The sequence below is a fragment of the Pseudomonas sp. 22490 genome (assembly GCF_052044465.1).
Classification (GTDB): Bacteria; Pseudomonadota; Gammaproteobacteria; order Pseudomonadales; family Pseudomonadaceae; genus Pseudomonas; species Pseudomonas aeruginosa.
The window spans coordinates 157011-214681 of record NZ_JBQENS010000009.1 but is presented as its reverse complement, the minus strand read 5'-3'; the positions used below and the strand labels follow the sequence as shown (position 1 = coordinate 214681).

At 61.5% G+C, this 57671-nt stretch carries 45 protein-coding genes and 1 tRNA gene (1 of these 46 only partly in view); 15 read left to right on the top strand and 31 right to left on the bottom strand.

All coding sequences use genetic code 11. The features are described 5' to 3' along the window. Window positions 1-1219, bottom strand: the 5' portion of a protein-coding gene (locus ACTJJX_RS12960) for a sodium:solute symporter (protein ID WP_023082624.1). 167 nt of this gene lie to the left of the window's left edge; only the first 1219 of its 1386 coding nucleotides appear in the window; the start codon lies at window positions 1217-1219; its stop codon lies off the left edge, out of view. A 228-nt stretch (window positions 1220-1447) separates the two neighbouring features. Then, the gene (gene desA / locus ACTJJX_RS12955; RefSeq protein WP_003104496.1) at window positions 1448-2626 is read right to left on the bottom strand and encodes a delta-9 fatty acid desaturase DesA; all 1179 of its coding nucleotides are present in this window, start codon (window positions 2624-2626) and stop codon (window positions 1448-1450) included. 171 nt (window positions 2627-2797) lie between these two features. On the opposite strand from desA, the gene ACTJJX_RS12950 reads away from it, so the two are divergent. The 6 genes from ACTJJX_RS12950 (at window position 2798) to ACTJJX_RS12925 (ending at window position 9454) form a co-directional block, all read left to right on the top strand. Further along, entirely contained in the window at window positions 2798-5080 is a 2283-nt protein-coding gene (locus ACTJJX_RS12950) for a putative bifunctional diguanylate cyclase/phosphodiesterase (protein ID WP_003118137.1), read from the top strand. Window positions 5081-5243: 163 nt separating this feature from the next. After that, window positions 5244-5426, top strand: coding sequence for a sulfur starvation response protein OscA (gene oscA, locus ACTJJX_RS12945; protein ID WP_003084246.1), 183 nt, complete (start codon window positions 5244-5246; stop codon window positions 5424-5426). Window positions 5427-5602: 176 nt separating this feature from the next. After that, window positions 5603-6601 (top strand): sulfate ABC transporter substrate-binding protein, encoded by a 999-nt coding sequence (locus ACTJJX_RS12940; protein ID WP_003084243.1) that lies wholly within the window; start codon window positions 5603-5605, stop codon window positions 6599-6601. A 161-nt stretch (window positions 6602-6762) separates the two neighbouring features. Continuing rightward, complete coding sequence (gene cysT / locus ACTJJX_RS12935; RefSeq protein ID WP_003084241.1) at window positions 6763-7581, top strand: sulfate ABC transporter permease subunit CysT; 819 nt, start codon at window positions 6763-6765, stop codon at window positions 7579-7581. 10 nt (window positions 7582-7591) lie between these two features. After that, a complete protein-coding gene (cysW, locus tag ACTJJX_RS12930) occupies window positions 7592-8461 on the top strand; it encodes a sulfate ABC transporter permease subunit CysW (protein WP_003084239.1) in 870 nt (289 codons plus the stop codon). Window positions 8462-8464: 3 nt separating this feature from the next. Further along, complete coding sequence (locus tag ACTJJX_RS12925; protein ID WP_003104490.1) at window positions 8465-9454, top strand: sulfate/molybdate ABC transporter ATP-binding protein; 990 nt, start codon at window positions 8465-8467, stop codon at window positions 9452-9454. Window positions 9455-9467: 13 nt separating this feature from the next. On the opposite strand, the gene ACTJJX_RS12920 is transcribed toward ACTJJX_RS12925, so the two are convergent. Continuing rightward, window positions 9468-10166 (bottom strand): ArsR/SmtB family transcription factor, encoded by a 699-nt coding sequence (locus tag ACTJJX_RS12920; RefSeq protein ID WP_003104488.1) that lies wholly within the window; start codon window positions 10164-10166, stop codon window positions 9468-9470. Between the two features lie 93 nt (window positions 10167-10259). On the opposite strand from ACTJJX_RS12920, the gene ACTJJX_RS12915 reads away from it, so the two are divergent. Together ACTJJX_RS12915 and ACTJJX_RS12910 are read left to right on the top strand one after the other, a co-directional pair. After that, a complete protein-coding gene (locus tag ACTJJX_RS12915; protein WP_003459202.1) occupies window positions 10260-11012 on the top strand; it encodes a sulfite exporter TauE/SafE family protein in 753 nt (250 codons plus the stop codon). 171 nt (window positions 11013-11183) lie between these two features. Next, window positions 11184-11942, top strand: coding sequence for a M48 family metallopeptidase (locus ACTJJX_RS12910; protein WP_003084230.1), 759 nt, complete (start codon window positions 11184-11186; stop codon window positions 11940-11942). Between the two features lie 39 nt (window positions 11943-11981). Here the strand turns inward: ACTJJX_RS12910 and ACTJJX_RS12905 are convergent, their stop codons facing one another. Continuing rightward, window positions 11982-12497 (bottom strand): Mpo1 family 2-hydroxy fatty acid dioxygenase, encoded by a 516-nt coding sequence (locus ACTJJX_RS12905; RefSeq protein ID WP_003107722.1) that lies wholly within the window; start codon window positions 12495-12497, stop codon window positions 11982-11984. 75 nt (window positions 12498-12572) lie between these two features. On the opposite strand from ACTJJX_RS12905, the gene ACTJJX_RS12900 reads away from it, so the two are divergent. The 4 genes from ACTJJX_RS12900 to ACTJJX_RS12885 all read left to right on the top strand — a co-directional run bounded on the left by ACTJJX_RS12900 (window position 12573) and on the right by ACTJJX_RS12885 (window position 16497). Further along, a complete protein-coding gene (locus ACTJJX_RS12900) occupies window positions 12573-13259 on the top strand; it encodes a Crp/Fnr family transcriptional regulator (protein WP_003107720.1) in 687 nt (228 codons plus the stop codon). 108 nt (window positions 13260-13367) lie between these two features. Beyond that, the gene (locus ACTJJX_RS12895) at window positions 13368-14138 is read left to right on the top strand and encodes a hypothetical protein (RefSeq protein WP_003107718.1); all 771 of its coding nucleotides are present in this window, start codon (window positions 13368-13370) and stop codon (window positions 14136-14138) included. Window positions 14139-14300: 162 nt separating this feature from the next. Further along, the gene (locus ACTJJX_RS12890; protein ID WP_016252871.1) at window positions 14301-15515 is read left to right on the top strand and encodes a CynX/NimT family MFS transporter; all 1215 of its coding nucleotides are present in this window, start codon (window positions 14301-14303) and stop codon (window positions 15513-15515) included. Window positions 15516-15564: 49 nt separating this feature from the next. Next, the gene (locus ACTJJX_RS12885; protein WP_003106255.1) at window positions 15565-16497 is read left to right on the top strand and encodes a LysR family transcriptional regulator; all 933 of its coding nucleotides are present in this window, start codon (window positions 15565-15567) and stop codon (window positions 16495-16497) included. Here ACTJJX_RS12885 and ACTJJX_RS12880 read toward each other — a convergent pair. Genes ACTJJX_RS12880 through ACTJJX_RS12870 form a run of 3 tightly spaced genes read right to left on the bottom strand, consistent with a single transcriptional unit; the run spans window position 16494 to window position 17668 of the window. Further along, window positions 16494-16778: an antibiotic biosynthesis monooxygenase family protein gene (locus tag ACTJJX_RS12880; protein ID WP_003106257.1), complete on the bottom strand. Its 285-nt coding sequence runs from the start codon at window positions 16776-16778 to the stop codon at window positions 16494-16496. The genes ACTJJX_RS12885 and ACTJJX_RS12880 overlap by 4 nt on opposite strands. A 33-nt stretch (window positions 16779-16811) precedes the next feature. Continuing rightward, window positions 16812-17219 (bottom strand): cupin domain-containing protein, encoded by a 408-nt coding sequence (locus tag ACTJJX_RS12875; RefSeq protein ID WP_016852347.1) that lies wholly within the window; start codon window positions 17217-17219, stop codon window positions 16812-16814. An 11-nt stretch (window positions 17220-17230) separates the two neighbouring features. Then, the gene (locus ACTJJX_RS12870; RefSeq protein WP_016852346.1) at window positions 17231-17668 is read right to left on the bottom strand and encodes a carboxymuconolactone decarboxylase family protein; all 438 of its coding nucleotides are present in this window, start codon (window positions 17666-17668) and stop codon (window positions 17231-17233) included. A gap of 126 nt (window positions 17669-17794) precedes the next feature. Between ACTJJX_RS12870 and pdxR the strand changes: the two genes are divergently transcribed. Then, the gene (gene pdxR, locus ACTJJX_RS12865; protein WP_003106262.1) at window positions 17795-19216 is read left to right on the top strand and encodes a MocR-like pyridoxine biosynthesis transcription factor PdxR; all 1422 of its coding nucleotides are present in this window, start codon (window positions 17795-17797) and stop codon (window positions 19214-19216) included. Between the two features lie 167 nt (window positions 19217-19383). On the opposite strand, the gene ACTJJX_RS12860 is transcribed toward pdxR, so the two are convergent. The 3 genes from ACTJJX_RS12860 to gabD form a co-directional block, all read right to left on the bottom strand. Then, a complete protein-coding gene (locus ACTJJX_RS12860; protein WP_003084206.1) occupies window positions 19384-20583 on the bottom strand; it encodes an HDOD domain-containing protein in 1200 nt (399 codons plus the stop codon). A 325-nt stretch (window positions 20584-20908) separates the two neighbouring features. Continuing rightward, on the bottom strand, window positions 20909-22189 hold the full coding sequence (gene gabT / locus ACTJJX_RS12855; protein WP_003106268.1) for a 4-aminobutyrate--2-oxoglutarate transaminase: 1281 nt from the start codon (window positions 22187-22189) through the stop codon (window positions 20909-20911). A gap of 244 nt (window positions 22190-22433) precedes the next feature. Beyond that, a complete protein-coding gene (gabD, locus tag ACTJJX_RS12850) occupies window positions 22434-23885 on the bottom strand; it encodes an NADP-dependent succinate-semialdehyde dehydrogenase (protein ID WP_003106269.1) in 1452 nt (483 codons plus the stop codon). A gap of 732 nt (window positions 23886-24617) precedes the next feature. On the opposite strand from gabD, the gene ACTJJX_RS12845 reads away from it, so the two are divergent. After that, window positions 24618-24694: transfer RNA gene (locus tag ACTJJX_RS12845), tRNA-Arg, on the top strand. 332 nt (window positions 24695-25026) lie between these two features. On the opposite strand, the gene ACTJJX_RS12840 is transcribed toward ACTJJX_RS12845, so the two are convergent. The 18 genes from ACTJJX_RS12840 to ACTJJX_RS12755 all read right to left on the bottom strand — a co-directional run bounded on the left by ACTJJX_RS12840 (window position 25027) and on the right by ACTJJX_RS12755 (window position 53650). Then, window positions 25027-26850, bottom strand: coding sequence for a DUF2357 domain-containing protein (locus ACTJJX_RS12840; RefSeq protein ID WP_146537852.1), 1824 nt, complete (start codon window positions 26848-26850; stop codon window positions 25027-25029). Further along, the gene (locus ACTJJX_RS12835) at window positions 26847-29219 is read right to left on the bottom strand and encodes an AAA family ATPase (RefSeq protein WP_146537853.1); all 2373 of its coding nucleotides are present in this window, start codon (window positions 29217-29219) and stop codon (window positions 26847-26849) included. The genes ACTJJX_RS12840 and ACTJJX_RS12835 overlap by 4 nt, the downstream gene beginning before the upstream one ends. A gap of 1 nt (window position 29220) precedes the next feature. Next, the gene (locus ACTJJX_RS12830; protein ID WP_146537854.1) at window positions 29221-30507 is read right to left on the bottom strand and encodes a hypothetical protein; all 1287 of its coding nucleotides are present in this window, start codon (window positions 30505-30507) and stop codon (window positions 29221-29223) included. A gap of 166 nt (window positions 30508-30673) precedes the next feature. Continuing rightward, window positions 30674-33988, bottom strand: coding sequence for a DEAD/DEAH box helicase (locus ACTJJX_RS12825; protein ID WP_146537855.1), 3315 nt, complete (start codon window positions 33986-33988; stop codon window positions 30674-30676). Between the two features lie 7 nt (window positions 33989-33995). Further along, a complete protein-coding gene (locus ACTJJX_RS12820) occupies window positions 33996-35423 on the bottom strand; it encodes a protein kinase domain-containing protein (protein ID WP_146537856.1) in 1428 nt (475 codons plus the stop codon). Beyond that, window positions 35420-36124 carry a PP2C family serine/threonine-protein phosphatase gene (locus ACTJJX_RS12815; RefSeq protein ID WP_146537857.1) on the bottom strand — a complete coding sequence of 235 codons (705 nt, stop codon included), beginning with the start codon at window positions 36122-36124 and terminating at the stop codon, window positions 35420-35422. Before ACTJJX_RS12815 ends, ACTJJX_RS12820 begins: the two co-directional genes overlap by 4 nt. Then, a complete protein-coding gene (locus tag ACTJJX_RS12810) occupies window positions 36121-36939 on the bottom strand; it encodes a vWA domain-containing protein (RefSeq protein WP_260565443.1) in 819 nt (272 codons plus the stop codon). Before ACTJJX_RS12810 ends, ACTJJX_RS12815 begins: the two co-directional genes overlap by 4 nt. A gap of 324 nt (window positions 36940-37263) precedes the next feature. Beyond that, on the bottom strand, window positions 37264-39060 hold the full coding sequence (locus tag ACTJJX_RS12805) for a GmrSD restriction endonuclease domain-containing protein (RefSeq protein WP_146537858.1): 1797 nt from the start codon (window positions 39058-39060) through the stop codon (window positions 37264-37266). 29 nt (window positions 39061-39089) lie between these two features. Continuing rightward, window positions 39090-42020, bottom strand: coding sequence for a UvrD-helicase domain-containing protein (locus tag ACTJJX_RS12800; RefSeq protein ID WP_146537859.1), 2931 nt, complete (start codon window positions 42018-42020; stop codon window positions 39090-39092). 48 nt (window positions 42021-42068) lie between these two features. Beyond that, window positions 42069-42215 carry an AAA family ATPase gene (locus ACTJJX_RS12795; protein WP_146537860.1) on the bottom strand — a complete coding sequence of 49 codons (147 nt, stop codon included), beginning with the start codon at window positions 42213-42215 and terminating at the stop codon, window positions 42069-42071. Between the two features lie 14 nt (window positions 42216-42229). Next, on the bottom strand, window positions 42230-43384 hold the full coding sequence (locus ACTJJX_RS12790; RefSeq protein ID WP_146537861.1) for a restriction endonuclease subunit S: 1155 nt from the start codon (window positions 43382-43384) through the stop codon (window positions 42230-42232). Then, the gene (locus ACTJJX_RS12785) at window positions 43381-44964 is read right to left on the bottom strand and encodes a type I restriction-modification system subunit M (protein WP_146537862.1); all 1584 of its coding nucleotides are present in this window, start codon (window positions 44962-44964) and stop codon (window positions 43381-43383) included. Before ACTJJX_RS12785 ends, ACTJJX_RS12790 begins: the two co-directional genes overlap by 4 nt. Further along, window positions 44964-46814: a DNA recombination protein RmuC gene (gene rmuC, locus ACTJJX_RS12780; protein ID WP_146537863.1), complete on the bottom strand. Its 1851-nt coding sequence runs from the start codon at window positions 46812-46814 to the stop codon at window positions 44964-44966. The genes ACTJJX_RS12785 and rmuC overlap by 1 nt, the downstream gene beginning before the upstream one ends. Before the next feature lie 8 nt (window positions 46815-46822). Next, a complete protein-coding gene (locus ACTJJX_RS12775; RefSeq protein WP_146537877.1) occupies window positions 46823-50203 on the bottom strand; it encodes a type I restriction endonuclease subunit R in 3381 nt (1126 codons plus the stop codon). Window positions 50204-50251: 48 nt separating this feature from the next. Then, on the bottom strand, window positions 50252-51733 hold the full coding sequence (locus ACTJJX_RS12770) for a sigma-54 interaction domain-containing protein (RefSeq protein WP_146537864.1): 1482 nt from the start codon (window positions 51731-51733) through the stop codon (window positions 50252-50254). A gap of 234 nt (window positions 51734-51967) precedes the next feature. Continuing rightward, window positions 51968-52252, bottom strand: coding sequence for a hypothetical protein (locus ACTJJX_RS12765; protein ID WP_146537865.1), 285 nt, complete (start codon window positions 52250-52252; stop codon window positions 51968-51970). Between the two features lie 11 nt (window positions 52253-52263). Then, window positions 52264-53424: a site-specific integrase gene (locus ACTJJX_RS12760; RefSeq protein WP_146537866.1), complete on the bottom strand. Its 1161-nt coding sequence runs from the start codon at window positions 53422-53424 to the stop codon at window positions 52264-52266. Continuing rightward, window positions 53417-53650 carry a hypothetical protein gene (locus ACTJJX_RS12755; protein ID WP_019341962.1) on the bottom strand — a complete coding sequence of 78 codons (234 nt, stop codon included), beginning with the start codon at window positions 53648-53650 and terminating at the stop codon, window positions 53417-53419. The genes ACTJJX_RS12760 and ACTJJX_RS12755 overlap by 8 nt, the downstream gene beginning before the upstream one ends. A gap of 114 nt (window positions 53651-53764) precedes the next feature. Here ACTJJX_RS12755 and ACTJJX_RS12750 point away from each other — a divergent pair, with 114 nt between their 5' ends. Further along, window positions 53765-54010: a helix-turn-helix domain-containing protein gene (locus ACTJJX_RS12750; RefSeq protein WP_435321073.1), complete on the top strand. Its 246-nt coding sequence runs from the start codon at window positions 53765-53767 to the stop codon at window positions 54008-54010. A 17-nt stretch (window positions 54011-54027) separates the two neighbouring features. Here ACTJJX_RS12750 and ACTJJX_RS12745 read toward each other — a convergent pair whose 3' ends face one another. From ACTJJX_RS12745 to istA, 3 genes are read right to left on the bottom strand one after another with little or no spacing between them, the layout of a single operon-like run. Continuing rightward, window positions 54028-55131, bottom strand: coding sequence for a hypothetical protein (locus ACTJJX_RS12745; protein ID WP_440782007.1), 1104 nt, complete (start codon window positions 55129-55131; stop codon window positions 54028-54030). 48 nt (window positions 55132-55179) lie between these two features. Further along, window positions 55180-55935, bottom strand: coding sequence for an IS21-like element ISPpu7 family helper ATPase IstB (gene istB, locus ACTJJX_RS12740; protein WP_045107743.1), 756 nt, complete (start codon window positions 55933-55935; stop codon window positions 55180-55182). Between the two features lie 17 nt (window positions 55936-55952). After that, complete coding sequence (istA, locus tag ACTJJX_RS12735) at window positions 55953-57467, bottom strand: IS21 family transposase (protein WP_146537839.1); 1515 nt, start codon at window positions 57465-57467, stop codon at window positions 55953-55955. Window positions 57468-57671: the final 204 nt, after the last annotated feature.

Sequence of the window (57671 nt, the reverse complement as noted above, 5' to 3'; positions counted from 1 at the left end):
TCGCCCCCTGCGGACTGGCCCGGCGCCACAGCAGCGCGCCGACGATCGGCACCAGCAGGCCGCCGACCAGCAGGTTGTAGGCGATGCTCAGGGCCGCGATGACATCGTTGACCAGGCACGCCAGGACCAGCATCGCCACGCCCATCAGCAGGGTGATGCAACGGCTCAGACGGATGTCGCTGGTGGTACCGGGGCGGAGGAAGCGCGCGTAGATGTCTTCCTGCAGCACGGTGGCCGCCGCCAACAGGCACCCGCTGGCGGTGGACATGATCGCCGACAGCGCGGCCGCCACCACCAGGCCGCGCAGGCCCGGCGCCAGTACCTCGCGGGTGATCTCGGCGTAGGCGTTCTCCGGCACCGCCAGGTCCGGCAGGAGGACCCGCGCCGCCGCGCCGATCAGCGCGCAGGCGGCGCCGTAGAGCATGCAGTAGACGCCGGCGCCAAGCCCGGCGTAGCGCACCACCGTCTCGCTGCGCGCGGTGAACACCCGCTGCCAGATGTCCTGGCCGATCAGCGCGCCGAAGAAGTACAGGAGGAAGTAGGTGAGGATGGTATCCAGGCCGATGTGGCCGAGGTCGAAGAAGCCCGCCGGCAGCACCTCCTGCATGCGCGCCAGGCCACCGGCGCCGTCGATCGACAACGGCAGCAAGACCAGGAAGATACCGACGGTCTTGATCACGAACTGGATGATGTCGGTCAGCGTAAGGGACCACATGCCGCCGATCACCGAATAGACGATGACGATCCCGCCACCGCAGAGGATCGCCGGGATCCGCGGGATGCCGAATACCACCTCGGTGACCGAGCCGATGGCGATGGTCGCGGTGACCGCCACCATCAGGTCGTAGGCGACCATGACCACCCCGCCGATCAGGCGCGAGGAGGCCTGGTAGCGCTGCTCCAGCACCTGGGTCACGGTGAACACCCGCAGGCGCGCGATCTGCCGCGAGAACACCAGGCTGAGGACGATGATCCCCAGGCCGAGCATGAACACCAGCCACAAGCCGGACAGGCCGAACTGGTAGCCGAGCTTGACCGTACCGATGGTCGACGCGCCGCCGAGCACCACCGCGGCCATGGTTCCCAGGTAGAGGCCGGGGCCGAGGCGGCGTCCGGCGACGAGGAAATCGCTCTGGCTCTTCGCCTTGCGCATTCCGTACCAGCCCAGGCCCAGCATGGCCAGGGCGTAGACCAGCATGATCAGGTAATCCAGCAACATCGCCCGCGCTCCTTTTCTTGTTGTTCTACGTGACGCCCGGCGTGGCGCCTGGGCACGCCGAAGATAGGCCGGGCGCCGCCCGGGCTGAATCCCGGATCGGGCAAGTCGACTTGCGGAGGAAGAGAAGTATCGGCGGGGCGTCGCACTGGCGACGCCGAAACGCAACGCGCCGGCAGGAGCCGGCGCGTTGCAGAGGCGGCTGACGCACCCGCGAGGGCGCGCCAGGCGTCAGGCGGGACGCAGCGAGTAGGTCTTCAGTTGCGCGGCGAACTCCTTCAGCGACTGGATACCGCTGGCTTCCGCCTCATGCACCCAGTCCTTGATCGCCGCCAGCATGTCGTGGCCGTTGGCGCTGGTCTTGGCCCAGATCTGCTGCAACGCCAGGCGCTTCTCGTAGATCACCTTCAGCGCCTGGCTGTGGGCGAGCATCGAGTCGATGCGCACGTGGTGGCGGTCCTGCAGCAGGCTGGTCTCGCGCGACAGCAGGCGCTTGGCGCGGCGGAACAGGTGGCGCACCGACTCGTCGGCCTTGGCCACTTCCTGCTTGACCAGCGGCGCGATCACCAGCTTGCGGTACTGCGCCATGATCTGGAAGCGGTTGTTGAGGATCGCCATGGCGGTGTCCATGTCCAGGCTGTGCTTGCCCTCGACCCGATGGGCGATCGGCGCGACCCGGGCGACCCTGGCCAGGCGCAGGAAGCTGAACAGCTTGATCCAGGCCCAGCCCAGGTCGAATTCCCACTTCTTCACCGACAGCTTGGCCGAGTTCGGGTAGGTGTGGTGGTTGTTGTGCAGCTCTTCGCCGCCGATGAGGATGCCCCAGGGCACCAGGTTGGTGGCAGCGTCGCGGCATTCGAAGTTGCGATAGCCGACCGCGTGGCCGAGGCCGTTGACCACGCCGGCGGCCCAGAACGGAATCCATACCATCTGCACGGCCCAGACGGTCAGGCCAAGGGCGCCGAACAGGGCCAGGTCGATGAGCGCCATCAGCACCACGCCGCCGATCGGGAAGCGCGAGTAGAGATTGCGCTCGATCCAGTCGTCCGGGCAGTTCTTGCCGTAGATGCGCAGGGTGTCCTGGTTCTTCGCCTCGGCCTTGTACAGCTCCGCGCCTGCGCGCAGGACGGTGAACAGGCCCTTGTGCACCGGGCTGTGCGGATCCTCGACGGTCTCGCACTTGGCATGGTGCTTACGGTGGATCGCGGTCCATTCGCGCGTGTTCATCCCTGTGGTCAACCACAACCAGAAACGGAAGAAGTGCTGCAGCGCGGGGTGCAGGTCGAGTGCACGGTGGGCGGAATAGCGATGCAGGTAGACGGTCACGCTGACGATGGTGATATGCGTCAGCACCAGGGTAACTGCCACCAGTTGCCACGGCGACAGGTCGAGAAAACCGTTGAACCACATAGGCGGTACTGAACCTCGGGGGGACTTGGGAGTGATGAGGGCCTTGTCTGACAAAACCTGGGGGCATTATCACCAAGCGGCTGGGGATTACCATCCGTTCTTTTAGATATGAACAGGGCCGGATGGCCATCATTTATACTGCCCGGCCAATAATTGCCCACTGAAAATCCCATGAGCCCCCGCCTGAGTGCCCTTCGCCTGAGCCTGGCTTATCTCGCAATCGCCATCGCCTGGGCGTTCCTGAGCGATCATTTGTTACAAAACCAGGTCCAGGACCACGACCAACTGGTGTTCTGGATGACCGCCAAGCGGCTGTTCTTCTTCGCCGCAACCGGCCTGCTCCTGTACCTCTACCTGGTACGCCAGTTCCGCCGCAAGGCCCAGGCCTACGACGAACTGCACGGCAGCGAGCAGCGCCTGAACCGCGCCCTGGAAGCGGTGCGCGACGGACTCTGGGACTGGGACCTGGTGACCGACCGGATGTTCGTCTCGCCGGGCTACGCCGCGCTGATCGGCCTCGCTCCGGAGGAACTCGGCGACCCCATCGAGACCTGGAAGAAGCGCCTGCACCCCGAAGAGTACGCCACCGTGCTGGAGGCCCACCGCAACCACCTGCAGGGCCTGACCGACAATCTCGACCACATCTACCGCCTGCGCCACAAGGACGGCGACTACCGCTGGATCCACTCGCGCGGCCGGGTCCTCCGCGACGCCCTGGGCAAGCCGCTGCACTACACTGGCGTGGCCCGCGACATCACCCTGCAGCGGCTCAAGGAAGACCACCTGCGCCAGGCCGCGGCGGTATTCGACAGCACCCGCGAGGGCGTTCTGGTCACCGATGCACAGGCGGTGATCGTGCACGTCAACCCTTCCTTCGAGCGCATCACCGGCTACCGCTCCGAAGACGTGCTCGGCAAGACCCCGGCGATCCTCCGCTCCGGCCGCCAGGACCAGGCGTTCTACCAGCGCCTGTGGCTGGCCCTGCGCGAGCAGGACGTCTGGAGCGGAGAAATCTGGAACCGGCGCAAGAGCGGCGAGATCTACCCGCAGTGGCTGCACATCCGCGTGGTGCGCAACGACCAGGGCCAGTTGACCCACTACGTCGGGGTGTTCTCCGACCTGAGCAGCATCAAGCGCTCGGAGAACGAGCTGGACTTCCTCGCCCACCACGACTCGCTGACCGGCCTGCCCAACCGCGTGCTGCTGCGCGAGCGCATCGAGCAGGCGCTGGAGAACGGCAAGGACCGGACGGTGGCCGGGGCCCTGCTGCTGATCGACCTCGACCACTTCAAGCACATCAACGACAGCCTCGGCCATACAACTGGCGACATGCTCCTCAAGGAGGTCAGCAAGCGCCTGCAACACCAGCTCGACGAGCGCTGCCTGCTGTCGCGACTGGGCGGCGACGAATTCGCCATCCTCGTCGAGAACGACGACCCGGAAGCCGTCGCGCGACTCTCGCAGCGCATCCTCGACGGTTTCAACGCGCCGTTCGACATCCACTGCCAGCCGATCTATATCAGCGCAAGCCTCGGTGTCAGCCTCTACCCGGAAGACGCCAGCGACGTCGACCACCTGATGCAACACGCCGACGCCGCGCTGTTCCAGGCCAAGGACAGCGGGCGTAACGCCTACGCCTTCTACACCCGCGTGCTGACCGCCCGGGCCCGCGCCCATGTCCAGGTGGAATCGGCCCTGCGCCATGCGCTGGATCACGACGAACTGCGCGTCCACTACCAGCCGGTGCACGACCTGGCCAGCGGGCGGATCGTCGGCGTCGAGTCGCTGGTGCGCTGGCAGCATCCCGAGCGCGGCCTGGTGCCGCCAGGCGAGTTCGTCCCGGTGGCGGAGGAATGCGGGCTGATCGCCGCGCTGGACAACTGGGTGCTCAAGCGTGCCTGCCGGCAGATGCGCGAGTGGCAACAGCGCGGCGTCGAGCTGGAGTTCGTCGCGGTCAACGTCTCCAGCCGGCTGTTCAACCGCGGCGGCCTGGAGGAAAGGATCGCCAATGCCCTGGAAGAGTCCGGGCTGGAGCCCCGCTACCTGGAGCTGGAAGTCACCGAAAGCGCGGTGATGGAGGACTTCGAGCAGTCCCTCAACCTGCTCTGCCGCCTGCGCATCCTCGGCGTGAACCTGGCCATCGACGACTTCGGCACCGGCTATTCCTCGCTGATGCGCCTCAAGCGGCTGCCGGTGCACAAGCTGAAGATCGACCAGGGCTTCGTCGCCGGCCTGCCCGGCGCGGTGGACGACGCCGCGATCGCCCGGGCGATCGTTGCCCTGGCGCAAAGCATGGGGCTGCGGGTGGTTGCCGAGGGCATCGAGCACCAGGACCAGGCGCTGTTCCTGCGCGAACATGGCTGCGACTTCGGCCAAGGCTACTGGTACGGACGGCCGCAACCGGCGGAAGCGCTGCGCTTCGACCTGCCGCCCGTGTCGCTGCCGGAAGACTGAGCCTGGCGGCGAAGCCGGGCCGCTTCGCCGTCTTATAACCACTTTACCTATAAAGATTCTTAAACAATATTTTTAAGAATATTGCCCACTGCTTACTATGCGCCTCACGCCGCCTCCACTTCGTCGAGCAACGCGGCACCTCGAGCCACAGGAGCAGAGACCCATGAGCGCAACCCTCAGAAGCCTGGATGGCCAGGACGAAGCCACCATCCTGCGTGAAATCCAGAGTGCCCTGCGCGGCCTGCGCTTCGGCGCCGTCGAGATCACCGTGCACAACGGCCAGGTGGTGCAGATCGAGCGCAAGGAAAAATTCCGTCTGCAGCAACCGGCCGTCAAGCAGGCCTGAAGCACACGACCCGACTGGACCACCGGAGGCGTCTCGCCATGAACATCCGTTCGATACCCCATCCGCACCGGTACTGCAGCTGTCGGCCGCGAATGCGCGCCTGACGCCCGGTGTTCCCGTCGTTCCGCCAACACCCCATTAGAACAATCGAAACAGCACACACCTAGGAGCTGCACATGTCCCTTCGTCGTTTCGCCCTGGCCGCACTCGCCAGCGCCCTGGTCTCCGGCCCGGTTGCCGCAGCCACGCAACTGCTGAACGTTTCCTACGACCCGACCCGCGAGCTGTACCAGGCCTACAACGCGGCCTTCATCAAGCACTGGAAGGCCCAGGGCGGCGAGGACCTGACCGTCCAGCAGTCCCACGGCGGCTCCGGCAAGCAGGCCCGCGCGGTGATCGACGGGCTCAAGGCCGACGTGGTGACCCTGGCCCTGGCCGGCGACATCGACGAACTGCACAAGCTCGGCAAGCTGCTGCCGGCCGACTGGCAGGCACGCCTGCCGGACAACAGCACCCCCTACACCTCGACCATCGTGTTCCTGGTGCGCAAGGGCAACCCCAAGGGAATCAAGGACTGGGGCGACCTGACCAAGGAAGGCGTGGAAGTCATCACGCCGAACCCGAAGACCTCCGGCGGCGCGCGCTGGAACTTCCTCGCCGCCTGGGCCTGGGCGAAGAAGCAGTACGGCAGCGACGAGAAGGCCAAGGACTACGTGCAGGCGCTGTACAAGCACGTACCGGTACTCGACACCGGCGCCCGCGGCTCGACCATCACCTTCGTCAACAACCAGATCGGCGACGTGCTGCTGGCCTGGGAGAACGAGGCGTTCCTGGCGAAGAAGGAACAGGGCGGGGAAAACTTCGAGATCGTCGTGCCCTCCATCTCCATCCTCGCCGAACCGCCGGTCGCGGTGGTCGACAAGGTGGTCGAGAAGAAAGGCACCCGCAAGGTCGCCGAGGCCTACCTGCAATACCTGTACAGCGAGGAAGGCCAGCGCATCGCCGCGCAGAACTTCTACCGGCCGCGCAACCAGAAGGTCGCCGCCGAGTTCGCCACGCAGTTCCCGAAACTGAACCTGGTCACCGTCGACTCCGATTTCGGCGGCTGGAAGACGGCCCAGCCGAAGTTCTTCAACGACGGGGGCATCTTCGACCAGATCTACCAGGCGCAATGATCGCGACGGCAGACCCGTCGCCCGAACCACGGCCCCTCTTCCAGACCCTCTCCCGGACGGGCGAGGGGGCTAGCAGGCCCGGTCCCGTACCGGGCCCACTGCCGGAAGGAACCGGCACCGGGAGAGCCACCAAGCGTTCCAACGCAGAGTAAGGACAGAACATGTCACGACGCATTTCCCCGGTCATACCCGGCTTCGGGCTGACCCTGGGATACACCCTGGTGTACCTCAGCCTGCTGGTCCTGATCCCGCTGGGGGCCATGTTCCTCAAGACCACCCAGCTCAGCTGGGAGCAATTCTGGGCCATCATCAGCGCGCCGCGGGTGCTCGCCGCGCTCAAGCTGAGCTTCGGCACCGCGCTCGCCGCCGCCGTGCTCAACGGCTTGATCGGCACGCTGCTGGCCTGGGTCCTGGTGCGCTACGAATTCCCCGGACGGAAGATCATCGATGCCATGATCGACCTGCCCTTCGCCCTACCCACCGCCGTCGCCGGTATCGCCCTCACCGCGCTCTATGCGCCGGCCGGCCTGGTCGGACAGTTCGCCAGCGACCTCGGCTTCAAGATCGCCTATACCCCCCTGGGGATCACCCTGGCGCTGACTTTCGTGACCCTGCCGTTCGTGGTCCGCACGGTGCAGCCGGTGCTCGCCGACATTCCCAAGGAAGTCGAGGAAGCCGCCGCCTGCCTCGGCGCCAGGCCGCTGCAGGTGTTCCGCCATATCCTCGTGCCGGCGCTGCTGCCGGCCTGGCTGACCGGTTTCGCCCTGGCCTTCGCCCGGGGCGTCGGCGAATACGGCTCGGTGATCTTCATCGCCGGCAACATGCCGATGAAGACCGAGATCCTGCCGCTGCTGATCATGGTCAAGCTGGACCAGTACGACTACACCGGCGCCACCGCCATCGGCGTGCTGATGCTGGTGGTGTCCTTCATCCTGCTGCTGCTGATCAACCTGCTGCAGCGTCGCATCGAAACCCCGTAAGGAGGGCGCCATGTCCAGTGCAAGCATTTCCGCTGCCACCGCCAGCGCCTCCCGCCGCGGCAACGCCGGCGGCCGCCTGGCTCTGATCGTCCTGGCCTGGCTGGTCTTCGCCCTGTTCCTCCTGCTGCCGCTCTACGTGGTCCTGAGCGAGGCGCTGAAGCAGGGTTTCGGCACCTTCTTCGAGGCGATCCTCGAACCCGACGCGCTGGCCGCGCTGAAGCTGACCCTGATCGCGGTGGCCATCTCGGTGCCGCTCAACCTGCTGTTCGGTGTCGCCGCCGCCTGGTGCGTGAGCAAGTTCGAGTTTCGCGGCAAGAGCATCCTGGTGACCCTGATCGACCTGCCGTTCTCGGTCTCGCCGGTGATCGCCGGCCTGATCTACGTGCTGTTGTTCGGCGCCCAGGGCTACTTCGGCGAATGGCTGAGCGACCACGACATCCAGATCGTCTTCGCGGTGCCCGGCATCGTCCTGGCGACCCTCTTCGTCACCGTGCCCTTCGTCGCCCGCGAACTGATCCCGCTGATGCAGGAGCAGGGCACCCAGGAGGAGGAAGCCGCCCGCCTGCTCGGCGCCAACGGCTGGCAGATGTTCTGGCACGTGACCCTGCCGAACATCAAGTGGGGCCTGATCTACGGCGTGGTGCTCTGCACCGCGCGGGCGATGGGCGAGTTCGGCGCGGTGTCGGTGGTTTCCGGGCATATCCGCGGTGTCACCAACACCCTGCCGCTGCACGTCGAGATCCTCTACAACGAATACAACCATGTCGCCGCCTTCAGCGTCGCCAGCCTGTTGCTGCTGATGGCGCTGGTCATCCTTCTGCTCAAGCAGTGGAGCGAATCCCGCATGTCCCGACTGAAAAGCAATGCTGACGAGGAATGAACCATGAGCATCGAAATCCGTAACGTCAGCAAGAACTTCAACGCCTTCAAGGCCCTGGACAACATCAACCTGGATATCCAGAGCGGCGAGCTGGTGGCCCTGCTCGGCCCCTCCGGGTGCGGCAAGACCACCCTGCTGCGGATCATCGCCGGGCTGGAAACCCCGGACGCCGGCAACATCGTGTTCCATGGCGAGGACGTCTCGCAGCACGACGTGCGCGACCGCAACGTCGGCTTCGTCTTCCAGCACTACGCGCTGTTCCGCCACATGACGGTGTTCGACAACGTCGCCTTCGGCCTGCGCATGAAGCCCAAGGGCGAGCGGCCGGGCGAGTCCGCGATCAAGGCCAAGGTCCACGAGCTGCTCAACATGGTGCAACTCGACTGGCTCGCCGACCGCTATCCCGAGCAGCTCTCCGGCGGCCAGCGGCAGCGTATCGCCCTGGCCCGCGCGCTAGCGGTGGAGCCGAAGATCCTGCTCCTCGACGAACCCTTCGGCGCCCTCGACGCCAAGGTACGCAAGGAGCTGCGCCGCTGGCTGGCGCGCCTGCACGAGGAGATCAACCTGACCTCGGTGTTCGTCACCCACGACCAGGAAGAAGCGATGGAAGTGGCCGACCGCATCGTGGTGATGAACAAGGGCGTGATCGAGCAGATCGGCTCGCCCGGCGAGGTCTACGAGAACCCGGCCAGCGATTTCGTCTACCACTTCCTCGGCGACTCCAACCGCCTGCAACTGGGCAACGACCAGCACCTGCTGTTCCGCCCCCACGAAGTGTCGCTGTCGCGTTCCGCGGTGGCCGAGCACCGCGCCGCCGAGGTCCGCGACATCCGTCCGCTGGGGGCGATCACCCGGGTAACGCTGAAGGTCGACGGCCAGGACGAACTGATCGAAGCCGAAGTGGTGAAGGACCACGACAGCCTGGCCGGCCTGGCCCGCGGCGAGACCCTCTACTTCAAGCCGAAGGCCTTCCAGCCGGTGGCCAATCTCTGATCCCGCGGCGGGTTCAGCCCGCCGTGCGCTCCGCCAGGCCGCGCAGTCCCGCGCGGCCCTTCGACGACACCTGCAACGCCCGCGAGCCGTCCTGCGGCCGCAACCAGCCCTGGCGCAGACAGGCCTCCAGCAACGCCGCCCCCAGCGCGCCGCCGAGGTGCGGCTTGCGTTCGCTCCAGTCGGGGCAGGCGCAGGCGAACTGCCGACGGCGGCGGCGGACCTCCGCCAGGTCGATTCCCAACCTGGCCAGCCCGGCCTCGCCGGTCGCGCTCAGGCGCAGCGTCCTGCCCTCCTGCTCGATCCAGCCGGCATCCAGCATCCGTGCGAACACACCGACCGCGAGTTCGCCGGCCAGGTGGTCGTAGCAGGTCCGCGCCTCGCGCAACGCCGACGGCGTGCCGTGGCTCGGCGGCAGGCTGCGCCGCTGCGGCTGCAGGGCCAGGGAGGCGCTGGCCAGCGCTTCCACCGCCTGTCCCACTTCCGGCCCGGCCAGGCGATAGAAGCGATTGCGCCCGCGCGCCTCCAGGCTCAGCACGCCGCCCTCGACCAGCCGTCCCAGGTGGCCGCTGGCGGAGGACGGCGAGACGCCCGCCAGCAGCGCCAGCTCGCTGGCCGGGCGGGCGCTGCCATCCATCAGTGCCCAGATCATCTGCGCGCGGCCGGGATCGGCGAGCAGCGCCGCCAGCGAACTGAAGCCGGGATTGAATTGCATGCTTCACCTCCGGATGAAACATTGCCTGTCGACGACGAGAGATACTGGCCGCCATCGCCCGTTCGCGCCAGCCCGAGACAAGGAAGAACCCGCATGTCCGTCGACCTCCACGCCCTGATCCCACTGATCGCCCTCACCTTCCTTCTCGCGGGCTTCGTCAAGGGCGTGGTCGGCCTGGGCCTGCCGACGGTCTCGGTGGGCCTGCTCGGCCTGGCCATGCCGCCGATGCAGGCGGCGGCGCTGCTGATCGTGCCGTCGATGGTGACCAACCTCTGGCAGCTCGCCTGCGGCCCGCGCTTCCTCGGCTTGATGAAGCGCCTGGCCGGCCTGCTGCTCGGGGTGATCGTGGGCACCCTGCTGGTCGGCGCATGGCTCGGCGGCGACGCACCAAGGCAGGCCACCGGCGTGCTCGGCCTGGCCCTGGCGGCCTACGCGCTGCTCGGCCTGGCCGCGATCCCGCTGCACCTGCCGGCACGCCACGAGCCCTGGGCCGGCCCGCTGGTCGGGCTGGCGACCGGCGCGCTGACCGCGGTCACCGGGATTTTCGTGATTCCCGCGGTGCCCTACCTGGGAGCCCTAGGATTGCAGCGCGACGAACTGGTCCAGGCCCTCGGCCTGTCGTTCAGCGCCTCGACCCTGGCCCTGGCGGTCACTCTCGGCGTGCATGGCGACCTGCTCGAACCGCAGATGCTCGGCGCCTCGCTGCTGACCCTGGTCCCGGCGCTGGGCGGGATGCTCCTCGGCCAGTGGCTGCGCCAGCGGATCAGCGCGACGCTGTTCAGGCGCTGCTTCTTCGTCGGTCTCCTGCTGCTCGGCGCCGACCTCGCCTGGCGCGGTTTCCACTGACGCCAGGGACGCATTGCGCACCCGCCAGGGCGGGCCTGCGGCCTTCGCGGGACTTCCGACGAACGGCACAAGTCGCTATCATCCGCCGCCGCGCGACCCCCACCGGGCGCGCGGCACCGGGCGGAACACGCCCGTCCGGCACGGAACGCCACCTATCGCAAGGAGCACACGATGAAGACCCGTCTTTCCCTTTCCGCCCTGGCCCTCGCCTGCGCCACCCTGGCCGGCTGCCAGAACCTGCCCCAGGGGGACCTCATGCAGCACGGCATGATGGCGGTGAAGGCTGCAACCCTGAGCGACGCCGAGGTCCGCCAGGTCGCCGACCAGGCCTGCGCCGAGTCCGACCAGCAAAACCGCATCGCCCCGGCCAACAGCAAGTACGGCCAGCGCCTGGACAAGATCGCCAAGGCCCTGGGCGACCAGATCGACGGCGTGCCGGTGAACTACAAGGTCTACCTCACCGAGGAGGTCAACGCCTGGGCCATGGCCAACGGCTGCATCCGCGTCTACAGCGGGCTGATGGAGCTGATGAGCGACAACGAGATCGAAGGCGTACTCGGCCACGAGATGGGCCACGTCGCCCTCGGCCACACCCGCAAGGCCGCCCAGACCGCCTACGCGGCCGCCGCGGTGCGCGGCGCCGCCGGCGCCTCGAAGAGCGGCGCGCTGGCCGCCCTGTCCGGCTCCCAGCTGGGCGAACTCACCGAATCGCTGGTCAACGCGCAGTTCTCCCAGTCCCAGGAATCCGACGCCGACGATTTCTCCTACGAGCTACTGAAGAAGCGCGGAGTGAACACCCAGGGCCTGGTCACCGCCTTCGAGAAGCTGGCCAAGCTGGGCGGCGGCGACAGCAGCATGTTCGATTCGCACCCGGGCTCCCAGGCCCGCGCCGATCACATCCGCCAGCGCATCGCTGCGGATCGCAAGTAACGCTCCCACCCCGGTCTCCCGCGCTCGCGGGAGACCGCCTCACGCCGCCCGCTTGTGCTCGCGAATGCAGGTCGGGCCGGCGCGCTCCTCGACCTCGCGCTGCACGTCGCCGCGCAGCCCCAGCAGAAAGGCCAGTTCCGCCAGCACGAAGAGCGGACCGACGATCAACCCGCTGAGATCGTCGACGAAGGCCGGCTTGCGCCCTTCGTAGTAATGACCGACGAACTGGATGATCCAGCCGACCACGAACAGGCCGACGCCCCAGCCCAGCCAGGCCGCGGTAGTCCCCGCCGCCAATTGCGCAGCGCCCCACACCGTCAGCGCCAGCAGCGCCGTCATGGCCACGCCGAAGCGCAGGTCCAGGCGCAGGTAGAACAGCGCCGCGGCGAGCGCCAGCAGCAGCGCCGGAGACAGGCCGAACCCCAGCGCCGGCCGCGCCAGCAACACGGCGATGGAGAGGACGATCATCGGAATGCCGATGAAATGGCTGAAGATGTTGCGCCGGTCGCGGTGGTAGGCGGCGTATTGCGCAAGGTGATCGACTAGGGTTTTCATTGTTGTGGTCTCACGCCAGGGTTCTCGCATCATCGCGCCGCCCCGGTTTTCCACTCTGTCAGCTAGACGACAAACATGAACGAGCGTACCGACTACCGTTCGCAACTCCAGGCCGGCCGCTGGTTCCAGGGTTTGCCGGAGGCCTTGCAGACGCACCTGCTGGCACTCGCCCAACCGCGCCAGTTGCCGCCGGGCCAGCGCCTGTTCGCCCGCGGCGACGCGCCCTGCGGACTGTACTGCGTGGTCGAGGGCGCGATCCGTATCAGCGCGGTCAGCGAGAACGGCAAGGAGGCGCTGCTGATCCTGGTGGAAGCGCCGCACTGGTTCGGCGAGATCGCCCTGTTCGACGGCCAGGCGCGCACCCACGACGCCTACGCCGAAGGCCACACCCAGCTACTCCAGGTGCCGCAGGCGGCGCTGCTCGAACTGCTTCGCCGCGAGCCGCACTACTGGCGCGACGTGGCCCTGCTGATGAGCCACAAGCTGCGCCTGGCATTCATCGCCCTGGAAGAGATGGCCCTGCTGCCGGCCGCACAACGCCTGGCGCGGCGCCTGCTGATGCTCGCCGAGGGCTACGACAACAGCCGCAGCCGGCAGGTCCTGCACCTGCCGCAGGAGCAGTTGGCATTGATGCTGTCGCTGTCGCGGCAGACCACCAACCAGATCCTCAAGGACCTCGAAGCCCAGGGCATCCTCCAGCTCAGCTACGGCGGCATCGAGATTCTCGACCTCGCCGGCCTGCGCGCGGCCACCCACGGCTGAGCGCGAATCACACTTTCGAACGCTTGCAGGCGCGCCATGGCCGGCTACCGTGTGCAGGGCACCTGCCCTCGGTGCGGATATCCATAACGACAACAACAGGATCTCCCCATGCTCCGTCCCGCGCTTCCCGCTGTCCTCTGTCTTTACTGCCTGCTGCTGGTGCTGCCGGCGCGCGCCGCCCTCGACGACCAGCAACGCGCCCTGCAACAACTGCAGGTCCAGGCCTGTCGCGCGGTGGGCAGCCTGTTGTTGCTGCGCGGCGAGGGTTTCCAGGAACAGCACGCGGCGCAACTGGAGAAGGACCTCGCCAGCCTCGACCGCGCGCTCGCCGCCGCCCCCGAGGGGGTGCTCCTGCGGCAAGACGAAAAGACGCTGGTGGCGCGCATCCGTGAAGGCGCGGCCTACGGCCCCCGCGAAGAGGACCTGCCCTGGCGCTACCCGCAGCAACTGAGCCGCGCCCTGCGTGACTTCCTCAACCTGGTGGAACGCCAGGTGCCACCGCCCCCGCCAGGCCAGCCCCTGCCGCTCTGGCAGTTGCCGGTGCGGGTCGAGTACCTGTCCCTGCAATACCTGGCGCGCGCCTACCTGGGCGGGCTGGAGACTGCCCGCGAGCAGCCCCGGGACTATCTCGGCCAGGACGAGAGCGTGCTGGTCCCGCTGATCGACCGGCGCATCGCCCTGCTGGTGGCGCAAAGCGCCAACCCGGCGGGACTGAAGAAACTGGAAAACCGCTGGGAGTACCTGAGCCAGGCCCTGCGCGACCTGAACAGCAAGAGCAGCGCGCTGGTCAGCGCTTCCGGCAGGCCCTGGGCGCCGATCATCGTCGACCGCCACGCGCGGGCCCTGAGCGAAAGCCTGATGCGCTTGAGTGCGGAGTGAGGCCACGCGCCGCACGGGGCGGATAACCTCGCGACTCGCAACGTTGCGCCAGCGTCCGCCCCGACTCCCTGGCCAGCGCATTTTTTCGAATCCGCCCTGCGGATTTTGATTTGCCGCCACGCCCTGGCGCAGGCGCAATGGTGCTCCCGAAAGGAGATCGCCATGCCCACTGCCAACCCACCCGGCCGCACCCTCTGGCTGATGGCCGCCATCGTCCTGGTCGGCCTCAACCTGCGGCCCTCCATGGCCGCCGTCGGCCCACTGCTGAACGCCATGCGCGGCGAGATCGCGCTCAGCTTCGGCGACGTCTCGCTGCTGACCGCCCTGCCGGTGCTGACCCTCGGCCTCGGCATGTTCTTCGGCCTGGGCATCGCCCGCCGCGTCGGCGAGTGGCGTTCGGTGGCCCTCGCCCTGCTGCTGATCGGCGCCGCCAGCGCCCTGCGCCTGGGCAGCCGAGGCCTGCCCGACCTGCTCGGCAGCGCCATGCTCGCCGGTCTCGGCATCGCCCTGATCCAGGCGCTGATGCCGGCCCTGATCAAGGCCCGTTTCGGCGCGCGCACGCCGCTCTGCATGGGGCTCTACGTCACCGCCATCATGGCTGGCGCGGCGCTGTCCGCCAGCGCCGCGCCGACCCTGGCGGAGCACGCCGGCTGGCGGCTCGGCCTCGGTGCCTGGGCGGCGCTCGCCGCGCTCGCGCTGCTGGCCTGGTGGCTGCAACCCGGCACCCGCCTGCGCCTGCCCGACGCGCAGCCGGGCAGGAGCCTCCTGCGCTATCCGCGGACCTGGCTGCTGGTCCTGTTCTTCGGCCTCGGCACGGCCTGCTACACCTGCGTGCTGGCCTGGCTCGCGCCCTATTACCTGGAGCAGGGCTGGAGCGCCCAGGAATCCGGGCTGCTGCTCGGTTTCCTGACGGCCATGGAGGTGCTCTCCGGGTTGCTCGCGCCGGCCCTGGCCAGCCGCTCGCGGGATCGCCGCCCGGTGCTGGTCGGGCTAACGGCGCTGATGCTGGCCGGCTTCCTCGGCCTCGCCTGGGCGCCGGCCAGCCTGCCGCTGCTCTGGGCGCTGTGTCTGGGACTGGGCATCGGCGGGCTGTTCCCCATGGGCTTGATCGTCTGCCTCGACCACTTCGACGCGCCGCAACGCGCCGGTCAACTGGCTGCCCTGGTACAAGGCGCCGGCTACCTGATCGCCGGGGTCTCGCCATGGATCGCCGGGCTGCTGCGCGACAGCCTCGGCAGCTTCACCGGCGCCTGGCTCGGGCTGGCCACGGTGGCGGCGCTGCTGCTGGGACTGGGCCTGCGCTTCGACCCGCGGCGCTATGCGGCACTGTTCGCCGAGCGGCAGGCGCGAGGTGTCGGCGCCGAAAGCTTGCGCTGAGGAAAGGGACGGGTTCTGATGGCGCTCCCGACGCCGTCAGGACGCCCCGATGCTGATCGCCAACGGCCTGCGCAAGGTCGACATGCAGGACCTGCTGGTCTTCCTCCAGGTCCACCAACGACAGAACCTCGTCGAGGTCGCCGAACACCTGAACCTCAGTCCGTCGACGGTCAGCTACTGCCTGAAGAAGCTGCGCCAGGCCTTCGACGACGAGCTGTTCATCGCCACCCGCGGCGGCATGCAGCCGACCCATAAGAGTCGCGCCATGCTGCCCCACGTGGAGGAAATGCTCGCCCGCATCAACGCCTGTCACGCCGCCCAGGGCAGCTTCGACCCGCGTGGCGAGCCGCGGACCTTTACCCTCTGCGCGCCGGAATACGTCGAGCTGCTGATCCTTCCGGCACTCCTGCGACGGCTCGCCGCCAACGGCCCGAGGATCGGCCTGGACATCCGCCGCCTGGGTCCCGAACTGCCCACCGAAGCATTGCTCGACGGCCAGGTCGACCTGGTCTTCGACTTCGGTCCCGAGTACCACCGACCGGCACCGGAGCTACAGGCGCTCGCCCTGTTCAGCGACGAGCTGCTCTGCGTACAGGATCGTGCCCAGCCGCGCCACGAGCGCCTGGAACTGGACGAGTTCTGCAGGCGCCGCTTCGTCTTCCCGACCCCGCTCGACGCCAGCAACGCCAACCTGGTGGACACGTGGCTGCGACGCCAGGGCCGCAGCCGCGAGGTCGCCGCGCGCGCCAACAGCTACGTCGCCGCCCTGCAACTGCTGTCGGGCAGCGACTTCGTGCTGATGCTGCCACGGCGTATCCATGCACTGCTCGACGATGGCCGCCATCACGCCTGCCTCGCACCGCCCGGGCTGCCGCCGTTCGCCCTGCACCTGTCATGGAGCCGCGCCGCCGACCAGGACCCGGCGAACCTCTGGCTGCGCGAGCAGGTGCTGATCGTCTGCGCCGAGCTGGGTTTGCTCTAGCCTGCGTCATCCTGCACTTCGAGGCTCGCCGCCAGGGAGCGCCAGAGCACTTCGGCGAATACCTGCTGGATGCCGCCGGCCAGGTAGTCGAACATCTGCTGCGCTTCCCGCCACTGGCTGCACACCAGCCAGAGATCCGGCTCGAGGGCGTCCCTGCGCACCTGGTACTCCAAGCAACCCGGCGCCTCCAGCCCCGGTTCGACCAGTTGTTGCAGGCGCAGGCCAAGCCGTTCCGACTGACCGTTGCGCGCGCGAATACGGATGACCTGGCTGGCGCTCATGACGGACGCTCCTCCGGGCGAACGAGCGACGCCTCAGTGGGCGCCGCGCTCCAGTGGCTTGAGGATCGGGTCGCCCTCCTTGAGCAACTCCCAGACCAGCAACTTGGCCGGCTTCATCGGATCGGGATTGCGTGCCAGCAGGTGCGGCACGTTCGCCGGCTCGTACCAGCTCTGGCCCACCGTGTAGGTCTCCACCGGGCCGCCTTCCAGTTGCGTCTGCACGGTGCCTTCGAGCACGTAGACGAACACCGAGCCGGGATGCACATGGGGCGCGGAGACCTGGCCGGGCTTGAACGACACCGTCAGCATCAACCCACGATGGCCGGGAAACTCGGCCAGGGCCTGGTCGCGCAGGGTTTCCACCTTCTCCGCAACATGGGCGCTGGCCAGCGTCGGCAGCGCGGCGAGCAGCAGGCAGGCGATCGATCGATTGGCCTTCATCGCCGTCCACCTCATTCCGGTTGCATGCCCATGCCGACGCCGAAGCGGTTCCAGGCGTTGATGGCCGAGACCGCCAGGGTCAGTTCGGCGATCTCCTTGTCGTCGAAGTGCTCGCGCAGTTCGTCGAGCAGGCCGTGCGGCAACGCCCCCTGGCTGAGGCGGGCGAGTTGCTCGGTCCAGGCCAGGGCAGCGCGCTCGCGCGGGGTGAAGTAGGGGGTTTCCTGCCAGAAGCAGAGCGCTTGCAGACGCTGCTCGGTCTCGCCGGCCTTGCGCGCGTCGTTGGCATGCATGTTCACGCAGTAGGCGCAACCGTTGATCTGCGAAGTGCGCAGGTAGACCAGTTCGATCAACGGGCGCTCCAGGCCGGCCTTGGCCAGGGCCTTTTCCAGGCCGAGCATGGCGGCATAGGCGTCGGGGGAGGCTTTGGCCCATTCGAGGCGGGTGGTCATGGCGAATCTCCTTGGCTGATTGGCAGCCGCGAGAGTGGAAAGCGGCGCGGCATGGGGTAACACTAAGCCTGCCTTTGGCTTCCACGAAGAGCCAATTACCAGAAATACCAGGTAGCCAATTTCGCCATGGAACTGCAACTGATCCTCGACGGCCGCCACGACCTGGTCGGCCAGCTCTATCGCCAGCTGCGCGACGCGATCCTCCATGGTCGCCTGGCCACCGGCGATCGCCTGCCAGCCACGCGCTACCTCGCCGAACGCCTGGAAGTGTCGCGCAAGACCGTCAGCGAAGCCTACGAGCGCCTCGCCAGCGAGGGCTTCCTCGAAGGCCGGGTCGGCAGCGGCACCTTCGTCGCCCGCGGGCCCGCCGGGGAAGCGCCGCCGCAGCGCGCCGACGGTCCGTTGCGGCCGGCCGCGCGCTGGGCACGCATCGAACCGCAGTCCGGTCTGATGGACCAGCGAGCACCGCTCCGCTACAGCTTCGCCGGCGGCACGACCGACAAGCGCCGCTTTCCCTTCGATACCTGGCGTACCTGCGTGCTCCAGGCGCTACGCCTGCAACAGCGCTCGCCGGCGTTCTACAAGGAAACCGAAGGCGACCCCGAGCTGCGCCTGGCGATCTCCCGCTACCTGGCGATCAACCGCGCCGTGCAGTGCGACTGGAACGCCCTGATGGTCACCCAGGGCGCCCAACAGGGACTCGACCTGCTGGCCCGGGTAATGCTCGACCCCGGCGACCTGGCGGTGGTCGAGGAACCCGGTTATCCGCCGGCCCGCGCCAGCCTGCTGGCCACCGGCGCCGAGGTGCGCGGAGTGCCGGTGGACGCCGAGGGGCTGCGCGTCGACCTGCTGCCGGACAACGCCAAGCTGGTCTACGTCACCCCGTCGCACCAGTTCCCGCTGGGCATGCCGATGAGCCTGGAGCGGCGCCTGCAGTTGCTGGACTGGGCGCAGCGCCACCGGGCGCTGATCATCGAGGACGACTACGACAGCGAGTACCGCTTCGACGGGCGTTCGCTGGAGTCGCTGCGCAGCCTCGACCGGAACGGCCAGGTGGCCTACCTCGGGACCTTTTCCAAGACCCTCTTCCCCGAGCTGCGCCTCGGCTACCTGCTGCCGCCGGCAAGCCTGCGCGAAGCGGTGCTGGCGGCGCGCAAGCTGGTCGACCGGCACAGCGAGACCTTGCAGCAACGCGCCCTCGCGCTGTTCATCCAGCGCGGCGACTTCGCCCGCCATACGCGCCGCTTGCAACGCGAATACGCCCAGCGTCGCGGGCGCCTGCTGGAACGCCTGCACGGCGACCTGAGCCCCTGGCTCGAAGCGCTGCCGGCGGTGGCCGGGATCCACCTCGCGGCGCGCTGTCGCGAACCGCTGGATGTGCTGCGCATCGCCCGTCATTTGCGCCAGCAAGGCCTGGAGGTCGGCACCCTGCCGCCCTTCTACGCGGAAACCCCGGCACAGGCCGGCTTCCTCTTCGGCTTCGGCTGCATCGAACGGGACGACATCGACCCGGCGTTGGACCTGTTGCGCGCCGAGCTGCGGCGCTAGGCTCGCTCCCGCCCATCCACGGCCGGCAACTCGGCGGCGTGCGTAGGAGCCGATCTCCCCGGCAAGAGGCTCGATTGCAACCGCGCCCATGCCCAGCGGCGCATGACGCGCCGCGTTATCCGCCCTACGGGAGGCGCCGCCCCTTGCAAAAGCCCAGCGAGGACGGCTCAGGGCTGCAGCAGTTTCGCCAGTCGTTCGCCGTCCAGGCCGAGCATGCGGGCAGCCTTGCTCTCGGCCAGTTGCTCCGCGTCGTCCTCGGGCAGGCTGGCGGCCTGGGTCGCCAGGCTGAGGATCAGCTCTTCGCGGGAAAGCACGCCACCGAACTGGTACGCCGCAGCGATCAGCCGGCGCAGCTCCAGCGGCAGCCGCCAACGCGCCCGCAGGGCCGAGCCGAAGCTGGCGCCGAAACGCCCCAGCAGCTCGTCGAGGCGCGCCTCGTCCAGCGCGCCGCCGCCATCGCACCAATCCTGCAATGTCCGCAGCAGCGCCAGGTCGCCCAGGCGATGCAGCAGCCCTGCGGTATAGCAGCGCTCGACGTCCGCGCCGAGGGCGTCGGCCAGTTCCCAGGCGATGTCCGCGCAACGTTGCGAAAGATCCCAGAAGTGCATGGCGCGCTCGGCCAGTAGCGGCTCGCCGAGCTGGATGGCCCGCTGCAGGCTGAAACCGAGTACCAGGTTCAGGCTGTGCCCGAGTCCCAGCCGCCGCAGGGCCTGGCCCAGGGTCTGGCAGGCCGGACCGACGTGCCGGGCGGCGCTGTTGGCGGCGGCGATCAGGCCAGCGGTGATCTGCGGGTCGCGACCGAACTCATCCTCCAGCACGCGCAGCGGATGCTCCTCGGCGCTCAGGCAACGATCGCTGGCGGCACGCACGTCGGCCAGCAACGGCGCCCCCTCCGCGGAGTCGCGCGCACGTTCGAGGAAAGCCTCCAGGTTCTCGCCCGCGTCCCGCTCCGGCAGCGGACAGGCGACCACTTCGTCGCCCTTCAGCAACAACCCTCGCAGGCGTTGCATCAGGTTCTCGGCCTGGAACGGCTTCACCAGGTAGGCGGTCGGCGCCAGTGCCACGGCGGCGCGCACGCTGGCCTGGTCGGCGCGGTCGCTGATCAGGATGAACGGCTGCTCGGCGACCGAGCGGCGCAGGCGCGCTTCGCGCAGCAGCTCGAAGCCATCCACCTGCGGCAGGTTCAGCTCGGCCAGGATCAACGCGAAGCGCCGGCGCCGGCAATGCGCCAGCGCTTCTCCGCCATCGCCGCAGAGGACCAGCCGGGCATCGCAACGCACGCCGAGGACCAGTTGGCCAAGCAAGTCGCGACTCCAGGGGTCCGGGTCGGCAATCAGGATGACGGGGGCCTTTTTCGCGGCACTCATGGCGTTCCTCTTCGAACCTGGCGAACCGAGCGGGACGCACCAGGCATGACAGGCGGGCACGACACGGCCCGCGGGCACACAAGGGTATGACGGACGAACACGGTGCGCCTCTAGGACCTGTCCTAATCGCCACGAACGGAACGACCGGAGGAATGCGGGAGGATTCGTATGCGCCAGGCGCCCAAGGGTAACAGGCGAAAACCGTTCGTCGGGCGTTTCGCGGAAAACCCTGGCAGAAAAAAGAGGCTTCCGTTTCCGTGAAGCCTCTGAAAGAAAGACCCGCGCGGACGCGCGGGCCTCGGGGGTATCGCTTTGCCGGTGAAGCTTAAGCGAGTTCGTCGAAGCACTCGGCCAGGATGGCCAGGCCCTTCTCCAGTTGCGCGTCGGGGATGGTGACGGGCATGAGGAAGCGGATGACGTTGTAGTAGGTGCCGCAGGAGAGCAGGATCAGGCCCTTCTCGCGCGCACGGACGACGATCTTGCTGACCAGCTCGGCGGCCGGCTTGTGGGTATCGCCGCCCTCGAACAGCTCGATGGCCACCATCGAACCCAGGCCACGAACGTCGCCGATCACCTTGTGCTTGGCCTGGATCTCGCGCAGGCCGGCCTTGAGGCGCTCGCCGACGGCTTGCGAACGTTCCAGCAGCTTCTCTTCCTCGAACACCTTCAGCACGGCCAGTGCCGCGGCGCAGGCGATCGGGCTGCCGGCATAGGTGCCGCCCAGGCCGCCGGGCGCGATGGCGTCCATGATCTCGGCCTTGCCGGCCACGCCGGAGATCGGGAAGCCGCCGCCGACCGACTTGGCGAAGGTGGTCAGGTCAGGAACGATGCCCAGTTGCTCGGTAGCGAAGAAGGTGCCGGTACGGCCGGCGCCGGTCTGCACTTCGTCGGCGATCAGCAGGATGCCGTGCTGGTCGCACAGGGCGCGCAGGCGCTGCATGAAGGACTTGGAGTTGACGTAGAAGCCACCCTCGCCCTGCACCGGCTCGATGATGATCGCGGCGATGTCCTGGGGCTGGGCATCGTTCTTGAAGATGCGCTCGATGCTGGCGATGGAGTCGTCCTCGCTCACGCCGTGCAGCTCGCAGGGCGCCAGGGCGCGGAAGATGCCGCCCGGCATCAGGCCCATGCCGGCGGAGTACGGGACCACCTTGCCGGTCAGGCCCAGGGTCATCATGGTGCGGCCGTGGTACGCGCCGGTGAAGGCGATCACGCCAGCGCGGCCGGTGGCGGCGCGGGCGATCTTGACGGCGTTCTCCACGGCTTCGGAGCCGGAGGTGACCAGCAGGGTCTTCTTCGGGAAGTCGCCCGGCACGCGCTTGGCGATTTCCTCGGCCAGCTCGATGTAGGGTTCGTAGGCCAGCACCTGGAAGCAGGTGTGGGACAGCTTGCCCAGTTGCTCCTGGACCGCGGCGATCACCTTCGGATGCAGGTGGCCGGTGTTCAGCACGGCGATGCCGCCGGCGAAGTCGATGTACTCGCGGCCTTCCACGTCCCAGACGGTGGAGTTCTCGGCGCGCTCGGCGACGACCGGGTGGATCTGGCCCACGCCGCGGGGTACCGCGGCCTGGCGACGCTTCAGCAGGGATTCGTTGGTCTTGCTCATGGCTTCCTCAGTGGCCGCTCATCGGGTCGGCCGGGTCAAAGGATGAAGGCGGGAAGGAAGCTCCCCAAGGCAGCATGCGATGATCGACTGCCTCGGGACTTGCAGGCCCGCCAGGGCTCGGAGCCGCTTCGCGATCGGCGACCGCGTCTCCCGGTTCGTCCGGTGCCACCACCGGCAACGTCGACACCGGACGGCGCAGCTCTTGCCTGCCGTCCGGCCCCTCCGGATGCGTTCCTCGCCGGGCTCAGATACCGCCCAGGCAGAGGTACTTGATCTCGAGGTAGTCCTCGATCCCGTACTTGGAACCTTCGCGGCCCAGGCCCGAGGCCTTGATGCCGCCGAACGGCGCCACTTCGTTGGAGATCAGGCCGGTGTTGATGCCGACCATGCCGTACTCCAGTTGCTCGGCGACGCGGAACACGCGGGCCAGGTCGCGGGCGTAGAAGTAGGACGCCAGGCCGAACTCGGTGTCGTTGGACATGGCGATGACCTCGGCCTCGTCCTTGAAGCGGAACACCGGCGCCAGCGGGCCGAAGGTCTCGTCCTTGGACACCAGGGCGTTCTTCGGCACGTCGACCAGGATGGTCGGCTCGAAGAAGGTGCCGCCGAGGGCGTGCGGCTTGCCGCCGGAAACCACCTTGGCGCCCTTGGAGACCGCGTCGGCGATGTGTTCCTCGACCTTGGCCACGGCCTTGGCGTCGATCAGCGGACCGGTGGTCACGCCGGCTTCCAGGCCGTTGCCGATGTTCAGCTTGGCCACGGCGGCCTTCAGCTTGTCGACGAAGGCGTCGTACACGCCGTCCTGCACGTACAGGCGGTTGGCGCAGACGCAGGTCTGGCCGTTGTTGCGGTACTTGGAAATCAGCGCGCCCTCGACGGCGGCGTCCAGGTCGGCGTCGTCGAACACGATGAACGGCGCGTTGCCGCCCAGCTCCAGGGACACCTTCTTGATGTCCTGGGCGCACTCGGCCATCAGTTGGCGGCCGATTTCGGTGGAACCGGTGAAGGTCAGCTTGCGCACGATCGGGTTGCTGGTCAGCTCGCCGCCGACTTCGCCGGCGCTACCGGTGACCACGCTGAACACGCCCTTCGGAATGCCGGCGCGCTCTGCCAGTTCGGCCAGGGCCAGGGCGGAATACGGGGTCTGCGAAGCAGGCTTGAGCACCATGGTGCAGCCGGCGGCCAGGGCCGGGCCGGCCTTGCGGGTGATCATCGCCGAGGGGAAGTTCCACGGCGTGATGGCCGCGGTCACACCGATCGGCTGCTTGATCACGATGATGCGCTTGTCCGGCTGGTGGCCGGGAATGGTGTCGCCGTAGATGCGCTTGGCTTCTTCGCCGAACCATTCGAGGAAGGAGGCGGCGTAGGCGATCTCGCCCTTGGCCTCGGCCAGCGGCTTGCCCTGCTCGATGGTCATCAGGCGGGCCAGGTCGTCCTGGTTCTCGATCATCAGGTCGAACCAGCGGCGCAGCTTGTTGGCGCGCTCCTTGGCGGTCAGCGCGCGCCAGGCCGGCAGGGCCTTGTCGGCAGCCTCGATGGCGCGGCGGGTCTCGGCGGCGCCCATCTTCGGCACGCTGCCGATGATCTCGCCGGTGGCCGGGTTGTTCACCTTGATGGTCTGGCCGTTGTCGGCATCCACCCAGGCGCCATCGACGTAGGCTTGTTGACGGAACAGCTTGGCATCTTTGAGTTGCATGACCTGTCTCCTTCGAGGAATGCCGTGAGCAGCGGGTCTACCTCGACTACCCCGCGTGCCTGGTTGTCTGGTTCGGTTGTAACCGGAAAGTGTTGCCTGCTGGTTATTCGAAAGGGCCAGCGCCCCGGTGTTCCATTTCCTGCGCCCTGTGCCAGCGGCGTCGCCGTTACCGGCCGGCCACCGTGCGCAACGGGCGGACGCGGACGAACGCGACCGCCGACAGGCGTCGGGGAGGATACGAAAGACTCGTGCGGGAAAGGGATTGCGGACGAAACGCCACGCCGGCACCACGGCGGCCCGGCAGCGCGAAAGGCCGGACGAGCGACGGGCAGGTCAGAAAGAGGTCATTCCAGGGGCACGCGGCCGGCTGAACTGATGCCAATTCCCCGGTCTCCTGTTGTTGTGGCTTTGGGGGCGTTTGAAATCTCAAACGAATCCTAGGGCCACCACTGACAAAGGGCAATACCCCGTTCGATAAAATCAACGAAAGTCGGAAAATTCTGCTGCTTTTCTGAGCACATCCTCGACGGACGGTCATTTTCGTTCGAAATCACGAACGTACGCACATGGAATGGACTCCCGCCGACGAGATGCGTATGATTGCGGCCTGCCGCGCGAGCCGCGGCGCTGCATCCGTAGCTCAGCTGGATAGAGTACTGCCCTCCGAAGGCAATACTCGTCGACTTGAGACGGGTGTCAGCTAATGGTCAAATAGACCGCTGCAACACATACGCACCAGTAGCTCAGCTGGATAGAGTACCGCCCTCCGAAGGCGGGGGTCGTGGGTTCGAATCCCGCCTGGTGCGCCATATCTGGATGATTTAAAAGCCTTTTCTCTAAGGCTCTGCCGATCCAAAGCCTGAATTGGCTAATTTCTTAAAATTAATCTCCGTGCTGATACCCAGCCAGTGGTGAGCACTGCCCGCAGCGCGCCTCTCCGACTCATTTTCGGGCTGTGCCAATTCTGTGCCTAAACCGTGCCTCAAAGTCTGGCCCCCCTATTTTGCGAGCGAGGGTTTTGAGTACTAGCTGATGGCGGTCAAAGTTGCAGCGCTGCCTAAAGCGCTGAAGATGCTCACGCTGGGTAGCCGAGTCTGGAGCAGTACTACCAGCCTGTGCGGATTCGGCGACTTGGCTACTGTCACTTTTCTGAACTCAAATCGAATCCAATCCAATCCCTCCCAGACCAAAGAAACCCGTCCTCTTCTGGAATAGCGGATGCTCCCTTCGGTCGCATAGCGAAGTGTCGCCGTTTCCCTGTGGTCTTGAGCGACCAAGTTGCCTGACATGTTTCGCATTTACAGTAGAAGTCCTGCTGCTGCCCGCGCTCGAATCGAGCCGGATGCCCACAAAGTTGGGCGAATGCTGAGATCTGTTCAATGGCATCCCCGACGGCATCAACTACTTGCGAGTTAGCTGAACCTTTGAGTGAAGCCTTCAGTTCGGCTGCTTTCTGAGCATCGACTGGCGCGAGGAGCCTGACGTGAGTAGACGAAATAGATTCAAACTGTTCCGGCCAAGCCTGGGTTAGCTTTTTGGCCGGAGTGGGCAACGCCCCCAGCTTTCGGCCATGACCTTGGAGCAACTGCCGCAACATCCACTCATCGAACAACTTCCCCATCTTCTCCACGACATAAAGGTCCAGCGGTGAGACAGGAAGACTCTGCGGCGATGCGACACTGGTTGACACGCCTGGCCAACACACGATGCGATCAGGCTCCAGACTCTCACTGATTTTTATTGACGCGCCGAACCAGGCAATCGGTACGATCCTCAAGGCAGATCCCTCTGACTGAGTTACGACCCAATCATGTACATCATGCCGGAGTACGAAACTCCGCCCTGCCCAACTGAAGACGTAATTTCCATCAATCCTTCGCAGGCCATACCGTTCAAGCGCACGCCTGATCACAAGACCAACGTAACTGACATACGCCAGTTGAAATTGCATTTGCCGCGCCAAGCGTTCTTCCGGGGGTAAGAGCCGGCCTTCTCGATCATCTTTCAACTTCTCCCAAAGCGGGGGCAGATGGCGATAGTGCGGATCGTGGTTGAGAATGTTTGTCCGGTGAACTTGGGCAGGAACCACAGATGCAGGAGGCACGAGCGAATAAAGCCCCCTTTGCTTCAAACCTCTGATTGCGCGCAAATGGGACTCCAAATCGCTGAGGGCACGCTTTCCTGCCTCCAACTGCATCCCAGTCCTGTCATCAAGATATGACTCGCCCCAAAGGCGACAAATATCCTGGCGAAGTCGAAAATGCGTCTGCTCAGAGTCTTGGAACTCCAAAGCTCGCTCCAGTCGTGAATTGACTCCGCGGATGCGAGCCAATCTCCTGGCAAGGTGTCGATCTAGGCGATCCAATAACCGCTTGTAGAGCCTGTTCTCATAGATGGCATAGTCGTCCTCGCTGAAACGTGCAAGAACCTTGCGCGGTTGCACACCGCTGAGCGTTCGCTGCTGCCAGCAATCCGAGTGTGATGCGAGGTGACTTAATGCTGAAGTCGCGAGCCGTCGAGCTCGCGCCACTGGCGCAACCAAATCGTCATATCGAAGGTCTCTGCGGGGGCGGTCAGATATTGAATGCAGATGACCATTTTTGAGTACCACCGCCAAGTCGCGCTCGAGTTCTTCGAGCGCGCATTGGTCGGCCATCTCAGAGGGCAGCAAGGGCGAGACATTTGCACCATGTGCGTGAGCGATTTTGCCGGCGATGGAAATAATCGCCTCTGCAGACAGATCGGAGACCGCCTGATCGTCGTCAGACTGATCGATAGCGAGCATCCGGGATTCAGTGTCTTGGACCCGGAGGATGCCCGAGCCATCATCCACGAGCAGATCACCGGGCTGCAAGCAGCTGTGTCCATTGACCACGAGTGGCTCAAGCAAGCAGTACCGCCCCGGTAGAAGCGCTTCGGGTAGGCGGCTGAATTTGTTACCCGTAAGGCGATCCAGAAATATCATGCCACACGTTCCTTACGGCGACGGTCTTGAGCCAGCAAGTCCATAGAACGGCGAGGCTCAGATTGCCATCCTTTCCAAACAGTCGTAAGCGCATGTTCGACGGCGGTCAAATCATCGATGGTCTTATCGAATCTTTCTGTGACCTTACCGCGCCTGAGTATTCTGCTGGCAAGCAAATGGTCCAGAGCATCTTCTTTGCGACCGCCGGCAGCCATGTAAACAGGGACAAATCGCATGGCCTGACGTTCGAGTCGATTGCCCCAACTCTGGTCAAAGCGATCCTGCAAGATGCTCGTGAGTGGACCCGTGGTCAACTCCTCCAACAACTCTGAAACCTCATCAGCGTTTTGTTCCACAGCAGCACCGAAACGCTCCATCAATGATTCATAGCTAAAGCTGGCCTTCGGCTTTGTCTCCGACTTGAACTTCGCTTCGTGGCGGGGAAGCGTCATGACATGAGCACGGTCGTAGGTTTTATCAGCGAACTCGTTCGTGGTTTCATCGTGGTTAGCAGTGCCTACAAACCAGACGTTGTGAGGAATCCGAATCTTTCGCCCCTCGACCAACATCGCTGGCGCGTTCGGCAACTGGCTCTCCGACAAACTGATCAATCGATCATTTGGGTCATTCTTTTCGAGCGCTGAGAGGAATTCAGCAAAATACTGCTCCGGGCGCGACAGGTTCATCTCGTCCAGCAAGATAATGTTGCACCGGTTCTTGTAAGCTGCGGTTTGCGCACGGTAGAGGCCTTGCAGGCAGTCGCGCTCATAGAAGCGCTTTTCGAAAGCGTTGTAGTGCCCCAGTAGATCGTCACGATCTCGCCAGCCAGCTTGGACAGCAATGTCAGTGCAATGCCCTCCCACGGCCTTGGCGAACGCCTTTGCCAGGCTCGTTTTGCCCGTACCGCTAATTCCCTGAAAGATGTGAAGCGGGCTCATGGCCAATCCGGCAATCAGTAACTGAATAACTTCGAGATCAAAATGAAGTTCTGTACCTTCCTCCGCTTGAGCGATCCGGTGCCGCAATTCAACCGAGAATTTTTTCAGATCAGGAACGTCTTGCTCCGGCAGGCTCAACTCCTTGGCCTTGCGATCCTTGATCCAATCGGCAGTGGATGCGGAATCCATCCATGCCATTTGAGGGAACGGCTTCTCAGATTGCTGTGACTGGGTTAGGTCATCTACCGTTTTGCCCAAGTCATTGAGTCTTGCACTCAAGATCTGATTGTTCTTTTCCAGAGCGCGCTTTTCTTTTTCCAGATTCTCTTTGTCACTCACGCCGAGGCGGAGGCGATGAAGCTGAGCTTTTGCATCAGCCAAATCTAAATGAACCTCGTCGAGTTGAGCCTTTTGCTCATCACGGAGCTTTCGCAGCGCCTGGTTCTCAAATTGCAACTGATCATCCTGGCTGTTTGCAATTTGATTTTCCAATTGAGTGACACGACGTTTTTGGGCAGCCAACTCGTCGAGTATCTCGCGGGCAGACCTCCCCGCCAAAGCTTCTGAGAACTCCCGGTATTGCTCTAGTTTCTGTTCAGTCGATGTCCAATCGCGGTAGACCTTTTCAAGGCGTACCTCTGCGCGTAGTCGGGCATCGGTCAATCTGGCAATTTCCTGACTGGCCTCGCGAAGTGCATCTTCGCGGATCTGTGCCCGCTCACGCTCTAGCTCTTTCCACTCAGCATCCAGTTGCCGCTGTTTTTGCTGTAGACCTCTCTCCTTGTTTGCAGTCTCCGCTTCACGCGCCATCAATTCAGATGCGCGCGCGAACTCATCGTCACGTGCTTTCTGCTCGGCTTGCAGGATGCCGAGTTGAATCTCTGTCTTCCTAGACTCGAGCTCCACGATTTCTTTCTTGAGATCACTGAGTGAGGCCACGTTTTGGGCGGCAAAACCGGAACGCGCATCCAGTTCTCGCCTTTCAAGTTCGCGCTCCTTGTCGGCCAAACTTGATTCGGACTTTTTGATTTCAACTTGCCTTTGCTTCAACTCTTCGTCGAGTTTGTGGATCTCTTCGGTTCGCTTCTTGTTCTCATCACTTCGGCGAGAGAATGCCTCCTCCTTGCGAACCAGATCCTCTGTGCGCTTCTGCGCGCCTTCATGTAGATCACGAACTCTCTTTGCGACATCAGAGATATCCGCAAGCAACCCCTCGAACTCGATTCTTTTCTCGGACTCGACCTTATTCAACTCTCTAATCTGATCTTTCTCCACTTCAGGGAGTGATATAATGGAAGTATCGCCTTGCATTGACGATGAAAGGTAGTCAATTCCAGTAGTTGCTTTCTGCCATTCCAACTCGACCGAACTTTGTGCAGTATTTGCGTTTTGCACGACTGGGGCTTTGTTTCCCTTATTGCGTTTTGCCATTTCAATACCAGCCCTTAAAAATTTGAATCCATTCGATGACAAAGTCAGCGTGCTTCATAGCTTCCTCTCTATCGATTCTCTCGCTACCTGAATGCCCGGCTCTTTTGTTTCGGTCACGGGTCATATCAAGCAGGCGAGTTAGTTGAAGTTCATCGGCGGACAACCTGAGGAAGGGGTGTGATGATTGATCTACTGTCCCTAGAAGCCCCGCAAACAACAACGCCTTCAGTGAAGAGTTACCGCGCTTTATAGCTGTGCGCACTTGATCCAATTTTTGATTCGAAAGCTCGTTAATGACTTCATCGGTAAGACAAGGAAGCTTAAGATATTTTAGGTAAGAGCTTGCCTCACCATCTTTCCAGTCCCGCTGGACTTTCCAGTGTGGCAATCGAGAAATTTCAGTTGGATATGCTTTCAACAGCCACTGCAGCACGCTTTCTGCCAGGTTGTGAGTCTCAATGAGAAGGCTCGTCACATCTTCCTGCCAAGATCTCTCCTGACTGGCAAGTACGGCTCGTCGTCTCAGAACGCTGGCGAGGTATCCCTCAACAATCGGCACCTTCCGCGACCAGTTGTAGTCAGCAAGCAGTGTCAAGTCGATCTGATTCTCCAGGGATCGGAGCCACTCCTCTGCCGACAAATCGTTCGATCTCGTCTCGCCTACCGCGTCAGCGATGTATCTTGCAAGTCCATCGTTTCGCGGCAAGACTTCCTGCAGGGGTTTGCGCAACCACGACGCAGCCTGCTGCAACCCGAATGGATCTGCAACCAACCAGGGTTGTGGCCCAGCCTCGTCGGGAAAAATCCATGTCCATAACCACATCGGCTGCGCCGAATCTTCGACGAAGCTCAGGCTGTCAATGCGGACACGTGCCGAAAGCTCGTCATCACGCTGTTTGGCGTGGTCGTGATCCGTCCGATAGCGCTGAAACGCATCAAAGAGGGCCGCTGTATCCAGTACGCCCTCTCGGAAGTGATTGAGGCGGAAGGGGCGATCCTCCTTTCCGGAATCGAGGTCTCGCAGGAACACTGGGTAACCACGTTCATCGACTCGCTTCGCTTCGATCTCTGGAAGTTCTTCAGTGAATCGCGGCAGCCAGTTCCCCGAAATCGCGTCCTGATATGCGTACCCCATGCGGACTTCCTCGCTGGCATCCTGAGCCTCTTCGAGGACACGTTCACCTTGAGAGGTGACTGATCCCGAGGTGTTCATCCAGCCGTTCGGGATTAGCTGGGTTGCAATGATGAATGCCACCAGCTCTCGGTCCAGCCCCAGCAACTCAGCCATTTCCGAACTTTCCTGGCATCTGGCCCTTGCCAGTCCAAGGACCGCCTGCTGGAACAGGTTCAACTTGAGGACACGATTTGTTGGATAAAGGACCTTCCAAACGCGGACAGGCCACAGAAGCGGCCGCCCACCCGGGGGGCGACGGACATCGAAGCGAAGATAGCGGTTAGCGGCCATGCGCCATCTCCTCTCTGCAAAGCTTGAGGAATGCAGCCAGAGCCGGGACCCCTTCCTCGGACTCGGGACCTTCGGCCATGTGTTTGGCACCGACGGCGACGAGGAGCTTCCTCTGGCGACTCATCGCCACGTTCATGCGATTTGCCAACCGCAGGTGGCCATACTTGCTGTTTAGCAATCGTTCGCGCTCTTCCCCTTCCTTCTGATCCGGAATCACCACGTCGTTAGCTCGCACTACGGACAGGAAGACGACGTCAAACTCTTTGCCTTGAAACGCGTCAACCGTGCCGACGCGCAGTCGCTCATCACCTGATTCAGTCTGCCGATAGGAGCGTGCGATTCGGAGTTCCCCATCCTCTTCCTCTGCCAAGCCCTCGTCAGCCAGTGCATCAAGTATCAGGTCGCACTGGGCGCGGTAGAAACTGATGACCCCAATGCTCAGCGACGGCCCACAAGAATCTGCAATCCGCTTAACCTCTTTTGCAATAGAAATTGCCTCCGCCCGTCTTTCATAACCGGGTTTTAGGAATCTTTCTTTCCCGTCCTGCAGAGGCACATCCAACCAAGCCGCACATTTGCCTTGGTAGCCAGGAATCGTGTGAGCGAAATCCTCCGCAGGTCGCCCCGAGTGCAAGACGTCCAATCCCTCAGATTCATAGAACTGTTTGCTGATGAAGTCACCCAGTGTCGGATGCATTCTGTACTGCGTATCGAGCATCACGACGCGCTTGATGTTGTCGACTTTCTCTTGCTCCCTAAGCTGCTTCACCAGCCGCTCAAAAAGACTCTGCTCATACGCCTTCGCTTGAGCCTCAGTCAGGCTTTGTCTCGAAATGAGTTCGTCTTCCAACTCTCGTTGAACAAGGTGAGGTAGTTGTCGATGGTCGCCGACCAGGATGATGCGACGCCGCGCCATCGCCATAGGAACGAAAAGGTCTAGAGGGTTTGCCCTGGCGGCTTCGTCGATGACAACCGTGTCGAACTCAATTCCTTCTGATGCATCTAGGTCGCTCAACTCTTTCAAACTACTCATCGCCTTACCAGCTGACTGCTGGCAGGTCGCACCGACAATGCTGGCGTACTCGCGGACCGCTCTCGCTGCCTCATTGGGGGCTTGGGAAAGTGCCGCGTGGTACGAGGCCACTACCGCAGAGATGCCACGGCGAGATTGACGCAAAGGCGCGTCGATTGCGTGCTCGATGTCGGCCAAGAGACCAAGTGCTTCGCCGCTCAACGCTTGCTTTAGCTGTGGGGGCCTGTAATCGGGGCTCAACCGATCCAGCATGGACCGCCTAAACGCAGCCAATTCAGCAAGATCTGCTTCAGTGGCATCGGCAACCGTTGAAAGTCGCTGGAGCAAGCCCCATTCCGAATCTTGAAGTTTGACGTTGCTGCGCCGCAGCGTGCGCTCAAGCTGGTGAGCTCTGTCCGGCCCGTCGTCGGCGAACCCGATAGAACTGGTGCGCAGAGCCCTCAGCAAGCGCACAAGCCCAGCAGGCTCATTGGCCTGACGCTGGGTTTCGACTCTCTTCTGCTGGGCAAGAAACTCATCCCATCGGTCCTTAATTTGGGCCGGGAGACGAACGTCTAGATCGAACAGCTGACGCAAAAGGACATCAATTTGCTCGAACTGTGTTTGGCGTTCCTGTGCCGACATGCTGGCGAGTCTCAATGCTGTGATACGTCGATCTAGCTCTTCCAATGGTTGAGTCAGCGGTTCATTCAGCCGAATCGCGTCGAGTCGCACAGAGATTTCTTTCCGTTTGCGTTCACACCAAACACCAATGGGGTCGACACCGCCTTCGTCACGGCGCCCTCGACCGCCAATTCGAACGGCAGGCAAGCCAAAGACTTCTGCACGATTCAGGGCGTTATCGACCGCATCGTGCTGGTAACTGCTAATCAGCACTTGGTGCTGCAGCGAGTTTTCCCCGAGTGTTTCGGCAAGGCGCCGCTGCAAAGCTGCAATGACCTGAGTCTTACCTGTTCCTGGTGGGCCAACGATAAGTGCGATATCAGGTGTATTGATCGCCTTCTCCAGCGCCTCAATCTGCCGCTTGGTCGGAACACCCTTGAAGCAAGATTTGGCGTAGCTGGATAAGCCGTCGAGCTGACGTCGCCGGGCGCTTGGCGGAGCCACCCCTTCCAGCAAGTAGCTCAGTTGCGGCAGTCGCCGTCCTTCATTGATAGATTGCCTTGCGCGTGCACGACGGGTCTGTACGGCTTCATCACCCGATAGTGAGTAGTAGATGAACCCCTTGGTTGGGGGGCGTTCTGAGCGTCGGTCCTGGCTCGGAACCAAGACCACGCCATCCCGCTCGAACCGCAATACACCACGAACCGGGCGACGGCGTGCTCGGTCAGCTCTGCCCGGCACGTCATCAACCTCGGAATCAAGATCAAGCTCCCGATCCCCAAGCTCCACTTGCGTCGTGTTCGCCAGCCCCAAAGCTTTCCATCGTTTCCGGAAATCCCTTAGGTGATCCGCATCAACTTTTAGAAACCAGGCCCACAGTTCACCTTCGACCAGCTCCGCACTCTTGAAGCGAAGAGAACCCAGTTCCCTCGCACAATCTCGAGCCTGCTCCCATTCGAGCGCACCATACTCTTGCCATAAACGTAGGTAGCTGCCGTTGTCGCGCAGCGCAGCATCCAAAAGTGCGCGTTGCTCTGTACTCTGGAGACGCACGGCGACACTGGCATCTTGGAAAGAGATCTTGCCAACGGCCATCGCTACACGTGCTGTAGCCCCCTTGAGACGAGTGACGCTCATCAGTTTCAGCACGCCAGCATCTCGTTTGACGTTGCCGCGCCAGCCTGCACCAAACAGAACGAAACTCTCATCGGAAGCGTTGTCGAAGCGGCCAAGAAAAACACGATCCATTTCTGCGGTCGGTGCTTTTTCAGCTGAGATGAATTGCTCATTCAACCAACCAACTGCAGTGGGTACGTCTGGAGCAGAAATCTCACCCCTGCTGGCCAATTGCTCCGCAATGGCCTCATCAACAGAAATCGCCATATCCAGCTGGATATGCTCAACCAAATCCAACGATTGAAGGTGGAGGACCTCGCCATGCCGATGTCTTAACACCCACAACGTCAGGCCTCGTTGGACCTGAAGCGCAGTTCTATTTTGGCGTCCTTCTGCTTTGCCGACGCAAACGGAGTTGCCCTGTCGGAGAAGATAGTCATTACCGTGTGCCTGTACTGACACGGCCTCACCGATTTGCCAATCGGCTCCCAGGTCGTCACATGTGAACTGGGCAAGTTCTCCCGACAGAAGAGGAAAGTCGCAGAGTTTCATCGTTGCCTCACCAGTTGAAACGCCAAACGACGTGCTCTTCTTCTACTGCGCCTAGGTGGAGCCAAAAAGACACTCCTGAACGACTGTCTGACTTGAGCCGCTGCCGACGTACAACCGGGACGACTTTGTCATCAGATGCTCTCTGCAAGGAAACTTGCGTACCGGTTGATGGCTCTATCCACAACCCATCCTTAGCAAGTTCGACAGTGCATAGCGGACGGGCATCCGCGTACAGGGACGTCCCCAAAGGCAAAGTCTTTAACTCGGTAGGGCTCATACTCAAAACCATCGCCTTGCCTGTGCGAGTCCAGCACTCTTTTCGAATCAACGACTCTGGAACATCTTCCGGCAAGCCCTCCCGGAGCAGATCCGGAGGCATATAGCGATATTCCTGCAAGAGGATCGTGCGATTCGTGTCCTGGGCGTGATCGCAAAATGGACAGATGTGCTTCGAGGTGTAGAAAAACGTGCTGCCGCAAGACTCGCATTGATCGCAATGGCCTGTGGCAGCCTCGAAGGCATCTGCCCACTCATTCAGACTTGGCCGCTCACCCGGATTGTTCAGCCCGGCATTTAAGCATCGTTCAAACAGCGCACGCAGTGGCGCATTGAGCGTGATTTCGCGGGGAAGACCTATCGACAAGGCGTTGCTGCGATCAACTGGGTGATCTACCCAAGGGAGTTCGCCTCGGAGGGCCGCCTCTTCACGCTCGGGCTCACCTTCAAGCACAACGTCCCCCTTGAGGGGGTGAACCAGCGTGAGGATGCGATACGCCATGACCGCAAAACTCCAGCTGTCGGTCAGTGTATTGATGCCGGACTCTCCCCTCAGAATCTCTGGAGCCCCGTAATCAGGGGTGAATACACCTTGCTGACCGTCACGCGACTGACTCGCAACGTTGTCGGCGTCGATTAACCAGACTTCGGCGTACTCTAGTGACTGCGATACGAAGACATTTGCAGGAGAAAGATCGCCATAGGCGAGTCCTCGACCATGCAGATCTGCCAGCACCCGAGCCAGTCGCGCGAGCATCTTCAACCGGCGCAACAGACCGCCTGTCTTCACATAACCGGATAGGCCTTCATCTGACATCAAGGCGTCCGTCGCCACCTGCATCAGTTCAGTCATTGGGGCCAGTCCATCCATCAGTTCCATGACGTAACCGGGCTGCGGCTGCGTAATGAGAGCTTGTGGATGAGCGATTGGAAGGCCCTCAAGTGGCTGACGCATAAGTGCGCGAATCTTGCTCGTCCAACTGACTCGCTTTTCTTCTGTGGTTGCACGCGCGACTTTTACGAGAACGTTGGGGTAGTTGGTCGTGCAAACGATCCCTTGACCGCCTTCCCCGATACGCCCCGTCAGCTCATAGGACTGACCATGTTGGTCCAGCACGGTCCTGTTTTTCTTTGGCGTTTCTGGTGTTGCTGTGCTCATTCAGACGTCCTAAAAATGGCCACGAGTGTTTTGTCGTCGCTGTGTAAGGGTGTGGCCCAGTCATTCAGTTCAGACTGCAACCAGCGCCTGCCTCTGCGCCGATTCCGAGTGCTCACGTCTTGATAAAGCGCATCAAAGAAGTCGGCAAGATGGGCAGGTTCGAGGTCATCGGCCACGCCATCTGTCATCAGGACAACGCCATCACCCGGCTCGGTGAATCGGCCTTTCGTATAGCTCCATTTGTCCTGCAGGTGTGTGGACTCAAGTGCCCAAGTCTGATTGCCATAGGCTGTGCGCTCTGGCGTGACGCGACGGAACTCGCCCGCGCATTTCACCAACAGAAGACCATCACCCAATTGGGCTGCATGGACCTCGCCTTGATCTGTCACGCGGCCGAACAGCAACGTGGTCGCGGCGTCCCGAGGAGTTGTCGGACCAATCCCTTTAAGCCATTGCTGATGAATCAAGGGCAGCGTTGTCGGCAGATCGAAACTGCTCGATGTGGCGCGCAAGATCCGCCGGGTAACTTGGCAGGCACTACGTGCCCCCAAATCACTACGTGCTCGCGATCCCAAACCGTCTGCTGCAGCCGCAATCCAGCCACCACGGCAACCCGCCAGAACCATCGCGTCCTGATTTGGCTCGCCCAGATCCAGGTGTCGGGGGCCGATGACGCTCGCGCCGCAGGCAATAAACCTCATTGGAAGTCGAGGTCCAGCGCGTCATCATCCGGGGGCGGGACAACGAATGCGGTTGAGACGTCTGGATTTTGGCTTGCCGTGCGAGTGGTCACACTCATGGTCACTGCACGGAAGAAACGGTGGATGTCCCGGGCGTTGTGGGCCTTGAAAATAGGAGCCTCTGCGTCGTTCGCAAAATCCTTCAGCATTGCTTCATCGGCATCCGGCCCAATCGCCATTGCAAGACGGGTCGCTTTTTGTGCCCGTTCGGAGTCGCGAAGAGCCTTGAAAGGACCCTCCCAGTCGTCGGTCGGTTGTCCATCAGACAACAAAATCAAAACGGGGCGATAGGCTCGGGAGGGGATGCGATCCTTGTCCTCCAGCAACTGACGAGCGAGATCAAATGCCGCACCCATCGGCGTAGCACCGGCAGCCTGAAATTCCGAGACTCCAGTTACGCCATGCGCTGCAACCAACGGTAGATGCATCTGCGCCTTTCCACCGAAGGTGATCAAGCCCACTTGGATTTCGGCGCGCAGACGACTCTCCTGAGCGAAAGTTGAGACCATCTCCTTCATGGCCGCATTTAGCGCCTCGATTTTGCTGTTCTCCCCCATGCTTCCGCTTGTATCAGCCAGAACAATCACAGGGAGAGGACGGGGCGTCGCGGCAGCGAATTTTTTGAGACTACTCATCTTGTTTGTCCTTTGATCAGGCTGATTATTCTTACTCAGGCTTGGTTTCTTGGGTGGTGAAGCCGGCGCCTTGGTGGAGCGCATCGCGAGATCACCGACATATCGACTCACGATGTCTTCCTGGTATTTGGCAAAACCCATGACCTAGCCTCCTATTCATAAAAGTTCTTGTCATAAGTGGGCACGACGGAAGGCCATCTTCACCCTTGGTGATAATTCAGTACGATTAGGAACTAGCGAAACGCATGCCAACTGCATAAATTCATATTAATCAATAAGTTAAGTTTGAGATAACTTGATCGCCACCCGAAAACCAATAAACTTATTTACCAATATGAAAATTTTCTTACTTTTTTGGTTGCACCTGACTACTACACCCATGACTTCCCCCAATCCTGCGCGCAGAAACCTTCCTCTTGCACAGCCGACATCCACTCAGGACGTACTCGCCCTACCCAACTGCGATCACAATCCCCAGTAATACTGCTTGATCTTCTGCGCCATCAGCCGGCGGCGTTCGGTGAGGAAGGTTTCGAACTGCTCAGGCTGATAGGCAGCGAGGTCATCCGGGAGGCAGTTGGCCGCCAGGTTGGCCTTAAGGTCATCCAGGCTGATGATCGCACCATAGTGCGCTGCGCCTTGCTGACACTGGTCAAAGACCTTCGCCATATAAGCGGCCGGGGCGGTATCGCCGATCTTGATGTTCACTTCCTGCTGCACGTACACATAGTTGGCCACCTGGTTGTACTTGCTTCTGAGCAGCCCCCGCTGCTTGAGGAAGTTCTTCGGGAAGATGTGATGGATATCGCCGTGGTGCGTAAGCATGTCACGCACGGTGATGTCCTTGGACAGGAAGCCCTTGTCACCCCGATTAGCCTGCGCGGCCCAGAACACCTTGATTGCCGGGGCGTTCACTGAAGAGGTGTTCAACGCCTGCGGCAGACCGAAGTCCCAGAAGGCATCAGACAGTTCAGCCGCTTCGATATCAGACAGTACGTCAGCAAACGCTCGCTCGTGTACGGCCTTGATGTCCTTGTCGAACCGGGACTCCGGCGAACCCGAGTAGCGCCCGGTGAGCAGCGACATGACGAACCAGCGGCGCACCCAGCTTTCGATATTGGGGTTGTTGCCCAGGTCGCGCTTGAGCTTGAGGTACAGCACGTAGGCGAAGTTCAGCGCATTGACCGAGCCAATCATCGAGCTGTCCACGTAGCCCGCCGAACGGATGATCATCAGGAAGCGCTTGAAGTGCGTTTCATTGATGAACTCCCTGACTCCTTCGCTCAGGGTCTTAAAGGATGCTTCTTCGATTTCCTTCTCGTAGCTGCGGGTTTCGAAGTTACGGCCCGAGAGCAGCCCAACCAGATCCGACAGCCGTCCACGGTTGAACTTGGTGGTGAAGGCTACGCGCAACATGTCCGAATAGCTGGGGTCGTAGAGGTCGTCGTTCTCACTCTTCAACCAACGCATGGCGCGGAAGTAGTCGGTCTGCACAAAGGCCTTATCGTTGTTCTCGATATGTGCGTAGAACTCGGGCGCGATGGAGAGGTGGCAGAAGTAGTCGATGGCCTTGCGCAGGGTGTTGCCGTCGAACTCCTCGTTAGCAGCGATCTTCGACATAACGAAATCCGCTTGGCTGAGCACCACACCCTTGGAGTTGATGCGGATAAAGATCTCGGTAACCGTCTCGATATCCAGATCCGCCGCCAGCTCGATCAGGCCGATCTGCTTCTTGGTGATATCGCACAACCGGTCCAGGCGCTCGTAAAGCAGGTCTTCATCGACATCAGGGTTTAGCTCCAGGTAGTCACGACCGACCTTATGCGCCTTCAGTTCACCGCTAACGATGGGCGCGATATCGGCAAACCAGGCTTTGTCCTTCTCGATGGCCGGGTTGCTGACCTCGAAGCGTTCTTCGATGGGGTGGAAGGCGATGCGGATACGCACCTGCTGGTAATCCTGGTTAACCACCTGCTGCCCGGCGATGGCGGCGGTCAGCGCCGTGACACGCTGCTGACCATCAATAAGCACCTTCTTGCCCTCAGCCAGCGAGCCATCTTTCAGCTTCACCGTCGGGTTGCGCCAGGCAATGATGTAACCGACCGGAAAGCCCTGATACAGGCTGTCCATCAGGTCACGCACCTTGGTGGCATCCCACACAAAAGGCCGCTGGATTTCCGGGATTGCGATCTCCCCGGATTTAACCCAGCTCAGCAGAGTTTCAATCAGGTGTTGGTTAACCGAGTATTTCTGTGCCGACATAGCGTATGTCCCTATATTCGCGCCTAATTCTAAAAACGACTTTCATGACTACCCGCAAGCAGCAAACCCGAATCGAACAGGATTCTGTTTTCTGTATGCCTGCAGCCTTCACCCTCAGACCGATAGTTCCGGCACCCCCAGAACTCGCCATTTCGCCCCTTGCGCTGGGTCATTTCCGCACCACACTTCGGGCACGTAGGCACCCAACGCTGACAGTCTGGGTTGATACAAACCTTGAAGCGCCCAGCGCGGCGCATTTGTGAGTCGCAATGCGCGCAGCCGCGCTCCTTGTGAGCGCAGAGCGGGAATTTATTGCAGCCAAAAAACCGGCCAAACTGGCTTTGCCGTGACACCATGGTGCCGGTTTTACACTTGATGCACTTGAGCATGTGCAGCAATTGCTGGCTGAGCGATGTTGAGAACTCGTCCAGATCGAGCTCGTATTCGTTCTTCAACAACTCGACAACAAAAGCCGACGCGACGGCCATATCGGCGATCAGATAAGCACGCTGTCTTGCCCGGGTAAGGGCCACATAAAACAGCCGACGCTCCTCAGCGTAAGGGAAATCCTCTTGTGCCGGCAGCAATGCCTCCAGCAACGGATGCGTGGTTTTCTGCGAGGGGAAACCATGCTTGCCAGTCTCCAGACCGAGCAGCACCACGTAATCCGCTTCTTTGCCTTTGGCAGCGTGAATGGTGTGGCACTCCAGCGCTAACGTAGGGAAACTCGATGCGAGTCGCCGCAGTTCGCCTCTGTCTGGCAAGTTAAAGCCGTAGCGCCCAAGCAGATAGACACTGCTCCCAGGCTCGGCAATTTCTGCGATGCGGGCAACGACCTTCTCCAACCGGCCTGGCTCCTCGCTGCCGGGTTTAGGCCGGTTGTCTTCCCTGAGCAGGGATACCGCAGGGCGTTTAACCTTTTGCAGCGTATTAAGCTGCTTCCTGACCTGGATCGGGTTTGCCAGCACGAAGCGCGTCGCCACATCACTGATGCTGTTGTTGAAGCGGAACGTCAGATCGAGGGCCGTTACTTTGGTCGTGCCAAACCGTTCACTAAATGCCGTTGTAAAGCTCAGATCACTGCCGGTGAAACGATAAATAGCCTGCCAATCGTCACCCACGCAGAATAACGAGCACTCCGGCACAGAGTCCCGCAGATACCTGATCAAGCGGGCACGCGCCTCAGAGATATCCTGGAACTCATCCACCAGAATATATCGCCACGGGCTACGGAAACGCCCTTCGCGGACGTACTCAATAGCCTTGCCAATCATGTCATCGAAATCGATATGCCCGGCGCTATCCAACAAGGCCTGATAGTCGTCCAGAATGGGCCGCAGCAGTGCCAGCGCAGCGTCCACCTGCTTCGGGTTCTTCGCGCGCTTGATCGCAGCCTCCACCTGCCCTTGCTCGTAACAATTAGCGCGGTAGCGCTTCAGCAGATCGGCCAGCAGTACGGCAAAGCTGTTGATTGCGCCAAACTCGCGTAGTGTTTCGAGCACCGCTTCCGGGGGCAATGCTTGGTACTGAACACCCAGTGCGGCCAGCTGCGCGTCGATGGCATCAAACAGCCCACCTTCCATTAACTGATAGTGGTACAGCGCCACCAGGCGCGTACCTTTATCGGCATGCAACTGGCGCTTCCACGCCATACCCTGGTGGTACTGCTCGCGGTCTACATAGGGGGCTGTACCGCCCTGTCGGTCGATACCGTAATACTCGATGTAGATACCCTGCTCGGGCAGATAGAAATCCGGTTGGTATTGGCGATAAAGGGGGCTGGCTGTCTTGTGCTCGTAAGCAGGCTCATACTGGTAGGCGATGCCCTGCTTGAACAGGTAGTTCGCCACCAGGCACTCACCCAGGCTTTTAACGGCCTCGCCTTTAAGGGTGCGGATATCATTGGCAAGGATGTAGTCGTAGTACTCCCCCTCTGACGCGAACTCAAAGGGGTTCGCCTCCGGGTACAGGTGGTGCTGGAAGTAATCAATCGCCAGCCGCTGGTACTCGGGAGTCTTGAGATGCTGCTCGAACCACTGGCTCACCTGCCAGGCCAGCGCCTTGTCATCTTCCGCCAAGGGTGAAAGAGAGGGCTGCTCGCCCTCTACCTTGGCAATAATCGTCTTACCCAGTTTGTGAAACGTACTGGTGGTGATACCGCACTTACCCAGCCGGTGATCGATACGCTCCTGCATCTCCTTTGCCGCTTTGTTGGCGAAAGCCAGCATCAGAATATCTTCTGCCCGGGCCTGCCCACTTGCGATCAGGAACCCTGCACGGCCTACCATGGTGCTGGTCTTGCCCGTACCGGCACCGGCCAACACCAGGTTGTTATCCTCATCCACGACACAGGCAACGCGCTGGCGCTCGGTCAGCGGCTGGCTCTCTACCGTGTCGAAGAAGGCGCTGTTGCGCGCCAGCTGCCCATCAACGTATTGCTTGCGCAGCTTTTCCCAGTCTGCTTGCTGCCACCGGGTAACCGCTGCCAGCCACTTGAACGGGGTGACATCTACATCGGTACACCAGTGAGGCTCAGGCACACGCTGAAAACGCTGCAGGGCTTGCTCGGCCATAACCCTGGCTGCGTCCAGCCGGGATTGGCGGGGATAGCCTTTGTTCAGCAGGGCCCGGATCTTACGAACGACCTGCTCTATCTCGGGCGCCAGTTTGCGTAACCAATGCGCTCGCAGCCAGTGAAATAGCCGTTCACCGTCAGCCTTGCGCAGGCCAGGGAACACCTTTTCGCCACAGTCCGTTTGCAGCACCAGCCGGGCGAAAACCAGCCCCTCGCGGAAGGTTGCCTCGTTAGCCAGCGATGTCGCCTCGATCAGGTAGTTCTCACCGCTCTTGGTCGTGACCTCTAACCCTTTGTCACCCAACGAGAAGGTGGCCGCTTGCGCGCCAAACAGGCGCATCAACCAGTGTGGGGCGACATCTATCGATGAGGATTCAGCAGTCATAGTCAGCCTGTGAGCATGTGTCAGCGAGAGACACACTGAGCGCCTTGTCTATTCAAGCGAGCCCGACCTCTCAAGGCTGGTCGATTGACCATAGTCATTGCGACCGACAATGCCGGTCATGGCTTCGTCGATGGGAATGACGGTGGTCTTACGGTAGCCGCGAAAATGGGTGAGTTTGACGGACTTGAGGCGCATGGGGATTTCCTTATCTACAACTGGCCAGAGAAGGCTCTCTGGCTGAGAGATTCAAACAGCGAAAAACCTTCTTCACCATATAGCTCTGTAGCTTTCCTGCTAATAGATAGAAATTTATCTTGGAGCGCCGAAGGCGGGATGGGAATCTCCATTTCCTTTATCTGCGATGTAGTCAAGTTCTGAAATATTGCTCCAGCCTGTCGAGATGCATGAGTTGACTTTAGAAACATCATGAGCTCGCAAAGAAATGCCGGCTTAACTTTATTAACATCAAGTTCCTTGAAGGCGATAAAGCCGTCATGAATACATGCATCAATAGCGAGCACTGAGGTTAAGCCGACATTGCCGCTAACAGCCATTACCACTGTGCCAGCTTCAATTGGTCGACTCTTTTGGGCTCCCTCTGTTGTAAGGGAGTCAATCATTGGAGTTACCAATTTTCCGTCCCGAGTCAGGTCGGCAACCATCAGGCGAGGTACTGGCCCACCATAAAAACGTGGATCACCCTGGGGACGTGGCGAACTACCTCTGACAATTGCACAGAGTTCATCTACCCGCATAGTTGGCCACCCCTTCGGATTGGTCACCGGGTCGCCGAACATGTCCAGAAACACGGCGCGGAGGAAGTCGTCGGCGAGCTGGATGGCTTGCTGGCGTTTGCGGCGGATGGCGTCGGCCTTGTCGAGGATGGCGGCGATGCGCTTTTGTTCGGACAGGGGTGGGAGGGGGATTTCGAATCCCTTCAAAAAGTCACTCCCGACTCGCCTTTGGCCAGCAGCGCCGAACATAGATTTCTCACCCCAAAATCGGAACTGCTCGCTCCACACGAGATAGAACAGATAAAGGCCATCTAGCTTCTCGGAATCAGGGCGAATGACATGAAATTCTGTCGAGCCGAACCCGATATCGGTAGGAATCTGTCCCGGACGAAGACATTTTCCGTTTTCAAAGCACGGCGTGATTTTTGCCAAAAGCACGTCGTTGCTATCGAAGTAGGTGAATCCCTTTCTGGTCTCAGAAAGAATGCGTGTTTCTGAAGCCAGCAAGTATCCATCTTCTGATGCCGAGGCCATGGCAACGAAAGTCACCTGCTGAGACTCATCAACATCCCTCGGAGGCCTCGGATTGATTGTTGCTACATCACCGAGTTTTACTCGCGGCCAACTCACAGCATCCCCTCCAGCTCATCCAGATCCGCAAGAATCTCGTCCTCCAAATCCCTGAGCTTTTTCAGGATTACCTTTGGCTCGTCATACTTCTCCTGCTCGTACTCCACTTCCTTGTAGCGATTGATAGAGAGGTCGTACTTGTTAGCGGCGATATCCTCGGCGGGCACGACAAAGGCCTTTTTGCGCTTGTCGCCGAACAGGGTATTGATAGTGCTGGCGCTGATATTGCCTTCGACCATCTGCCGGTACTTGTGCCATTGGGCGATTGCGTCGGGCAGGTCGTTGCTGCCCTCGCCTTTTAGCTCGGTGCGTTTGTCGTCCAGCGAGTAACCGTCGGCCTGCAGGTCGTAGAACCACACGCGCTCGGTGCTGCCACCCTTGGTGAAAATCAGGATGGCAGTGCTGACCCCGGCGTAGGGTTTGAACACGCCGCTGGGCAGGCTGACGATACCTTCCAGCTGGTTGTTGTCGAGCAACTCTTGGCGCAGTTGCTGGTGCGCCTTGGAGGAGCCGAACAGCACGCCGTCCGGCACGATCACGGCGGCGCGGCCACCGAGCTTGAGCGAGCGCAGGATATGGGCGACGAACAGCAGCTCGGTCTTCTTGGTTTTTACCAGGCCGAGCACGTCAGGGTTGGTGTTGGTTTCGTCCAGGCTGCCTTTGAACGGAGGGTTGGCCAGCACCACGTCGAAGAAGTTCTGCTCCTGACGCGGGTAGTGCTCCTTGATGGATTTGCTCAGGGAGTCCTGGTAGCGGATGTTCGCGCCGTTCACGCCGTGCAGCATCATGTTCATGCTGGAAACGCGCAGCATGGTGGTGTCGAAGTCGAAGCCCCAAAACATCTGGCTGTTGATGTGCTGGCGGCAGGGTTCGAGCAGGTCGCCGGAGTAATGCAGGTTGCCGTCTTCGTCGGTGAAGGTGCCTTCCGGACTGGAATGCACGCGATTGAGGTACTCCATGGTGCGGGCGAGAAAGCCTGCGGTGCCGCAGGACGGGTCGCAGATCACCTCGGTGGGTTGCGGGGCGATCAGCTCGATCATCGCGTCGATGATATGGCGCGGCGTGCGGAACTGGCCGTTGATGCCGGCGGTGGTGAGCTTGCTCAGCAGGTATTCGTAGATATCGCCCTTCACGTCGCTCTGGGTCAGCGGCAGGTCGTTGACCATCTCCACAGCGGAGGTGAGCACGGACTCGTTCTTGATCTCAAGATCGGCGTCCTGCATGTATTCGCTGATATGACCGAGGCCCTCGCGCTCACCGCCCTCGCCTTCGGCGCCGCCGAGTTGGGCGAAGAAGGGATAGACCTTCTGCTTGAGGTGGCTGTGCAACTCCTTGCCGCTCATGTTGCGGAAGTTCTTCCAGCGCAGCAGCTGGCCGTCCGGGGTATTGGGGAATAGGCGGTCGAAGGGCTTGCCGGTGCGGTTGGCTTTGCGTTCGGCCACGTCCTCCTGCATGTCGAGCATGCGGGCGAACATCAGGTAGCTGATCTGCTCGATCACGGTCAGCGGGTTGGTGATGCCGCCAGTCCAGAACTTTTCCCAGAGCTTGTCGATATCGTTGCGGATTTTGCCGGTGAGCATCAGGCGGTCTCGTAGTCGGTTTCAGTGTCGGTTTCGGCGAGCAGGTCTTCATCGTCGGCGCTGTCGATCAGCGCGGTGATGTTCTGCTCGGCAGGGATAAAGTCGATTTCCAGCGCAGCCTTGTCGGCGAAATAGGCCGGTAGCTGCGCTTTGATAGCGGGCGCCAGGTTCTTGAATTCGCCCACCTGTTTGACCAGGTTGCCCTTGCCGCTGACCAGTTGGCCCTCGGCTTTAACGTAGGCTTCGGTGGCGTTCTCCAGGCCCTTTTTGATTTTCTCGAAGCTGGCCAAAAAGGTGTTGAGCTTTTTGAACACGGCCTCTGCCCGGCTGGCCAGGGCGGCAGTGTGCTTGTTCTGGTCTTCGTAGCGCCAGAGCTGGCGCACGATGTTAAGGCTGGTGAGCAAGGTGGTTGGCGTGGCCACCAGTACATTGTTCTCGATGGCCTGCTGGAACAGGGTTTCGTCCGCCTTGAGCGCTTCGACGAAGGCAGACTCGATGGGGATGAACATGAAGACCATGTCCGGCGAGTTCAGCCCCGGCAGCTTGTAATAGTCACGGTCGGCCAGCTCCCTGATGCGGCTGGCGACGGCCTGCACATGCTCTTTGAGTGCCTGCTTACGCTCCAACTCATCTTCTGCGTTGACGTAACGGGTATAGGCATTGAGCGAGACCTTGGCGTCGATGATCAGGTGCTTGCCCTGGGGCAGGTACACCACGGCGTCTGGGCGCTGGCGACCCTCCTCAGTGGTGATGCTGACTTCGCGCAGGTAGTCCTTGCCCAGTTGCAGGCCAGAGCGGTCGAGCACGTTCTCCAGCACCAGCTCGCCCCAGTTGCCTTGCAGCTTCTTCTGCCCGCGCAACGCGGTAGACAGCTCGTGGGCCTCGGTGGTGATCTGCTGGTTGAGTGCCTTGAGTGATTCCAGCTCTTTGCGCAGCTCACCCTGCTGGGTGGTCTCGCGGTGATGGATCTCCTGCACTTCGCGCTTGAAGGTGTCGATGGACTGCTGGAAGGGATTCATCACCGCACTCAGGGAAAGCTGGCTGCTTTCCTGCAGTGACTTGGTTTTAGCCTCAAGGATTTCGTTGGAAAGCACCTTGAAGTGTTCGCTCAGGCTGGCCTTCTGCTGCTCGAAGTTGGCCAGTTCGCGGGCGTGGCTGGCCTCGCGCTCGGCCAGCTCGGCTTTGAGTTTGGTTTCCAGGCGTTTGATTTCAGCGAACTCACCTTGCAGCGTTTCGAGCTTCTGGTCTGCGTCCTTCAACTGCCCTTTCAGGTCAGCCAGCTGGGCGCGGGCTTCGTTGTTTGCCTCCTCAAAGCCCTTGGCGTTTTTACCTTCCTGCGCCAATTCAGACTTCAGCTGGCTGACCGCCTCGCGCTCTTTTTGAAGATCGGCTTGGGCCAGCTCAAGGCGCTTTTGATAGTCCTCAACATTTGCTTTAAGGCTGCGGACTTCCGTCTGCGCTGTTTCATGTTGAGTGACGGCCTGGTGATGCTGTTTGGTGGACTGCTCCAGCTTTATCTCAAGGGTTGCATAACGATCCTTGGCCTCTTGCTGCTCGTGGCTCAGCCGCGCTTCGTTGTTGAGGGCTGCCTGGAGTTTGGCCTTCAGCGCACTTTCTGCGACTTGCAGTTCCTGAGTGCGTGCATCTGCAGCCCGGAGCTGCTCACCCAGCGCGGTGCCGGCAGCCACGGCAGAGGCCTGCGCCTGTTGCGCTTGCTCAAGCTCTACGGCTAGCCGGCTGAGCTGCCGGCCTTGACGCAGGGCCGCAACAACATAGCCGAGTACCAGACTGGCTAGGGCGGCGATCACGCAGATCACGATGATTTCAGTCGTCCATTGGCTGGCTTGCATAATCACTCCTAGTGACTGGCTGGCGGGGTGTCCCCGCGCAAAAAGGGCTTAAGTACGGCGACCAACTCGGTGACATCGGCGGGGGCGAACACGCCGTCGATGCCCTCGTGGGAGATGCTGGAAAACGGCGCGTCGTAGAGGGTTTCAATCACGATGCTGCCGTGCTGGGCGATGTAGTTTTTCAGCAGGTTCATAAAGCGCACCTGCTGGGCGGTCAGGCTTGGGTGCGCATGGAGGAACTGCTTGAAGTGTTCCTCGATGGCATGGGCATCCAGGCCGATGATTTCGCGCACGGTGAGGTGCAGTTGATCCGCTGTGCGACCGTAGAACTCGTTAAGCACCTCCAGGCTGACGCCGGGGTGGCTGGTGAGGATGGTCGAGGTCAGCGTTTTCAGTTCGGTCTCGGCAATGGGCTCGCCTTTGTGGATTTTCTGCAGGGTCGGGTTGGCCGCGAGCATGCCGGCGAGGATGTCTTTAAGGCGGCGGCGGTAGATCATGGCCTCGCTGGCACCGGCAATCACCACCTTGCGCTCATTCACTTGCACGCCGTCGTCGCCGGTACGGGTGCTGGGCATGGCATAACCACCCGTGCTGCCGGTTTGCCGGTATTTCATGATGCCGCGCAGTTCTTTGCGGGCGTTCTCCAGCTTGTCGATGCTCGGCTGCAGCCAGAAGTCGGCGCTGCGTACTTCGGCGATCAGGGCATCTTTCTGGCGGACGGCCTGAATGTTGACGGCGAGTTTGTCCAGCTCGACCAGCAGGGCAATTTTGCCGTCCTCGAAGCAGGTGGCCTGCTCGACCAGGCAGCACTGAATACCGGCGATGAGTTTGTCCAGCGCGGTGGCATTTTTGTCGCGCAGCACGCGGGCGGACATCAGCGGAGCAATGGTGTTTGCCAGCAGGTGCTGGGTTTTGCCATCGAACTGCTGCAGCTGCTGGGTTTGCTGCAACTGGTGCACGGCACGCAGCTCACGTTTTACCGCCACGCTGGTGTCGGGCAGGTCGTTGATGTCGGCTCGCAGCAGGGCAATGGCGGCATCGAAGGCGGCGGCATGGTTATGCCGCAGGGCGGCCTGAGCCAACGCCAGGCGGGCTTCGAAGGTGGTTTGCAGCATGGATTTGCTGCCGGTGTCCTCGGGCTCTTGATACTCCTGCTCGAAGAAATCGAAGTTGCCGTAGTGGTCGAAGATCAGGAACTCGGTTTTGTCTTTACCGGGGCCAAACAGGTTGGGGCGCAGGCGAGTGCCACGGCCGATCATCTGCCAGAACTTGACCCAGGATTTGACCGGCTTGGCGAACACCAGGTTGACCACTTCGGGCACGTCGATACCGGTGTCGAGCATGTCCACCGAGATGGCAATGCGGAAGTCGTTATCCGGCTTTTTGAATTCCTTGATCAGGGTGTCCACATGCGGGATGGCGTTGTGGATGACCTTGCAGACCTTGGTGCCGTACTGCGGGTAGAGCTTGCAGAAGAGCTTTTCCAGGTGCTCGGCGTGGTCCTGACGCTGGGCGAAGACGATGGTTTTGCCGACCAGTGAGCCGGTCTCATCCTTGATGCCGTTGTTTATCAGGTTTTCCAGGATGATGCGGTCGGTGTCTTCGCTGAAGATCTTGCGACCGATGTCCTTGCCGGCGATGGTGGTGCGCTTAGCTTCTTCTTCGCCGAGGTCCTCTTCAAGCTGGCGTTTTTGATCGTCGCTGAGGTCGTTGTAGTGGATGCCATCACGCAGAAAGTCAGTGGTCAGATCACGCACGCGGAACGGCGTGAGATACGGCGGCTCGTTATTGATGGCGGCATCCAGACCGAACTCGAAGGTGGGGTCGGTGGTTTCGCAGTCGAAAATATCGAAGGTGTTGCGGCTGATGAACTTCACCGGGGTGGCGGTGAGGCCGACCTGCAGCGCGTCGAAGTAGTCGAACAGGTCGCGGTACTTGTTGTAGATGCTGCGGTGGCTTTCGTCGGCGATGATCAGGTCGAAGAAGCCCACATCAAGCTGAGCGAAGCGATTCATCATGCCTGGGTAGGTGGCGATATAAACGCGGGCGGTTTGATCAACCTTGCCGGTTTCGCCAATCACACAGCGTGGCTCGCTGGGCAGGTTTTGCTTGAATGCCTCATCGGCCTGCACACGCAGCTCTTTGCGGTCGCAGAGGAACAGCACGCGCTTGGCCCAGCCAGTGCGCAGCAGCAATTCTGCCAGGGCGATAGCTACGCGGGTTTTGCCGGTGCCCGTGGCCTGGATGATCAAGGCTTTACGGCGCTGCTGCTGAAAGTGGGCTGCGACGGTTTTGATCGCCTCGATCTGATAGGGGCGGTCGGCGATGCTCAGCTCGGGGTTGTGTTTCTCCAGCGCAGGGACGCGGTACTGGCGCTGATAGGCGAGGTATTCCAGGCTGTCTTTGCTGTAAATGCCATACACCGGGCGGTAGGTGTTGTACTGCTTGTCGTCCCAGATAAAGGTTTCGTAGCCGTTGCTGTAGAAAATCACCGGGCGCTGCATGCCCATGCGCTCGAAGCCGTCGGCGTACATGCGGGCCTGTTCGCGCCCGGCTTGCAGACTGACGTTGCCGGATTTCTTAGCCTCGATCACGGCCAGGGGCTGGCCGTTGTCGCCCCATAGCACGTAGTCCGCACGGCCCTTGCCGGAGACGTTGTCGGGGAAATCGACCTCGACTTCCTGGCCGACCTGCGCGGGATTGCTGGCATCCCAGCCGGCTTGCAGGAGCATGGCGTCGATCAGCAATGCGCGGGTCTTGGCCTCGTTCCACTGCAGGCTGTCGGCCACCTGCTGGCTTTGCTGCTGACGCTTTTGCTGGTCAGGCTTGGCAGGAGGGTCGACCTTGTCGAGGTGGCGGGTGCGCTCCTGCTCCAGCTTGTCCATCACGCTCTGCAGCGCTTCCTGCTGCTGGTTGAGTTCCTTCTCATAGCTGGAGACGGTTTTCTGCAGGCTGGCCAACATCGCCGTTGGGTCTTTGACCTCGACAAACTCAGGGATCGTGGCCTGTGCCGTGCCGTAGTACTTGATGGCCATGTACATGGCCAGTTGGTAGGCCGTTTTCAGAGCCAGCAGGGCATTGCGCAAATCACCTTCGGCACCATGAGCGGTGTCGTTGCCCTGGATGCGCAGGAAGTTGATCTGGTGCACCAGGGGCTTGCTGACGCAATCGACAAACACCGGGTTTTTCACCAGGTCGTAGAAGCTCGACTGCGGCATGCGCGGCAGCAGTTCTTCCTTGTAGATGGCTTTGGCCAGCTCTTCGGCGAAGCTGCGCAGACGGGTAAGCGCGCTGCCCGGATCGATGTGCAGTACAGCCTCGGCAAGACCGGCGAGGTTGGCTAGCAGCTCGTTGCCGGGGCGGAGGAACTCAAAGTTGACTGATTTCATAAAGGCGATTCTGTCCATGTCGGTCCTAGAGCGAGGACCGTGCCAGTTTTATTCGATGCCGTATTTGTCCATCCAGTTGCTCAGCGTTTGCTGGCTTTTTAGGCCTAGCAGGCTGGCCGCCCGGGTTTTGTTGTTGCCAGTAAGCGTTAACGCCTTGCGCAGATAATGCCCTGCCACCTCGGCAATTACCTGTTGAAGATCAATACCTTGCGTAACATCCATGGCCAATACATCAGTCTGCGCTTGCGGCAGCTTGAACAGGGCTTGCTCGATATCATGAGCAGCAATCAAATCGCCCTCACACCAGAGCGCTGCGCGCAACAGGGTGGATTGCAATTCGCGAACGTTGCCACGCCAGAGGTGTTGAAGGATAAGATTTTTTGCTTCTGCGGAAATTTTCTTATCGCCGAGGCTGGCGTCTTGGCTAGCGATGCCCGCCAGCAGCGCTTCTGACAGCAACAGCAGGTCACCTTCGCGCTCTCTGAGCGGCGGGAGATGCAGCACACCCACGGCGATGCGATAGAACAGGTCTTCACGGAAGCGCCCGTGAGCGACTTCGTGCATCAGGTTGCGGTGAGTAGCCGTAATCAGGCGCACATCGACTGTGAGTTCCTGGCTTGAGCCCACGGGAGTGAAGGTGCCCTCCTGTAGCACGCGCAGGAGCCGCACCTGCACATCTGGCGTCAGCTCACCGAACTCATCCAGAAACAGCGTGCCGCCATGGGCCTGTTGGAACACCCCGGGCCGATCCGCAATAGCGCCGGTGAATGCCCCCTTCTTGTGACCAAACAAGGTGGAGTCGATCAGCTCCGGCACGATAGCGCCGCAGTTCACCGCAACAAAGGGTGCAGCAGATCGTGGGCCAGCATTATGAATGGCGCGTGCAAACAGCTCTTTGCCGGTGCCGGTTTCACCATAAATCAGCACCGGAACCTGCTTCGCCGCGAGTATTTGCGCCTGCGCCTTGAGGGCCAGCATGCGCTCGCTCTGCGTCACGATGCTGTCGAAGGCTGCATCCACGGGGGCATCCAGCCCGGCGAGCTGGACCAGCTTATCGGTGCTGATGGTATTGGCAGCCGGTACGTACTCGGCCGCGATTTCAAAAGGCACTTCGACTTGCTGAACGCCTTGTTCAAGGGAGGACTGGAAGAAGGTCGCCGGATAGCGCGTTTTACCCAGCAGAATCCACACCGCTTGCATGGCCGGCGTGCCGGGACTGAGCAGAATGGAAAGCTGATTAGCGGAAGTACTCAGGCGCTTTAAATGCTGACTGGCGGCCTGGTAGATCTCTCCGAAATGAACAGGGGAAGACAGGGAAAGGTAATGCGCGGTGATCGGTACATCGACCTGTTGGCGCAGCCAGGTCAGATAGGGTTCAACGCGCTCGGCGGGGTATGAACAAAGTAGCTCGACGCTATCAAAGGACGCCGTGTTCAGGGTCGCCAGAATCGGGCCTGCCTCAGCGCCGGCGACTGCTTTGAGATCATTCCCGCCAACCCAGCTGGCCAATACGCGCTGCTTGTTTACCAATGCCCCTGTACTCCCGGCCGCCCTCTTGCCCATCAGCAGGCAGTAGAAAAATGTGCTCTGGTTCGCGCCCTGGATAGTAAACCAATCAGTCGATCTGGGTCTTTACATGCCTGACTACATGTTCAAGTTGAAGGGGGATCGGATACTCCATCCAAACCAAGATTGGCGAATGACGGGAACAGGCCCACCACCGCCGAGGCAGAGTAATGAAGGAGCCTTTCGGCCCCTTCGAACTTAGTTATCCAACAGGCTCTCAAGCTTCTCGATCAGGAAGTCCAGCGGGCTGCGGCCCTCCAGGCGCTTTTCGAACACTTCGTTTCGGTGGTAGGCAACCCAGGTTTCGAGGGCATGCCGGTTATCCTTTTCGTAGCCAGACCCGAGGATGCAGATGAGTTCGGTGCCATGAGGGTTCTCAAGGTAATGACTCATGGCCGAAGCCAGATGCTTGAGGTACTTATGCTCGCGGGCCTCTAGCAATGGATGCAGAGGGGTCACGTTGTCCCGTTTGATCAGTTTCATGGTGGAGCTCCTCAGGCCTTGAGATTGGCTTTGATCAGGTTGTCGAATGCACTGCCATCACGGCGGGTCAGGTTGGGCACATAGCGCGAATAGACACGGAACAGCATCTCGGTGGTGGTGTGCCCCATCTGCCGGGCAATCCACTCCGGGTTTTCGCCGGCAGCCAGCCACAGGGTCGCGGCCGTATGACGGGTTTGGTAGGGGCGCCGCCTGCGCAAACCCAGGTGACGTAGCAACGGGTACCAAACCCGGTCGTTGATATTGCGGTATGCGTGCGGCGTACCTTCGCGGGTGCAGAAGACGAACTGGCCGCTGCCGGTTTTCTCGCGCTGGCCGATGAGCGCCTGATAAACCGGCTCGGACATATCGATCTCACGCTGCGAACCGTCGTTCTTGGTGTAGTCGAGCTTGCCGCCTACCCAGGTTTCGCGGATCAGAATCTGCCGTCGCTGGAAGTCGACGTACTTCCATTGCAGGCCATCAACTTCGGCTGTTCGCATGCCGGTGAAAAAACGCACGGTGTAGTAGTTGCGGAAGTCTTCACGCACTGTGCTGAGGATCTGCAGCACCTCATCCAGGGTGAAGGGCTCCACGTCTGTTTTGGGGACTTTCAGTGATTTGATGTTGAGGTATGGCGAGGTAAACTCGAACCGGTCAGCTGCCTCACTAAGGATCATGCGCAATGGCGTCATGATGTGGTTGATTCGCGTCGCTGTCAGACTCTGACCTTTCTGCCCGGGGACTTTGCCGAGTGCCGAGCGGAATGACAGAAGTTCTGCTTTGGTGATGGCGCTGACCTCTTTTTTGCCGAACTCAGGCAGCAAGTGCTTGTTAAGGGTGAGGCGCACGGTTTTGGCGTGCGTATCCCGCCACTCGACCCTCATCTCTTCAAACCACAGTTCTGCAAAATCTTTGAACAGTGGTGTTTTCAGCGATGCACAGCCAGCCTGCAGCCGACTGATCTCTTGTACTTTGCTGCTTTGGGGGAAGTAGGTGGCGTAGTCGAAGCTTCCGAGGGTGATTTCCGCCTCTATGCGCTCAAGGATCTTCTCCAGCTTTTTCCGGTTAGCAGGCGTATCAGGCAGCATGGTCTGCTCGCGGCAGCGCTGATCCAGATAGGTGAAGTCAAAGAACAACTTCTCGTTGTCGGCGCGGGCACGAATCTTACCCATGGCAGATACCTCCACCGGCCATCGGGACCAGCCCGGAAGTCCGCGAGAATTTCTGCATGTCTTCTTCGACGGCTTCCCAGATGAAAAGGATCTTGCGGCCGCCAAAGGGACGGAAGTAGTGAATCCCTTCGAGCAGGACTGAATCTTTCAAGCGATTACGGATGGTGCGCGCGTCGTACTTCATGCGCGTGGCCAGTTCCTCGGTAGTCAGGTAAGTGTGAGACATGGCTATGCCCTCTCTGCTAAATTGAACGACAGCGGATTCTTATGAGCTTCTGAGAACTCATAATGACCTCCTGTAGATCAATATAACGCTCATTTTGAGCTTTGCAAGGACAAAATGGTCTTCTGCAGATCATTTTTGGAGATTAGGATGGTCAAGTGCCATTTATCTCGCTTACTCGGCGAGCGGAAACTGAAGATAAGTGACGTGGTCAGGGACACTGGGATCAATCGCGGAACCCTCACGCGGCTCTATCACGAGACCGCGCAACGGGTGGAGCTCAAGGACCTGGAAACGATCTGCCAGTACCTGAATTGTCAGGTGGGGGACTTGCTGGAGCTGCAGGATGATCCGGAGGGCTGAACGCCCTCCGGACTTGGTCAGGCGCGGAAATGCCAGTCGATGGAAGCCATCAACATCAGGTAGCGCAAGGCGGCGCCTGAGTGATGGTTCTGCTCCTGAGCGGTTAGCTCGGCACCCGGCAAACGTAGTATTACTCGAATACCTAGATGCCTGTTCTGAGTGTTTCGATTCTCCGGAATTTGTTCTATGAACTTCAAGCGAGGTTTTCCCAGAACAGCTCGCCAAAGTTTCCTGGTTTGCCTAGGTGTACGCTCATCGTAAATGTTGAACTCAGTATCAACCAACGGAATGCCTAGCTCAGATAGCAGCCAAATGTACTCGCGGAGACTTTGCTCATCCTTGCCTGTGTAGAAGCGTAGTGTCGTATCGCTCGACCAGCAGCGCTCCACGAAATCATCCAGCACTCGGCTAGCTTTGGCTTTATAGCGGCTGCTTAGCAGACGGTAGAGCCGATCCGCATAGGCCGCTACCCCGGCCAGACCTCCGTGTTTAGGCGGCCTTGGGGCGAGTTCAATTCTATGATTTGAGTCAAATGTCGTTGGGCTCTGAAGGCGATGCTTACCGAGGTGGCTGATGTGCCTCGCCCGTTCCAACATGGCCGATCGATCAGCTTCGGTGAACTCAACCCAATCCATGTTGACCGACTGCCCCGAGGACTCCGCATACGCCTCATAGGAGAGCATGGATGAGATTTCATTCATTCTCGTCAGCGCCCATCCACCTTCACCCTTCTGAGGGGAAATCAGTGGGCGCTTAACTCTTCCTTGGTTACTGTGCCTATAGACCTTCATGCGGCCGATGATTCGCTGCATGTGCCGAATCTCTGCAGGCAGGTCTGGTGCAGGTAGGTCGTCCGGCTTGTTTGGCAAACTGACTTGGGCAATTTGCGCGATGACATGGCCAGGCGGCCAAAATTCAGGATTCCACTGCCAGCACAGCGCCGATAACCACGGCATGCAGTGGACGTAGTGCAGCAGGGATGTTTTGGGGCTCGCATGCCCGAGCACAGCGCTGGTGATATGGATCACCCGTCGGGTGGGGTGCGGATTCCACACCATCCGGCCACCCAGTCCACGCTCATCTGGCCAGGCATTCCACGGCCATCTGGCCACCTGTTCCACGGCCATCCGGCCGGGCAGTCGGAGCGCAGCGACGCAGGGGTGGCATTGTTAGTCTGAGGTGCCCGGCGTCGTCAATTTCTGCGTCCGTTTGCGCATTGATTCACCCTTCAGATTGATCCGATAAGCGTTGTGCACCAGGCGGTCGAGGATGGCGTCGGCCAGGGTCGGGTCGCCGATCAGCTCGTGCCAGTTGTCCACCGGCATCTGGCTGGTGACGATGGTCGAGCGCTGGCCGTAGCGGTCGTCCAGTAGCTCCAGCATGTCGCGCCGCTGTTCGGCGGTGAACGGGGCCAGGCCCCAGTCGTCGAGGATCAGCAGGTCGGTCTTGGCGTAGCTGCTCATCAGCTTGGCGAAGCGGCCGTCGCCATGGGCCAGACCCAGTTCTTCCAGCAAACGTGGCAGGCGCAGGTAGCGCACGCTGTAGCCCTCCCGGCAGGCCTGGTGGGCCAGGGCACAGGCCAGCCAGGTTTTACCGACACCGGTGGGGCCGCCGATGATCAGGTTGAGGCCGTCGCGCAGCCACTGGCCACTGCTCAGTTGCAGGATCAGCGCCTTATCCAGTCCGCGCGGGCTGCGGTAGTCGATGTCTTCGAGGCAGGCGTTGTGCTTGAGCCGGGCCTGGCGCAGGCGGCTGCTCAGGCGCTTGTCATCGCGTTCGGTCAGCTCGCGGTCGACCAGCAGGCCGAGGCGTTCTTCGAAGCTCAGGCTGTCGATGTCCGGGGTTTTCAGTTGTTCATTCAGCGCCTTGAGCATGCCGTGCAGGCGCAGGGTTTGCAGCTTGTCCAGGGTCGGATGGGGCAGCATGGTGGGATTCCTTGGGGTCAGTGGTAGTAGGCGGATCCGCGCAGGTTGGCGTGGTCGTCCGGCAGCAGCGGCAGGTTGGTTTGAGCTAGCGGCAGGTTTTCCAGCCCCTGGCGCAGGATCGATTCGAGGCTCTTGTAGCTGCACGTGCCGAGGCTGATGGCGCGACGGCAGGCCAACTCCAGACGCGCCTCACCGTGGGTTTTACCCAGGCGCAGGATGCCCAGGCAGGCCCGGTAGCCCTGCTGCGGATGGATGCGCCGTTCGAGGATGTGCCGGATCACGCCGGCGGTGTTCGGCCCGGTCTGCTCGGCCCAGCGGATCAGCCGTTGCGGCGTCCACTCGGCATGCTCGCGATGGCTCTTGGGCATGTGCTCGGCCTGCGTGCTGTGCCTGCCCTTGTGCATTGAGCGCAGGTGGCTGGCCACTCGCTGGTTGGCGTGGAAAAACTCGACGGTGCGCGCCGTCAGGCGCACCTCCAGCTGCTTCTTCACCAGTTGATACGGCACCGAGTAGTAATGCCCATCGACCTCGACGTGGTAGTCGATGTGCACCCGCGCCTTCTTCCACTCGGCGTAGACGTAGGGTTGCTCCGGCAGGGGGCGCAGCGCCGGACGATCCAGGCTGTCGAAGGCCGACTGCCGGGAGCCCGGCAGCTTCTTGAACGGGCGTTGGTTGAGCCGCTCCAGCAGCCCGGCGATGGCCGTGTTGAGTTCATCCAGGGAGAAGAACTGCCGATTCCTCAGTGCGGCGAGGATCCAACGCTCGACCACCTGCACGCCGACTTCGGCCTTGGCCTTGTCGCGCGGTTTGCGTGCCCGCGCCGGCACCACCGCCACGCCATAGTGCTCGGCCAGATCGCGGTAGCTGGGGTTGATGTCCGGCTCGTAGCGGTGACTCTTGCTCACCGCGCTGCGCAGGTTGTCCGGCACCACGATCTCCGGCACGCCGCCGAGGAAGGCGAAGCAGCGGGCATGGGAGCCTAGCCAGTCCGGCAGCTGCTGCGACCAGGTGGCTTCGGCGAAGGTGTAGCTGGACGCGCCGAGCACCGCGACGAACACCTGCGCCTGGCGGATCTCGCCGCTGTGGCGATCGATAACCGGCACCGTCTGGCCGGCATAGTCGACGAACAGCTTCTCGCCGACGCGGTGCTCCTGACGCATCACCACGTCCAACTTGCCCTGCCAGGCTCGGTAGTGCTCACAGAACCAGCTGTACTGAAAGCCCTGAGGCTGGCTCAGGCGGTACTCCTGCCAGAGCAGCGCCAGGGTCACCCCGGGGCGGCGCAGTTCGGCATGCACCCATGCCCAATCGGGTAAAGGCCGCTTCTCACTGGCAACCGCCGGGGCCGGCGGGAACAGTTGCTGCTCCAACTCGGCATCGGACAACGAACAGGGCCAACTGAGACCGCTGGCGGCAAAACGATTGAGGTAGTCGCCGACGGTGACACGACCGACCTGCACGCTGACCGCAATCTGGCGAGCCGATAGTCCGACCTCGAACTTGAGACGTAGTACTTCGCGAATCTTACGCATGGATAAACGCTCCACGACGACCTCTCTGCTTCGAAAAAGAGGTCGATGGTAGTGAAGAAATCCTGCGTTACTGCCTGCCCGGTTGAGTGGCCGGATGGCCGTGGAATCAGTGGCCGGATGCGCGTGGAATGGGTGGCCGGATCACCGTGGAATCGGTGGTCAGATGCTCATGGAATGGGTGGCCAGATGACCGTGGAATCCGCA

What these genes read in the sequence shown, in the direction of transcription:
- istB (WP_045107743.1), bottom strand. Translation starts at nt 55,935, where the DNA reads ATGCTGCCCCATCCGACCCTGGACAAGCTGCAAACCCTGCGCCTGCAC.
- pdxR (WP_003106262.1), top strand. Translation starts at nt 17,795, where the DNA reads ATGGAACTGCAACTGATCCTCGACGGCCGCCACGACCTGGTCGGCCAG.
- ACTJJX_RS12925 (WP_003104490.1), top strand. Translation starts at nt 8,465, where the DNA reads ATGAGCATCGAAATCCGTAACGTCAGCAAGAACTTCAACGCCTTCAAG.
- cysT (WP_003084241.1), top strand. Translation starts at nt 6,763, where the DNA reads ATGTCACGACGCATTTCCCCGGTCATACCCGGCTTCGGGCTGACCCTG.
- ACTJJX_RS12775 (WP_146537877.1), bottom strand. Translation starts at nt 50,203, where the DNA reads ATGAAATCAGTCAACTTTGAGTTCCTCCGCCCCGGCAACGAGCTGCTA.
- ACTJJX_RS12840 (WP_146537852.1), bottom strand. Translation starts at nt 26,850, where the DNA reads ATGATATTTCTGGATCGCCTTACGGGTAACAAATTCAGCCGCCTACCC.
- ACTJJX_RS12805 (WP_146537858.1), bottom strand. Translation starts at nt 39,060, where the DNA reads ATGTCGGCACAGAAATACTCGGTTAACCAACACCTGATTGAAACTCTG.
- desA (WP_003104496.1), bottom strand. Translation starts at nt 2,626, where the DNA reads ATGTGGTTCAACGGTTTTCTCGACCTGTCGCCGTGGCAACTGGTGGCA.
- ACTJJX_RS12830 (WP_146537854.1), bottom strand. Translation starts at nt 30,507, where the DNA reads ATGGCTGAGTTGCTGGGGCTGGACCGAGAGCTGGTGGCATTCATCATT.
- ACTJJX_RS12820 (WP_146537856.1), bottom strand. Translation starts at nt 35,423, where the DNA reads ATGAGCACAGCAACACCAGAAACGCCAAAGAAAAACAGGACCGTGCTG.
- ACTJJX_RS12900 (WP_003107720.1), top strand. Translation starts at nt 12,573, where the DNA reads ATGAACGAGCGTACCGACTACCGTTCGCAACTCCAGGCCGGCCGCTGG.
- ACTJJX_RS12940 (WP_003084243.1), top strand. Translation starts at nt 5,603, where the DNA reads ATGTCCCTTCGTCGTTTCGCCCTGGCCGCACTCGCCAGCGCCCTGGTC.
- ACTJJX_RS12920 (WP_003104488.1), bottom strand. Translation starts at nt 10,166, where the DNA reads ATGCAATTCAATCCCGGCTTCAGTTCGCTGGCGGCGCTGCTCGCCGAT.
- ACTJJX_RS12880 (WP_003106257.1), bottom strand. Translation starts at nt 16,778, where the DNA reads ATGAGCGCCAGCCAGGTCATCCGTATTCGCGCGCGCAACGGTCAGTCG.
- ACTJJX_RS12950 (WP_003118137.1), top strand. Translation starts at nt 2,798, where the DNA reads ATGAGCCCCCGCCTGAGTGCCCTTCGCCTGAGCCTGGCTTATCTCGCA.
- ACTJJX_RS12785 (WP_146537862.1), bottom strand. Translation starts at nt 44,964, where the DNA reads ATGCTCACCGGCAAAATCCGCAACGATATCGACAAGCTCTGGGAAAAG.
- ACTJJX_RS12810 (WP_260565443.1), bottom strand. Translation starts at nt 36,939, where the DNA reads ATGGGTTTTGCCAAATACCAGGAAGACATCGTGAGTCGATATGTCGGT.
- ACTJJX_RS12870 (WP_016852346.1), bottom strand. Translation starts at nt 17,668, where the DNA reads ATGACCACCCGCCTCGAATGGGCCAAAGCCTCCCCCGACGCCTATGCC.
- ACTJJX_RS12760 (WP_146537866.1), bottom strand. Translation starts at nt 53,424, where the DNA reads ATGGGTAAGATTCGTGCCCGCGCCGACAACGAGAAGTTGTTCTTTGAC.
- ACTJJX_RS12915 (WP_003459202.1), top strand. Translation starts at nt 10,260, where the DNA reads ATGTCCGTCGACCTCCACGCCCTGATCCCACTGATCGCCCTCACCTTC.
- ACTJJX_RS12860 (WP_003084206.1), bottom strand. Translation starts at nt 20,583, where the DNA reads ATGAGTGCCGCGAAAAAGGCCCCCGTCATCCTGATTGCCGACCCGGAC.
- ACTJJX_RS12875 (WP_016852347.1), bottom strand. Translation starts at nt 17,219, where the DNA reads ATGAAGGCCAATCGATCGATCGCCTGCCTGCTGCTCGCCGCGCTGCCG.
- ACTJJX_RS12750 (WP_435321073.1), top strand. Translation starts at nt 53,765, where the DNA reads ATGGTCTTCTGCAGATCATTTTTGGAGATTAGGATGGTCAAGTGCCAT.
- oscA (WP_003084246.1), top strand. Translation starts at nt 5,244, where the DNA reads ATGAGCGCAACCCTCAGAAGCCTGGATGGCCAGGACGAAGCCACCATC.
- rmuC (WP_146537863.1), bottom strand. Translation starts at nt 46,814, where the DNA reads ATGCAAGCCAGCCAATGGACGACTGAAATCATCGTGATCTGCGTGATC.
- istA (WP_146537839.1), bottom strand. Translation starts at nt 57,467, where the DNA reads ATGCGTAAGATTCGCGAAGTACTACGTCTCAAGTTCGAGGTCGGACTA.
- ACTJJX_RS12885 (WP_003106255.1), top strand. Translation starts at nt 15,565, where the DNA reads ATGCTGATCGCCAACGGCCTGCGCAAGGTCGACATGCAGGACCTGCTG.
- gabD (WP_003106269.1), bottom strand. Translation starts at nt 23,885, where the DNA reads ATGCAACTCAAAGATGCCAAGCTGTTCCGTCAACAAGCCTACGTCGAT.
- cysW (WP_003084239.1), top strand. Translation starts at nt 7,592, where the DNA reads ATGTCCAGTGCAAGCATTTCCGCTGCCACCGCCAGCGCCTCCCGCCGC.
- ACTJJX_RS12910 (WP_003084230.1), top strand. Translation starts at nt 11,184, where the DNA reads ATGAAGACCCGTCTTTCCCTTTCCGCCCTGGCCCTCGCCTGCGCCACC.
- ACTJJX_RS12835 (WP_146537853.1), bottom strand. Translation starts at nt 29,219, where the DNA reads ATGGCAAAACGCAATAAGGGAAACAAAGCCCCAGTCGTGCAAAACGCA.
- ACTJJX_RS12905 (WP_003107722.1), bottom strand. Translation starts at nt 12,497, where the DNA reads ATGAAAACCCTAGTCGATCACCTTGCGCAATACGCCGCCTACCACCGC.
- ACTJJX_RS12795 (WP_146537860.1), bottom strand. Translation starts at nt 42,215, where the DNA reads ATGCGCCTCAAGTCCGTCAAACTCACCCATTTTCGCGGCTACCGTAAG.
- gabT (WP_003106268.1), bottom strand. Translation starts at nt 22,189, where the DNA reads ATGAGCAAGACCAACGAATCCCTGCTGAAGCGTCGCCAGGCCGCGGTA.
- ACTJJX_RS12755 (WP_019341962.1), bottom strand. Translation starts at nt 53,650, where the DNA reads ATGTCTCACACTTACCTGACTACCGAGGAACTGGCCACGCGCATGAAG.
- ACTJJX_RS12815 (WP_146537857.1), bottom strand. Translation starts at nt 36,124, where the DNA reads ATGAGGTTTATTGCCTGCGGCGCGAGCGTCATCGGCCCCCGACACCTG.
- ACTJJX_RS12765 (WP_146537865.1), bottom strand. Translation starts at nt 52,252, where the DNA reads ATGAAACTGATCAAACGGGACAACGTGACCCCTCTGCATCCATTGCTA.
- ACTJJX_RS12825 (WP_146537855.1), bottom strand. Translation starts at nt 33,988, where the DNA reads ATGAAACTCTGCGACTTTCCTCTTCTGTCGGGAGAACTTGCCCAGTTC.
- ACTJJX_RS12895 (WP_003107718.1), top strand. Translation starts at nt 13,368, where the DNA reads ATGCTCCGTCCCGCGCTTCCCGCTGTCCTCTGTCTTTACTGCCTGCTG.
- ACTJJX_RS12800 (WP_146537859.1), bottom strand. Translation starts at nt 42,020, where the DNA reads ATGACTGCTGAATCCTCATCGATAGATGTCGCCCCACACTGGTTGATG.
- ACTJJX_RS12890 (WP_016252871.1), top strand. Translation starts at nt 14,301, where the DNA reads ATGCCCACTGCCAACCCACCCGGCCGCACCCTCTGGCTGATGGCCGCC.